Raw genomic sequence first — 57,671 nt, 5'->3', positions numbered from 1 at the left:
AACACGTCCTGCCCAGGTAGGTGATCCATATGAAACAACTAACAAAAGCCGAAGAAGAGATTATGCAGGTCCTTTGGCACTTGGAAAAAGCCAGCGTCAAACAACTGATCGACGAGTTGCCTGAACCAAAACCTGCCTATAATACCGTATCCACCATAGTGCGGATTTTAGAAAGTAAAGGTTTTGTGGATTATGAAAAGCAGGGCAAGGGCCATGTGTATTTTTCGCTGTTGGCCAAAACCGACTACAGCAACCAGAGCATCAACATGCTGGTAGATAATTATTTTCAGGGTTCCTTTAAAAGTATGGTTTCCTTTTTCGTTAAGAAAAATGACCTGAACTTAAAAGATCTCGAAGCGGTTTTAAAGGAAATTAATAAAAAAGAAGACTAGCATGTTACATTATATTCTACAGACCGTGGCCTTTCAGGTGTTCTTTTTGATCATTTACGACCTGTTTTTAGAAAAAGGAAACCTTTTTTAATTGGAATCGCACCTATTTAATCGGTACCGCGTTCTTGTCATTAACGTTGCCGTTTTTAAAATTTGAGAGCATCAAGGCCATTGTTCCAGAACCTATGGTTATTAGGTTGCCGGAAGTTATTATTGGGGAGGTTTCGCCAACAATTATCGACGAGGCTTCAATGATCCAATCACAACAGATTTCAGAACAGGCCATGAGTTTTTCTTGGGACCATATTTGGATGGTGGGAATGGTTTTGGCAGCGTTTATTCTGGCCTACAAACTCATCAAGATCCGAACATTATTGCGCAAAAATCCGAAACGTTGGAAAGGCAATATCCTCATGGTTTACTTAATGAATAGCCATTCGGCATTTTCATTTTTCAACACTATCTTTTTGGGTGATGCTATTGAGGCGGATAAAAAAGAGCACATTGTACAGCATGAAATGGTGCACATCAAAGAAAAACACAGTCTCGATTTATTGGGTTTTGAAATTCTAAGGATTGTGTTTTGGTTCAATCCGTTAATCTATATGTACCAAAATAGGCTCGCCATCTTGCATGAGTTTATTGCAGATGCCCACGCTGTTAAATACAAAGGCAAATCAGAATATTATCAAAGTCTGCTGTCTCAGGTTTTTGAGACGCGGCACATTTCTTTCATCAATCCATTTTTCAATCAATCATCAATCAAAAAACGAATCGTTATGTTAAGCAAATCAAAATCAAAACAGATCCATCTCATTAAGTACGCCCTACTAATTCCGATGGTTATAGGAATGTTGATGTACACCTCGTCTTATGCGAGAGAAATTAAAGATCCATTTCCATTTCTCCAACAAGAAACCGTTACTCAGCAATTGACCTTTCAGGAATTAGTGGATAAATATTATAAGGAATTGATCACCATAATTGATTCTCTAGGGGACTCTACAGAAACACAGGATATTGTAAGACCTGAGGACATATATATAGAACCCATGGATCAAGTCGCGAGAAGACAAGCTTTTAGCAAATATTTGATAAATAAGTGGGGCTCAGCGAAAGAAATTAACGGGATAATAACGGATCCATACAAAACCTATGATGAATATCTTGCCTATAAAAAAACAGATGAAGCCAAAATGAGCTGGGAAAATAACGCAAGAGATGGTGAACTACGTTTAGTGGTTGATGATATGGATAAATTAACCGATACTGAGCAGCAGCGGAAAGAAGAATTATTAGCTTTGATTGATACAGATGAATTTTACTCTAAACTAAATATGACTGATGGTAAAACCACTATTATCACGGATTTTGGTAAAAAGGATGCCCAAGGAACTAAAGAAAATCTAGAACTTTATGACATTGAAGTCCCCTACGCGGTAATTGAAGAAGTTCCAATCTTCCAAGGTTGCGAAGATCTTGAGTCTAATACTGAAACCAAACAATGTACTTCTGATAAAATAGCAATGTTCGTTAATAAAAATTTCAATGTAAATTTAGCGACGCAGCTAGGATTAACTGGAAAACAACGCATCAGTGTCATTTTTAAAATAGGTAAGGATGGGAAAATAAGAGATGTGATGGCAAGAGCATCACACCCTGGCCTCGAGGCAGAAGCCGTAAGGGTTATTAAATTATTGCCCGATTTTACACCGGGGAAACAAAAAGGAAAAGCGGTTACGGTGCCTTATAGTCTGCCGATTTTGTTTCAGGTTCAGGATGATGCTCCAGAAACAGAGACGAAAAGAACAGTAAGTTCTGAGCAGGAGTATCTTAAGGCTATAGAATCTAAAGAGCAAGACAAAATAATGTGGGCAGGGGAAGTTCCCTTTGCCGTTGTTGATGAGGCACCTTTTTTTCCGTCTTGTCAAACCTTGACTTCAAATAAAAAGCGTAAACAATGTACTGCAGATGAAATCACCTCTTTTGTCAATAAAAACTTCAACACGAAATTAGCTAAAGAACTAGGCTTAAAAGGGAAACAACGCATCATGGTTATTTTTAAAATTCAGAAAGATGGCAGCATTTCTGAAATAAAATCAAGAGCACCACATCCAGAATTGGAGAAAGAAGCGATTCGTGTGATTAAGGCCTTACCAAAAATGCAACCTGGGATGCAAAGAGGGAAACCAGTGGTAGTACCCTATAGCCTTCCAATACTATTTCAAGTTCAATAATAAACTTCAGCAATGATAAAAGTTTTTCTGTTTGTACTGTTTCCTTTTTTTGCATTTGCCCAACACATAGATTATGAAAGTCTGTCTGATGAGAAGCTTCAATCAGTACTTCAAAAAGAGCTCCAAGACATGGAAGCTCGAGGTGCCACACCAGATTTGATAATGGATAAATTTGTGGTGGAGCTTGAGGTTTATATCCAATCTCGGGAAGCGTATTACCGCTTTGTGGTGCATATGGCATACATGGCCGATAAACTCTTGGAAGTAAAAATGCAAAATCGGACTGAAACGCCCAGTGATTTTGAATTGGCTAAAAAGTTTAAAAGCCAACGGACTTATCAAGACTATGTCAATCATAAAAAAACCGATGCAGCCAGAGAGTCCTGGGAAAACAGTACCCATGATGGCATTTTAAAATTGGTAGTCGATCATCATGAACAATACACTGAAGAGGAACAAAAACGCTATGATGGTTTGATCATCTTGCTCAATAAAGACCCCTATTTTTCACATTTAAATATTACTGATGGCCAAACCAGTAAAATTATTATGCCCAATAACAACTAACCTAATCCATGATTAAATTCTATAATTTTTTTCTTCTTGCATTGCTTGCATCTTCCATCCAGGCTCAGGATTCCTCTTTAAAAACAGGGGATAGCCTCTATGCTTATGGCAATTACTCGCAAGCTATTGAAGCATTTAAAACCTATCCACAGCAAGATGCGGTCTATGAAAAAATGGCGAAAGCCTACCTAGCACTCGGGAATTACGATGCCGCATTAAAAAACTATGACAGTGCACTCAACGCTTTTCCTGAGGATGCGCTCATTAAGTATGATTTCGCCAAGCTCCTTGCGCGAAACAAAAAGCTTAATGACGCTGAGGTATTGTTGAATGAATTGGTGTATCTGGATTATAAAAATCCAAATTACCATTATGAACTGGGTCTGGTCATGGAGCAGCAAGGAGATTCTACCGCCATGAACAGATTTCATACGGCCTTTCAACTCGACAAAACCCACCAAAAAGCCATTCATAAAATAGCCAAACAGTTGTTGGTAAAGCGCAAACATGACCAATCTCTTAGCTATATCAACACGGGTTTGGACAGTTATGCCAACAATGTTGAGCTCATCAGTTTAAAAGCACTCAATTATTACTGGATGGAAGATTATAAGGAAGCGGCCACATGGTTTGAAACATTATTGGCTTTGGGTGAAAGCTCTCAGTTTATCCATGAGAAATTAAGCTTTTGTTACGCAGAACAGGTACAGTATGAAAAGGCGATTGTTCAGGCCAATCGCGCTGTGAATTTTGATCCGAAAGATGCAACTAACCTATATATTTTAGGCCAGTTGTATGAGAAGGTTAAGGCTTACGCTTCCGCGGAAGAATGGATCACCAAATCTCTGGAGATTATGGATCGCCCCCTAAACGCGGAATATACCAAATTGGCAACCGTTTTAAATCAGCAAAAAAAATACAAAGAAGCCATTGCAGCCCTTCAAAATGCGGTCAAGGAAAATCCGCAGGATGAAACGGCTCAATTCTTTTTGGTCCGCACCAAAGATGAGTTTTATGCCGATCGGGATTCCAAAATAAAGGTATACGAGGGGTTCATTGAAAAGTTTCCTAAAAGTGTCTATTTTCCTTATGCCAATAGGCGTTTGCAGGAACTGAAGGAGGAAAAGTTCATGAAAGCTGAATAAGCTTTTGAGACTCCCAAAATAAATTAGTTAACAGAATTACTTCAAGTGAATGTATTCACTAAAAATATTGTACTTTTCAGCTTCAGTTATATTTTAAAATGAAGCGATTTTTATTTGTTCTCTTAATCTTACTGACGTCCTGCGACTATTTTCAATCTAAAAAAGTTTCTACCGAACAACTTCTGGAAGAAGAAATGCAGGCCATCAATTGGAATCATGTGGATGACTATCCAACATTTTCTGATTGCGATGGGGCAACTACCAATGCCGAAAAGAAGGCATGTTTTGAAAATTACCTGTACACCTTGCTCACGTCACACTTAGAAGAACAACATATCGTAGTGACTGATGATGTTTCAGACACCGTTGTCTTAAAAATCCATATCGACAAAACCGGTCAGTTTTCTATTAAAACTATTGACATGGACGATGTGACAAGAGATCAGATTCCGCAATTGGACAGTATTTTGAGGCACAGTTTTGATTCGCTTCCAAAAATTTATCCCGCCATTAAACGCAGTCAGCAGGTAGCTACCGAATTCAGTTTGCCCGTCATTGTTAATATCAATTAGTTACGCTTAGATTGCGTGAGGGGTCAGCGTTTGTCTGCACTAAATTTGACAGACAAAAATACTGATGAAACTCCTATTGTCTGTAGCTGCGACCTTTCCACTGATATCCTTTAAATACGGCAATAAACGCTACGTAGACACTAAAAAAGGGATAGCATAACGATGCGAGCAAATAATGTTTTAAATGGCTTTTCTGATCAAAGAACAGAGCCGATTTATAGATCAACAGAAAATCAATGCTAAACTTTATGATAAAAATATAAAGAAGTTCTTTAGGTTTTAAGACCCCGATGCCAACCAGAAACAGACTGGCAATCAAAAGTCCATTTTGCGTTAAAATGATAAGTCCCGCAAACTTCCCGAATAAATTTTTATAAGCGCTTGACTTGGCGGCCCAACGCACCCGCTGTTCCAAAAGGTCAGCCGTTGAGGTCAACGCTTTTGTAGCAACAACCGCGTGTTTACATTTTAAATAGTGCACATTGCTGGCGTTGTTGCGTGTTGCCTTTTCCAGCAGAAAAACATCGTCACCACTGGCTACTTCCGCGTTGCCTTGAAATCCGTTGACCGCATTAAACAGTTGTTTTGTATAGGCTAAATTGGCACCATTGCATAAAAATGGGGTCTTTGTGCCGAAGCCTCCAATAGTGGCGCCTTGCAAACTCAGAACATCCAGAAGTTGAAAATTTTGTAAAAATCCTGTCACGTAATGGTAAGTGATAGGTGCCACAACCAAATCAGGGTGTTGCTTTTGGATCAGCTCATCAAAACTATCGAGCCAATATTTTGGAAGCACGCAATCGGCATCGGTCGTCACAATCCAATCATAGTTGGCCTTTGAAATAGCTAGGGTAATCGCATCTTTTTTGGGCGAATTGGTGCTTCTTACATTGTGGATCACGGTAATGTTGGCGCCACCAACTCCTTTAGATGCCAGGAATGTCTCGACAATATTACGCGAGTCGTCATCAGAGTCATCATCCACAAAAATGAGTTCAAAACGTTCTTTGGGGTAATTCAAACGTGAAATGGATTCCAAAAGTGCGGGAAGCTCCTTCGCTTCATTCCGAAAAGGGATAATAACGCTGAAACGTGTTTTCGGCTTCATGTCGCTCAATTCAAAAGTTTTCACGCGATCAAATCCTAAACAGAAACTTCCAATCAGTAAAAGATACACTAAGGTGACGGCGATGATAATGCTAATCATGAAACGGTTTTTGGAAGTTTAAATTGAAGCACATGGTAACTGCCAATCACACTCGGGAGCACAAAATTTAAGATCCACATAAACGTGACGACAGATAAAATAAGAGGTTCTGGAACGCCGAGTAACCCAAATATATAGACCGCGACGCCACCTTTAATGATCACATCAAAAATAAAAATAGAAGGGATAATGGAAGATAAAAGGTACATGGTTGAGATGGCGACCATAGCATTATAAGAAAGATTGACATCAAAAAGAGACAGTAAATAGTAGAACTGAAACGAAAAAATGAGATAGCGTAAAAGAAGAAAACAGCACTGTTTTTATGATGGTTTTTTTAGAGATGGTATTTATAAAGTGGATCAGCTTTTTAAATGATTTTCTTTTTTTACCGAACCAATTTGCTCTAAAAGCCCAAATGAGGCCTGAAATCGTTATAATCGCCGCGGTAGCCCAAATGAAGATACCAGTGTAGTTTAACGTCGGCTGAAAATGCAGTGTAAAACACACAAATCCAATAACTCCTAAAATTGTTGTGATGCCCATTTGTGCGCTATTCCCTATCAAATTCAGAAACATTATTTTTTTACGAAGATGGGGTTGGTAATACATGGCTTTGGCGCCGTAATCTCCAATGCGGTTTGGTGTCATTAAAGAGGCGGTAAGCGCTCCCAAAGTTTGTGCTGTGGCTTGGCTAAAAGTTACTTTTGAAATGCATTCCACCAACGTTTGCCATTTCATAATTTCAAAATACCAATTCAAAAAACTTAAAAGCAGTAAAAAAATGACCGCAAATGATGATATTGAGCTAAAATTTGTCACAATATGAAGAAAGTTTTCAAATTGGAAGTTGCCCTTCTCAAACAATTTGTGGTAGATAAAATAAAAAGCGGCAACAACGAGGCCTAATTTTAAAAGTACAAGCAAGAATTGTTTAGTTTTGTAGGAGATAGCCTTTAACATAGTCACAAATTAAACCATAATTAGCGTATGAGACCATATTTTAAATTACAAAAGGTAAGTTGGCTCCTGTTTTTAACACTTATGACCACGTCTTTAAGTGTTGCGCAAAGGGATGTCGAAAAATGGAAATTACAGGTTGCTTTGGGTATTAATAACCCTATTGATAATGGCGAAAATGTTGGTTATTATTCCAAATACATCAATTTTCCATCTATAAATTTAGGTGTGCAGCATATGTTTTCTGAGAGCTGGGGCGCAAAATTGGATTTTGGATATAACAGAGCTTCTAACGCTGAAGGTTCTCTGCCTTATAAATTGAACTATACACGTATTAATGCGCAAGTGGTGTATGATTTTAATAAGTTATTGCCCTTTTTGCCAGCACCAATTGGCGTTGTGGGTCACGCAGGTCCAGGAGTAACTATGACCAAGCCCTTGGCTAATTTTGTTAATAACACTTATACATATCTGAATGTTTTAGGCGGATTGGAAGTGCATTATAGATTGTCTGAATCGGTATCCGTTTATGTTGATGGATCTTATGCCTTATCACTTTCAGGGAAAGATAAATATGTGTTGGCTACCGATGGATATTCATTTAATGGCGATTTAGCATACGTTGCGCTTGGGGTATCCATATCTTTGAGCGGATGCCATTATTGTTGATACATGATAAAAGAAAAAATTATTTTAGGAATTGATCCAGGAACCACCATCATGGGTTTTGGACTCATCAAAGTGGTTGGTAAAACGATGTCATTCTTGCAATTGAATGAACTTGATCTCAAAAAATATGACGACCATTACCTAAAACTCAAACTCATTTTTGAGCGTACTATTGAGTTGATTGATACCCATCATCCAGACGAGATTGCTATTGAAGCTCCTTTTTTTGGAAAAAACGTGCAAAGTATGTTGAAACTTGGTCGTGCACAAGGTGTCGCCATGGCCGCAGGACTTAGTAGAGAAGTGCCCATTACCGAATATGCTCCAAAAAAAATCAAAATGGCGATTACTGGCAACGGAAACGCCAGCAAAGAACAAGTGGCTAAAATGCTTCAAAGTTTATTGGGATTGAAAACTTTGCCTAAAAACTTGGACTCTATGGATGGACTTGCAGCAGCAGTATGTCATTATTACAATGACGGTAAGATTGAAATCGGCAAAAGTTATTCGGGGTGGAGTGCGTTTGTAAAGGAAAATAGTACGAGCCCTGCAGCCCCCAAAGGGGGAGTTAAAAGGCCCCTAACCCCCAACGGGGGAATAAAGAACAATCCAATTGTGGACTTGCGTAAAAAGAAATGAGTTTTTCAAGCAATTATAATTATAGCGGTTCTGACAATTGTCCGAGTAAAAACTCCTCCCCTTCGGGAAGGTCGGGTGGGGCCTTCGGTATCTACATCCACATCCCATTCTGCAAACAAGCTTGTCATTACTGCGACTTCCATTTTTCAACCTCATTAAAGAAGAAAGATGAGTTGATCAATGCTTTGGCGAAAGAGTTAGTGCTGCGCAAAGATGAATTCAAAAACAGTAATGTTGAAACCATCTATTTTGGAGGTGGTACCCCGTCATTATTGTCGATTGACGAATTACGATTTTTGATTGCTGAAGTTTATAAGCATTACGAAGTTGCAGAACATCCTGAAATTACTATTGAAGCCAATCCAGACGATTTAATCACGGTTACCAATATGGATGTCACGCTGAGCGCAGTCGAAGCGACGACTCAATCAATCTTCAAAGCCTATAAATCCATCGGCATCAACCGTCTTTCCATAGGCATCCAATCTTTTTTTGAAGAAGATTTAAAATTGATGAACCGCGCACATAATGCCAAAGAAGCTCAAAATTGTTTAGAAGAGGCCACCAAATACTTCGATAATATTTCCATCGACTTGATTTATGGTATCCCTGGAATGAGCAACGAGCGCTGGATTCAAAATATAGAAACCGCATTAAGTTTCAATATCCCGCATATTTCGAGTTATGCTTTGACGGTCGAGCCAAAAACTGCTCTGGATACGTTTATCAAAAAAGGGATTATCGAGAATGTCGATGATGATCTGGCGCAAGAACAATTCCATATCCTAATTGAAAAATTGGAAGATAATGGTTTCATTCATTATGAACTCTCCAATTTTGGAAAGCCAGAGTATTTCAGTAGAAACAATTCGGCGTATTGGCAAGGGAAACCGTATTTGGGCATCGGCCCTTCGGCACATTCTTTTGATGGGAAACACAGGGGCTGGAATGTGCGCAACAATACAAAATACATCAAATCTTTGGAAGAAAACACCATTCCTATAGAAACCGAAACCCTTTCCACTACTGATCAATACAATGAATATATAATGACAGGATTGCGCACCATTTGGGGGGTGTCTTTAAAAAAGGTTGAAGACGATTTTGGTCCTAATTATAAAGCCTATCTGTTGCAACACTCACAAAAACATATTATTGAACATTTATTGTATCTTGATGATGGCAAATTGCTGGTCACTAAAAAAGGTAAATTTTTGAGTGATGGCATTGCTTCTGATCTCTTTAAAATTAATCTATCTTGAAAGCAATAATTGAACACAATCATAAATTTATAAAAATAGACTTATTAAAACCTCTTGATATTTCTATCCCGTTGCGCGCTTCTAAAAGTAACGTGAATGCTTGGTATATTGGTGCACCGGTAATTGAGCCTGTCAAAACTAAAGACTGGACCGGAAGCGTTAAAGCTGGTGCCGATGTCAATTTTAATAACATTCAATTCAATCCGCATGCTCACGGCACACATACCGAATGTATTGGGCATATTACAGAAGAATTCCATTCTATCAACAAAAATTTGACCCAGTTTTTCTTTACTGCGGAATTGATATCCGTAGCCCCAGAAAAATTCATGAAAGACACGGTCATTTCTAAACATCAAATAGAGTTGCTGTTAAAAGACAAAACTCCTGAGGCCTTAGTAATCCGAACCATGCCAAATACAAAGGACAAAAAAAGTCGACAGTATTCTGAAACCAATTGGACCTATGTAACGGAAGAAGCGATGGTGTTCCTCAGAGAAAAAGGGATTCAGCATTTCTTAATTGATTTACCAAGTGTAGACAGAGAACATGATGGCGGAAAATTGTTGTCTCACAAAGCCTTTTGGGATTTTGATGGTGACCGACGCATGCACTGCACAATTACTGAATTTATTTACGTCAACAACAAGATCATAGATGGCAGCTATATGCTCAATCTCCAAATTGCCCCTTTTGAAAATGATGCTTCACCCAGCAAGCCCGTTTTATATAAGATCTTCGAATAGATTTCTATAATCCTCTAAAAATAAACGGTATAGGTGCTTTATTGTAGGAAATTGTTTAAATTTAAAAAGATTTAAATGATGCTATGACAGATCAGGTGTTCATAGTTGTGGCTGTTTTTGAGGTAAATTTTGAATATGGCCAAAGCATAGAATATAAAGCTGCCTTGAACATTTTTAGAGGTTCGCTGATCAACATAATGAGTATAAACAGGCCTATGCTGTCTGGAAGCGCTTAATCAAGGAACGGTCAAGAAGTTCTTCTATGATAAGCAGTCGATAAGCAGAAAAAATACTGAAAAGGATAACGCTATAAAAAACGGAATTAGTACTTATGAAGATAGCCTTTTTTATCAGTTGCGCTTTATTTGTAATCAAAACTTACGGGCAATCGCAAGTATCCTTTAGGCAGTTATCTGTAAACGACGGACTTTCTCAAAACAGCGTAGTTTCGGTTACACAAGATAGTATCGGCTATTTATGGCTTGCAACACAAGATGGGCTCAATAAGTTTGACGGCAACAAATTTCAAATCTACAACGCGTTTTTTGTTGATGTGACCAAGCCCACTTACAGCCATTTGGGAAAGATTTACACAGATCGTGACGGCCATATCATTAGCATTCCTATTTCTAAAAAACCTCAAATTTATAATAAAAAGGACGATAACTTCAGCCCCTTTTCAACCTTAAAAGATGTCAGCGCGGTATATCAAGACCGTAAAAAAAATTATTGGTTTGGCACCTATACTGCTGGATTGTTTAGTATGGATGCTGTTACCCAAAAAGAAACATTAGTTATTCCGCCGGAAAAAATAGGATCCATTTACTCAATTTCAGAAGATGACAATGGTACTCTTTGGCTCGCAAGCCAAGGTAAAATAGTGAGCTTGAATGGTGAAGACAATGCGATAACACCCCATTTTCCTGATGGCAATAAGAATTCCGTTACAAATTACGGTTCTATTTTGTTTGAGGCTTCTGGGACTATTTGGGTAGGTTCATATGGAAAAGGGTTGTGGTTTAAAGATTCCAAATCATCACTTTTTAAAAGGGTTAATACTTTATTGCAAGAGGAAAATGAGCTTCCAGATAACTTGAATATTTTATCAATGCATATTGATAAAAAAAACAGATTATGGATTGGCACCTTTGGGGACGGACTCTATAAATTGGACCTCAATACTTTTAAAAGATCTCATTTTGAAGTTAAAAAACACAACCCACGAGCCATACATTACAACGATATTCTTTGCATTTATGAAGATTATACAGGCACCTTATGGTTTGGAACGGATGGCGCTGGCGTTAGTTTTTATGATGAGTATCTTGAAAAATTCAACGTCATCAACAACAGCCAAATCCCTGAAGAAGTCAATATTGACTTAGTGAGGGCCATACAAGTTGATAAAAATGATGATGTTTGGATTGGCACCAGTGGCAAAGGACTTTCAAGATATACACCAAAAACAAACTTATGGAAAACTTATACCGAAAAAGCAGGAACCCTAAGCTCTGATAGAGTTGTCAGTCTGCTTATTGATCACGATCAAGACTTGTGGATTGGCACGCAAGGGGGTGGGTTAAATATCCTGCAATCCAATGGAGAAACAGCGTATTATAATAAAAGCACCACGATTGTATTGCCAACTGAGACCATTTGGGATATTTTTGAAGACAGCTCCAATACTGTTTGGCTAGCCACCAGAGATCAAGGCATCATTCAATTTGATAAAAATAAGGGGGTATTAAACACGTTTGACAAATCAAATGGATTGCCAAGTAATAATATCCGTGTTATTATTCAGGGGGAAGACCAGAAACTTTGGATTGGAACAGAAGAAAATGGCGTCCTTTTATTAGACCCTGCAGCAGAAACCTTTATAGATTTTCAATCCGATTTCAATATAAAAGATGAAAATTACGTGAAAAAAGTAAAATCGCTTTATTATGATATAAAGGGATTGTTATGGGTTGGTACCAATGGCCATGGCTTAAGTGTATTCAATTTGAAAAACAAAACTTTTCACAATTACACCATAGATGATGGGTTGCCAAACAATGTTATTTATGCAATTCTGCCCGATGCAAATAACAACTTATGGTTAAGTTCAAATAGAGGCATCACAATGATTACCCCACCTAAGGATTTGGAAGACAAGCCCCTAATTGTCAACTATGATAATTATGACGGTTTGGCTACCGAGTTTAATACGGGGGCTTATTTCAAAACAAAAAATGACACGTTTTATTTTGGAGGTTTGGAAGGCTACTATTGGTTTAATCCCACGGACATACAAAAAAATCAAGTGCTTCCAAAAACAGTTATAACAGATTTTGAAGTGTTCAATACTAGTTTTCCATTGGTTGACAATACGGAATTGAAATACAAACAAAACACCGTAGCGTTTACCTTTTCAAGTTTGCAATTTTCACTTCCAAAGAAGAATATATACAGGTACAAATTGGAAAATCACGATGAAAATTGGATAGAATTAAAAAATTTAAACTCCGTAAGATTTACCAATCTGCCTTATGGGTCATACACGTTTTTGGTGAAATCCAGTAATTATGATGGGGTGTGGAATGATAATCCTGTTAGTTTTTCATTTGCCATATTAAAACCTTGGTATTTGAGCAATTGGATGTTTTTTGTTTATGTCCTACTTACTGTGATGCTTGCTGCTTTAACCTATTACTATTTTAAATGGAAATGGAGAATGACCTTCAGCTTAAAGCAAGAAAAGCAGGAGTCAGAACGATTAAAGCGTTTAGATGAATACAAAACAAAATTGTATACCAATTTATCACATGAATTTAGAACGCCTTTAACGCTCATTTCTGGCCCCATAAAAAAGCAATTGTTAACGAGCGATTTGAAACCAGATTCAAAAAATGATTTGCAATTGGTAGAGCGCAACATAGACCAAATGCTGAGTTTGGTGGACCAGTTATTGGAGTTGTCAAAATTGGAATCGGGCAAAATGACATTGAAAGTCAAACAAAACGATTTAGGCTTGTATTTAAAAGTACTTACAGAATCCTTCCAGTTTTTAGCGGAGCAGAATGGGCTAAAACTAACCGCAACAATTCCAGATATTGGAGAGGCTTGGTTTGATGCCGACAGTATTGAACGGATTGTGAATAATCTGTTTTCCAATGCCATAAAATACACTTCCAAGGGTGGTACAATTGCTTTTGACGTAAAAAAAACCGATGACAATGACATAAGGATGACTTTTCTAAACGACATAGATGGTATTATAGAAAAGGACATATATAAAATCTTCAATCGCTACTATCAAATCAACGAGGATTCAGAAGGCTCGGGCATCGGACTTTCCTTGGTTAAGGAGCTCACTTCCTTGTGTCATGGCACTATTGAAGCGTCTTATGTAGAGACTTCAAAAATGAAGTTTGTGGTCAATTTGCCCATTACAAAAAGTGCTTTTTTAGCAAATGAAATTGATACAACTACAACCTTACAAAAGACGACATCACAAACTGAAATGGCAACCAGCGCTGCGGGTGATAACACTAAAAAACCAATTGCTTTGGTTGTGGATGACAATGAAGATATTAGAGAATTTATTAAATCTTTATTGATAGCTGATTTTAGAGTTATAGAAGCAAAAAACGGCTTTGAAGGTGTTGAAAAAGCATTCAAAACCATTCCTGATATTATCATTTCTGATCTGGTGATGCCTTTAAAAACAGGGATTGAACTGTGTCAAATTTTAAAGCATGACCAGAAAACATCGCACATCCCTATCATCATACTCACAGGAAAGTCCGATGAAAACGATGAGATTGCAGGATTAAACACAGGCGCTGATGATTATATTACCAAGCCATTTAACCCTAAAACACTTCAAATTAAAATCAGCAATATCATTCAAAGCAGAAACACACTACACCAACGTTACAAGCAAGACAATCTTTTCAGTCCAAAGGAAATTGCTGTTACCTCTGCAGATAAAATCTTTTTAGAAAAAGTTCAAAACATATTAGACCAACAGTTATCAAATCCAGAATTTACTTCCGAAGTTTTTAGCAAACATGTTGCCATGAGCAGAATGCAATTGCATAGAAAAATGTTGGCATACACGGGGCTTTCTACTTCAAATTTTATAAGGTCACAACGCTTAAAGCAAGCGACGTCCATTTTAAAATCTTCACAATATACTATTAACGAAGTCGCTTATATGGTAGGGTTCAGTACGCCATCTTACTTTATAAAATGTTTTAAGGAAATGTACGGGCAAACACCTTTTGAGTACACAAATAAGTAGCTTATCATCTTCATTTTAAGGCTAATGTTACAATTGTTCTATATGTTGTTACATATCTAATATCCCTTTTCAAGTTTCATATATAATTTTGTTTCAGTAATGCGTTGATTTTCAAAGAAGCATTGACTCTAAAACAAAATATGATATGAAAACTAAATTAATTTTAAGCCTATTTGTAATGGGTTTTGTATTTCAGCAGTCTTTTTCGCAAAGACGAATTTCTGAATCAACAAAAGTAGTTTTTGTTGTCAACGAAGAATCGAATACGATAGATGCTTTAGAGCTATTTGAGCAAGAGAAATCTAAGTTACTCACTGAAAAATATCCGAGGAGCAAATTCTTTTTAGGTTTATTGAATGGCGATTATAAAGTGGAGAATAATCGTATAAGTCCGAGCAAAGGTACTGTTCTAACAATGTATACAAATAAAAAGGAGTTACCAGGAGATACTTTTCTCCCGGGAGACACTTTTCTTCCAGGAGATACTTTCTTGCCAGGAGACACTTTCTTGCCAGGAGACACTTTCACTCTTGATAAATCAACATTCAAAGTGGAGGAATTCAATTCATCCAAATTAATTTTTAAAACACAATAAATAATGAAAAATCTAAAAACACAATCACCTTCTTTTCGGTTTCTAACTGCATTATTGTTTGCCGTCTTTTTGATGCCAAATGCAAATGCCCAATTTCTAAAAAAACTCAAAAAACGAGTCGAACAAAAAGTCGAAAATGCAGTCATTGAAAAAACGGCCAATAAAGCGGCAGAAAAGGCTACCAATTCGATGGACAAAATGTTTGATGTGAGTCCTTTCGGTGGTGGAAAGGAAAAGGCCGATCCGTCTTTGGTGGGAGACACCTATGACTTCACTTGGAAATATTCTCTAAAGATGAGCACAAAAGATGGCGAGATTGTATTCGATTATTACTTAAAACCAGAGGCGTCCTACTTCGGATTTACGTCCGCAGCTATGGAAAATATGTTTACAGTAATGGATAACGATTCTCAAATAATGGCCATGTTTATGAAGTCAGAAAAGAATAATGTAGGTATGGTCACCAAAATGCCAGATATTTCTGATCTTGAGGAAGCTAAGGATGAGTCGGCAAAATTTACGTTCGAAGCCTTACCTGAAAAAACAATAAATGGATACCGCTGCAAAGGCGTCAAAGCGACAAGTGAAGACTATGAAATGGTCATGTATTTTACCAATGAAGCCGAAGTAAGTTTTGACGACATCTATAAGAATAGCAAAACCAAAATCCCTGTGCAGCTTAAAGATTACTTCAATCCTGATGATAAGGTGCTCATGATTTCCATGGACATGACCGATTTGAAAAAACCAAAACAAAGCGCCAAAATGGAATGTGTAGGCCTTGAAAAAGTGAGTAAAACCATCCAAAAATCTGATTACAAATTCATGTGATAAAAGCAGTGAGCACTTTAGGGACCAGTCAATCTAAAAGACGAATGCGCGTACTAGAGCATTAACATTTTCAGTGCCATCCAAAAGCTCTCTTCTTCAACACTACTAGTTCTGAAGAAGAACTTCTCAACCATCAAATTCATTAAAAGCTAAAAGAAACTCGTATGAAAATTTATTTGAAAATATTTTTGTTTTTGATAATGGTCTCGTGTCAAGAGAATAAAAAGGTGCAAGCTGGATTTACTTCTCCTTTGGAAAGCGAAACTAAGTCTAGTGATATGGGCACTAATTTTTCTAGTGATACACAATCTAAAACAACGCTATCTAAGGAAGAGTTCATCGATTTTTTTCCGAAGGAAATCGACAATTACAAGCTTAAAGGTGTTTCAGTATTCATGTCAAGTACGCTTGCCAGTGGGCTTTATATACAGGATAATGATTACAGCACAAGCATGACCTATAGTTTAGAAGATGGCAACAGAAAAAATTCAGCAGTAATTAGAAATTTTGAAGACGCCTTTGCTCTGGAAGGAAAAGGTCCGGTGGGAACAGAATACATTTATAAGGTAAGAGAGGGCTATAAAACCATCGCTTTTTTACAACCCGACATCAAACGAAACGAGATCAGGTTTGTTTATAACAATCGATTTCGAATTAGTTTAGAAGGAACGGCAGATGTTCAAACCTTATGGTCCTATATCCAAAAAGAAGATTTACAAAAATTAGACAACTATTAAAACAAAAACTATGGAATCTATTGAAAACAACACCACCCAGGTAAGCGAAGGAAAAACAATCGCTGCCGTTGCCTACCTCACACTTATAGGGTTGATCATTGCTTTTGTGATGAACAATGATAAGAAAAACGCTTTTGCAGCATACCATATTAAGCAATCCTTAGGATTGGCGCTCACGGGCCTCGCTTTGGGACTTATTGGAATGATCCCCATTTTAGGATGGATCATTAACATCATCGGCATTTTTATACTGCTTTTTATGTGGATTATGGGTTTGGTAAATGCATTAAATGGTCAAGAAAAACCGGTGCCCATTTTAGGAGACAAGTACATGGAATGGTTTAAGAATTTATAAAAAATAAACTTATGAAAACCTTAAAAAATAGTATTCAAATTGCCATTCTATTTCTTTTGATCAATCCAGCTTTCTATGCGCAAAATTCCCTTGAAGGAACTATAGCCGATTGGTCCAATGGCGAAGTGCCTTTAGTCTTCAATGATTATATAGCTAAAGAACAGTTCACGATGGGCACTATCTCATCTCAAGGTGCACTCACAGTTCAGCTTGACGCTAATTTTATTGAGACCATGAAAGAAGCATCAAAAAAAGCAAAAGAGAAAGCCCCATCAGGTTGGGAAATGAAGTTCAATACCGTTGCATCCACCTTTGGTTGCAGTGATGAAGATAATTTGTCTTATGAAAATGCCGGTGTTATTTTTCCGGGTCTTCCTGATTTAGAGGCTGTAGGCGCAGATGGAGCAACTACGTACGGGTATCTCTATTGTAGCAATAGCCGCGAACTTTCCACTTGGTTTAACAATTATGGAGAAGGAAATATAGCAAAAGGCTATTACTTGAGATGGTTTTTTGCAGAAAACAATGCCTCAGTAAAAGGCTCCTGCAATATGCCGACATATACCGGAAATGATGATGAAAATTATATGGATGCCACTGTTTATGATTTAGACCTACAAAAGGGATGGAATATCATCAAATATGCAATTACAGAGACTTTTACATCCCAAGCCGGAAAAATAACACCGTCAAAAACTGAGGTGACGAGAATAGACAGCATTCCCGATGATGCAGAGTGGCTCTTGGTGACCAATTGAAATTTTAAGTATAACGCTGCTATCAATGGTGTAGGCATGTAGTTATTGATATGTAGGATGGGCTTAGCAAATGCTGTGAATTGAAAAAAATGAAATTTTCAACAAAAAAATAAATAGATAATGATTTAAAACTTAATAAAGCGAAAGATCATGAGAAAACTAATTTATATAGTGATTTTGGGGTGTTTACTGTCCTGCAACCAAGAAGCCCAAAAAATACTTACGGAATTGCCCAACGAAATTGAAAATGTTCAAGAAAGCAATGAACCTACTGAAGGTGAAAAAGTGGCAATACGGCTTTCTGAAATAGCGCCATTATCAGAAGAAGCGTTGCGAAAGGCCTTTCCAAAACAACTGAAAGCGTTGCCGGTGGATGAAGACATCATGGTTATTGGTCAACAAGTCATAGGAGGTTTTGGAGATAGAACAATTACACTTTCCATAGTTGATGCAGCGGGCCCTAACAATCAAATAGCAGCGCAACTTATAGATAGTTACGCATTTGATAAACCTCAAGAAACCGAAAATTTTAAAATCGTTAATCAAGAGCGTGACGGTATTGAAACCCATGCCGAATATTACAAATACAGCGGAAAAAGTGAGATGTCGTTCTTGTTCAATAAGCGATTTTACATCTCGTTGAGCAATAACGATAATCGTGTCAAGTTAAATCCGGATGAACTTTGGGAGGCTTTTGATATAAGTGTGTTAGAACCATACAAAGAATACTGAAGATGCTTACGAGCTTAACTCAAATTCAAATTTCCGGATTGGTGGCCTTAGTGGTTTCGACGCCTTTTTTAATAAAGTCAGTGCGCAATTTGTATTTAACTAGCGCCTCAAAACATTGGACAAAAGTAAGTGGTACCATAAAGGAGACTTCTGGATTTGGTTTAAAAAACAGACTGTTGTATGAGTACACAGTCAACAGAAACACATACAAAAGCCATAAAATATGTTTTACAAACTCCAATTCTGCCAAAAACCAAAGCGCTAGCGTGTTCGAAAAAAAATATGCGCAAAACCAAATTGTCGATGTGTATTACAAACCCCGAAACCCAAAAATAGCTGTTTTGGAACCCGGCAGAAAAGATGGACTTCTATTAGCCATTATCATATTAAGTATTTTGTTTGTATTTGGTTGTCTTGCGGTGTTTGACCCAGGGTTTTTCTTACAACTTTTTGGATCATATTTTCAAATTATTTAATTAACATTTAAATATCTTACTCATGAAAACACAATTACCACTTAAGCTTTTAATATATACAATGTTTCTATTTGTTGCTGAAAGTTCATTTTCCCAATGTTGGCAATCTGTTTATACAGGTGGCAATTATACCTTAGCCTTTAAAAGCGATGGCACTTTGTGGGGATGGGGCGAAAATGGCGCTGGCATGTTGGGCGATGGTACCAATATAGATAGAACAGAGCCTATTCGAGTAAGTGCAGATACTGATTGGGCATACATTTCTGTAGGGAACGAATATAATTTGGCAGTAAAAACCAATGGCACCTTGTGGGCATGGGGCAGAAGTTTTTACGGACAAGTTGGAGATGGCACTACCAACAGTCTTTTTGTGCCCACTCAAATTGGTACAGACACCAATTGGTTAAAGACATCTGCTGGTGTGAGTCATTCTTTGGCAATAAAAACGGACGGCACCTTGTGGGCTTGGGGCAAAAATAATTATTCGCAGTTGGGCACTGGAACAACAACGCAAACCAAAGTCCCCATTCAAGTAGGTACTGATACAGATTGGAAAGAAGTGAACGCGGGTGCTTATGATCATTCTGTAGCCATTAAATCAAATGGCACCTTATGGACTTGGGGCAGAAATATTTTTGGAACATTGGGTGATGGTACTGACATTTCAAAAAATGTACCTGCTCAAGTAGGGACAGATACAGATTGGAAATCCATTACAGCTACCCACTATTCCAGTTTAGCAATAAAAACCAACGGCACTTTGTGGTCCTGGGGTGATAACGGTGATGGTGAAATGGGAAATGGGTCTAGAATAGATCATTTAGTACCAACCCAAGTGGGCACGCAAACCAATTGGAGCGAAGTGGTAATTCGATTTTCCCATGTACAAGCTCTAAAAACGGATGGTACATTATATGCTTGGGGCTATAATTCGTTAGGGCAATTAGGTACAGGAAACAATACTCCTACACTTTCTCCATTAGCTATTGGTACGGACACTGATTGGGTTGGAATTGCGGCTGGGTCTAATTTTTCAGCAGCTCTAAAAGCTGATGGAACATTATGGACCACAGGGGACAATCAATCTGGGAACCTGGGCGATGGTACCAAAACCAATAGAAACACCTATGGGCAAGTAAGTTGTAATTCACTAACTGTCGATTCTGTCACGGCATTTCTTTTTAAGATCCATCCAAATCCTGTTTCTAATAGCCTCACTATTGAAAACCCTTTTGCAAGTAATCTTCAATTAAAGGTCGTAAATCAATTAGGGCAACTAGTTTTAAAACGGACCCAAAATGCATCTTTAAAATCATTAGATGTATCAAATCTATCCAAAGGGATGTATTTTTTAAATCTTAGTTCTGAAGATGGGAATTCTCAAACCATCAAATTCATTAAAAACTAATACTCATGAAAAATTATTTCTATGTGTCGGTGTTTGTTTGTCTTCTTTTTTCCTGTAAGGGTAATGGGCAAAACACTAACGCTTCGTCAAAAAATGACCGGCCCAATCCAGAAAGCAATTTTGTGTTCAGTGGTGATTACAACGATTTATTAACCTTGGAAATGGCATCGCAAATAACTGGTTTTGAAGCTTCAAAAGCAACTAAGCTGCATACAATGAAAGGAATGATTGCCGAAACGCTTCGTTATTTTTGGGAAAATGGAAGGGAAGAAGTCATAAAGAAATCTGCTTCTAAACGCGAAAGAGTGGCTTATCCACGAACAGATCTTGTCCAGATCAAATGGGTAGATGGTGAAGCCGATATGGAATCCTTTTCAGATTTTATAGACCTTGAGAAATATCCAGAACTGACAGAAGTAAACGGCGTTGGCGAAAGTGCGTATTGGAATCCGAAAAAGAACCATTTAGAGGTCTATTATAATGGCATTTCCTTTTCGCTTCAAGTCGATATTTCTAATGATGAAAGCCTCGATAAAGAAAAAACCATCGCTTTGGCAAAACAAATTATAGAAGAAAAAATGAAATAAAACTAAACCAGATTGAAATGAAAATCATACTAAAAATAACATTTGTCTTACTGCTTTTGGTTTCTTGCAAAGATGCGAATGATTCCAAGGCCTTGGAGGGCGTTATGAACGAAGTAACTGGAAAAAATGAAGATGTCAACCAAAAATATGATCTTCTACTAAAAGATTTAGGCACAAAAACGGTACTGTCCAGTGAGCAATTATTGGAAGCTTTCCCTGAAAAATTAGGCAAGTTGAGTTTAGATTCAAAGGAAAATGGGAACAATGAACCTAGAATTACTTCAAGTAAAACTGTAGTAGGAAGTTTTGGAGATAACAAGGTGAGAATGGAGATTTTAGATGCTGCCGGTGAAAATGCTTATTCAGCTATCATCCCGTTAAAAATGCTGCATTTAAACAAAGTCACCTCAGAGTATAACAATACCATTCGCTATTCAAAAAAAGAGCGTAACGAACTATTAACATTTGGAACTGATCGTGATGAAGCTGTTGGTGCAGATTATGAAGCCGATATCAGGTTTCTCTACGACAATCGATTTTATGTCACACTAGAAGGAAAAGGGATGAATGTAGATGAGCTTTGGGAGGCCATAAGTATTGATGACTTGAGCCGTTTTAAGGCTTTTAATAAATGATTTATGTCTTAAAATTGTATAGCATTAATGGTGGGATTTTCTTTCTGTAATATGAAAAATCAAAAAATATTTTCAAAGTATGCATGAACTCGTAAAACCTAATTATCATGAAAAAATCACTTTTTATTTTAATGTTGCTGTCAATTGAATTTCTTACGGCACAATCGGTGGCAAAAGTAGAAAATCACCGTTCACAAGCTATGGATGTGGTGTTGTTTACTTTTGGCATGGACCAACCAATTTCTATTGGAACGCTCTCAAAGTCTGGAGAACTGAATATAAAATTACCTGAAGACATAAATCAAATTTCTGATGAAGCAAAAGAGAATAGTATGAATGACGCCGATTACACTTTATTTTCAAACTGTGGCGGTGGTGAAGAGATGCTTTCCGAAGACGAAAATATGAAAGCGGCTAAAGCAGGTTATGTGTCATTAAGCACAAAAGAAAATGGCTATAGTGGTTTATTATTTATGGTTACGGACGAAAATTTAGTGCCGTGGTTGGAAGCTTATGGTAATATAGATGCTGTTCTGGGATCGTATTTTGAAGTCGTGTATATGGCATCAGATTTCAATTTTAAAGGTGAATGTACGTCCACCCTCACGGTATCAGAAACGGATAGCATTGTCACCCAATATACCTACGATTTGAAGTTAAAAGCTGGATTTAATTTTATTGAATACAAAATCGAAACTTTAGAGAAGCACGAGATGCCAACTCCTTATGGAGAAAATGAATCTGAAATGATTGACAAACCCATAAAAGTATCTGTTTCTTCGTCGCAAACAGCACTCCCAAATACGAAATGGTTTGTCAAATATTTTTAAAACAGGAAATTATGAAACTATTGAAAACAACGTTACCAATGCTGCTGATACTTATAGGGTTTTCCACGTTTGGCCAAACCCCAGAGCAACAGAAATTGATAGCTAAAGCAGAGCATATGCGCGACAGCATTATGAATACTCCAGAAATGAAAGCTATAATGAAGCAAGCTGATGAGATGAAGAAAAAACAGAAAACAAGTGAGAAAGTTAGCCCAATCCCTAAAGCCATAAAGCGCGAAGATAAATATTGGGATAACACACTATCCAGCAATAACACTAACAAATTGACAAATTGGAATAACAAAGCGGCCGATCTGGTTTTCAACTACGCTTACGACTCCAGAAATGATAAACTGAATAATGTGAAAGTGGGCATTATTAAAGCAGATGGAACTATTGAGTTGCATCCAACAACTAAAGTTCCTGATTTAAAACCCTTAAATAATTTTAAAAATAGCAATCTCTTTTTTGATATTCACAATCCAGATGCTTATCAATACACAAATGAAACCACAGGATTTAAGCTCAATTCCTATTTAATGGTGTATCAAAATGAGCAGAAAATCGGCATCCTAACCATCGGGAATTCTGTCAAAGTAACCCGAAATCTATTGACGCCAGGCGATTTATATTTTGGTGATGAAGGCTACATCTTATCTTGGGTGTATGTAGAAAATGATTGTGCAATAAAAGCCACTGAAAATTGGAAAGGAGATTTGAGCAATACTGGGACGCCATTACTAGTTGAGACCAATGTGGTGTATGACTTAAATTTCAAAGCCGGATGGAATCTTGTGAAAACTGAAGTTATTGGGACGTACCATTTTCCAAACGCTCCTGAAGAAGATAGGTCGCGTTATAAAAAACATAAACACACCATGGTCAATGCAATGCCAAGTGATGCTACGTATTACTTTAGAGCAGCGGCAAACTATTGAAATTTTAAATTGTTAGTCCTATATTTTTAAAAGGAATCAAAAAAACCTTAATTTTAAACACCTCCAAGATTTAAATAGGGCGTGTTTCTGTGATGAATATAGAACAACTTCAAAACTATTGCATTTCAAAAAAGGGGACTACAGAAGAATTTCCCTTCGACTCTGACACTTTAGTCTTTAAAGTTTTAGGAAAAATATTTGCATTGGTAAGTCTTGAAAATTGGGAAGCAGGTCAAAAAGCCATCAACCTAAAGTGCGATCCTGATTACGCTGAAGAGCTGCGGGCTGAATATGCTGCTATCTATCCTGGGTTCCATATGAGCAAAAAACATTGGAACACCATTGATTTAACATTGGATGAAATTTCTCCAAAATTCCTCTCTCAACTGATTGATCATTCTTATGATATGGTGGTTAAAGGAATGACCAAAAAGATGCGAGACGCTCTTCAATAAAGTGCTATGTTTGCAACGCGAATTAAGACTTCAGCAATCAAAAATCGTTAATCATCAATCGTTAATTATTATGAGCGTTCTTCAAATGCTTCAAGACAGAAGCAACAACACCTGCGAACTATGTGGTTCCAAAGAAAATTTATCGCAATACACCATTCCACCATCACTAAATGAAAATGTGGCTAATGATGTGTTGGTCTGCAAAACCTGTCTGGAACAAATTGAAGAAAACGTTGCTATGGATGCCAACCATTGGCGATGTTTGAATGACAGCATGTGGAGTGAGCATGTAGCCGTTCAAATTATGTCATGGCGCATGTTGCAAAGGTTGCGCGCTGAAGGTTGGCCCAAAGATTTATTGGACATGATGTATCTTGATGATGAGGCTTTGGCATTGGCAAGAGCCACCGGCGAGCATGAAGATGAAGCCAATAAAATTATCCATCGTGATGTGAACGGTGTGATCTTGGAACATGGCGATTCTGTTGTTTTGATTAAAGACTTAAAAGTTAAAGGATCCAGTATGGTTGCCAAACAAGGTACGCCGGTTAGAAATATTCGTCTTGATCATGAGAATGCTGAATATATTGAAGGTAGAGTGGATGGCCAAAATATCGTGATCATCACTAAATACGTGAAGAAGTCCTAATTGTCATCATCCTTGTTTTTCCTTTTAAAGAATCCAAATCCGAGTGGTAACATGAAAAAAAGGAAAAAGAACTTCCCTGAAATAACGCCATAAATTGTGAGTGCCGCTGCAATGGTCAATAAAATCCAAACATATTTTGTTTTCATTTTAACTGTTTTTTTTTCTGTAGATGAGCGGCGTCATTCCTAAAGTAGCCTTAAACTGTCGGTTGAAATTTGAACTATTAGAAAATCCTAAGGCTTCTGCAATTTCAGAAATGGAGTGTTCATTTTTATGTTGCAGCAATTTGCCAGCGTGCTCAATACGCAATTCGTTCAAAAATTGGATATAGGTTTTGTTGGTTCGCTTTTTAAATATTTGCAAAACCTATTCTTGGTCATTTCGGCCACTTCTGAAATGGCTTGTACAGAGACCTCTTCATTAAAGTGATTCCTAATATATTCAAAAACATTTCGCATTCGTTTGCTTTCATTTTTCGAATATTTTTTGTAAAAAGTAAAGTCAGCCTCCGCAACTTAGAAACTTTGTAATCACTTTTAAGCACATGCAGAATATGGCTACCAATAACTAAAATATAGCCTTGCCGATAAAAGGTTATCGTATCGCCAACAATCAGCGTACCTTCCCTATAAAAATAATGAAGATTTTTTTTGGTTGGATAATATACTACCAAATAAGGAGCAATTTTATTAAGATTGCTCTGTAAGAAATTCTATGAAAAAACCATGATTTAGATATTTGATTCTCAGTGATGTTGAACAAGATATGTGATGAGTTTTCAGGTGATTTGATTAAATTTGTCTGTTAGGGCGTGGTCGGAACCCTTAACACAGAACTAACATAATAAGTATCGGGGTTAGGCCTGTTGATGCCAGCCAATGTTGGTTGAGACCATTCAAATTATAGGATTATCGTTAAGGATATTAACTAACTAACCAAAAATAAGATATGAATTTATTGAAAACGATATCATTCATTTTCGTCCTTTTTCTATTTGGAATTCTTAATGCTAATTCTCAAACTGCAGAAATGGCCTTGGATAGTCTGATTAAAAAATATGAACAACATGACGGCTATGACAGGAACGCCTATCCATTAGGTTTATTTACCAAAGATTACGTTAAGGTTGAGGCCGAATTTGCCCAAAAAGTATTGAATGACTTATCTGAAATCAATACCACAGCACTGCCCGAAACCGAAAAAATTTCTGCTAAGCTATTGGCATTCGTATTACAGGACAAAATCGACTATTACAAATTCGAGCAGTATTTAAATCCACTATTATCAGATACAGGTTTTCATACCAATTTGACCTATCAGGTAAGACCTTTAACCAATTATGGTCAAGTAAAAGATTATCTAGCAATTTTAAATGCCATTCCGCAATTTGTAAGTCAAAACCTCATAAACCTAAGAGAAGGATTGGAAAAAGGTGTGTCCCAACCTTTGGTGATTTTTAAAGGGTATGAATCTACATATAATGACCATATCGAGGCTAATTTTGAAGACAGTTACTATTATTCGCCGTTTAAAAATTTGCCGACCACCTTAACCAAAGCCCAAAAAGATTCGGTGCTGACCGCTGCTAAACTAACTATTGAAACTAAAGTCACCCCAGAATTCAAACGGATCAAAAACTTTTTTGAAACGGAATATTTTCCGAAAACAAGAACCACTTTAGGAGTTTCAGAAACCCCCAACGGAAAGGAATTCTATCAAAACAGAATCAATTTTTATACGACAAGTACGCAATATACTGCAGACGATATCCATCAAATAGGCTTGAAGGAAGTGGCTCGGATCAAGTCTGAAATGGAACACATCATCAAAGATTTACAGTTTAAAGGAAGCTTTGCCGATTTCTTTCAATTTTTGAGAACAGACAAGCAATTTTATGCTGAAACTCCTGAACAGCTGTTGATGATTGCGCGTGACATGGCAAAACGTGCAGATGCGCAATTGCCAAGATACTTTAAAACACTACCACGTAAACCTTATGGAGTGGCCGCGGTACCCGATGCTATTGCGCCAAAATATACTACGGGACGCTATATTGGGACGTCTAAAGAAAGTACTGAGCCAGGATACTATTGGGTAAACACGTATAATTTGCCAAGTAGGACTTTGTACACCTTGCCAGCGCTAACAGTCCACGAGGCCGTCCCTGGACATCATTTACAAAACAGTTTAAACAATGAGTTAGGCGACAGTATTCCGGGTTTTAGAAAAAATTTATACCTCTCGGCTTATGGAGAGGGCTGGGGTTTGTATTGTGAGTTTTTAGCAGACGACATGGGAATGTACACGACGCCTTATGAGCAATTTGGAAAGTTAACTTATGAAATGTGGCGTGCATGCCGCCTGGTGGTTGACACAGGGATTCATGCTAAGGGTTGGACACGTGAGCAAGTGGTTGACTATATGTCGTCAAATACGGCTTTGTCTCTTCATGAAATCAATACCGAAACAGATCGATATATTTCATGGCCTGGTCAAGCCTTATCCTATAAAATAGGCGAATTGAAAATTAGGGAGCTGCGCCAAAAGGCTGAAAAGGAACTAGGTTCAGAATTTGATATTCGAGAGTTTCATGAAATCATTTTAGAACAAGGCACTGTTACCTTGGCCATTATGGAAGAACGGGTCAATAACTACATTCAGCAAAAAAAATGAGTAAACATAGGTTCGTTTGCATCGATGCGCACACTTGTGGAAATCCAGTAAGAGTCATCAAAGAAGGTGGTCCAGATCTTATTGGAAACACAATAAGCGAAAAACGTCAGCATTTTTTGGAGGAATATGATTGGATCCGCAAAGGATTGATGTTCGAACCTCGTGGACATGACATGATGAGTGGTTCTATTTTGTATCCACCTCACCATCCAGAAAACGATTTTGCCATTTTGTTTATTGAAACCTCTGGCTGTTTGCCAATGTGTGGCCACGGAACCATCGGAACCGTAACCATTGCCATTGAAGAGGGCTTGATAAGTCCTAAAGTCCCCGGAAAAATAAGGATGGAAGCACCTGCTGGTTTTATAGAAATTGAATATCAGCAAACTGGGCAAAAAGTGGACGGGGTGAAGTTGATCAATGTTAAAAGTTTTTTGGCTGCTGAAGGTATGACGGTGGATTGTCCGGAGTTAGGTGAGATTTATTTTGATGTCGCGTATGGGGGTAATTATTACGGCATTATCGATATGCAAGATAATTTTTCTGGTGTACAGGATTTTTCGGCTTCGAAGATCATACAATATTCGCAAGTCATTCGACAAAGAATCAATGAAAAATATCCAAATCGCTTTGTGCATCCAGAAAATGAAACCATCAGAGAGGTGACGCATTTATTGTGGACAGGAACACCCATCGATCCAACCTCATCGGGCAGAAACGCCGTATTTTATGGAGATAAAGCGATTGATAGAAGTCCATGCGGCACCGGAACATCGGCAAGAATGGCACAATTGTATGCCAAAGGAAAACTCAAAGTAGGTGAAGATTTCATTCATGAAAGTTTTATAGGAAGCAAATTTATAGGTCGTGTTGAAAAAGAAACAACTTTAGATGGTACATTAGCAATCATTCCAAGCATTAAAGGATGGGCAAAAATTTATGGATATAATACGATTACCATAGATCCTGAAGATGATCCTTATGCATTTGGATTTCAGGTGATTTGAATGATTTTACAAAGACCTTTCAGTCGCGAAAGGTCCAAGATGCAAACCTGTGAGATCTTAAAATGATAAAAATGAGCAAAAAAGTAATCATCATTGGCGGCGGCATTATTGGTTTGTGTTCTGCTTATTACCTTCAAAAGGACGGGCACCAGGTGACTGTTATTGATCAATCCAATATGGACGCTGGTGCTTCTTATGTGAACGCTGGATATTTATCCCCAAGTCACATCATCCCCCTATCGGCACCTGGTGTCATGATCAAAGGTTTGAAATGGATGTTTAATTCTGCAAGTCCGCTCTATATCAAACCAAGAATGGAGGCCGATTTCCTAAAATGGACCTATGCCTTCAATAAATCCTGCAGTTCCAATCATGTGAAAAAGGCAATTCCTGCCATTAAAGATTTGGCGGTCTTGAGCCAAGAATTATATAAGGATATCAGAGAACAGGAGCATTTTACATCGCAATATAGAAAGGATGGTATATTGATGTTATGTCAAACTGAAAAGGCACTTAAAGAAGCACTGAAAACTGCGGGACTAGCTTCTGAGGAAGGGTTGGAGGTGAATGAAGTTACTCTTGCCGACTTGAAGCGATTGGAGCCAAATGTGAATTTGAATGTTATAGGAGGCACCCATTATAAATGTGATGCGCATACCACGCCAAACGAATTCATGTCTGAAATGAAAGCGTATCTAAAACTAAAAGGGGTCGTTTTTTATGCCAATGAGAAGGTTGAAGATATAGAGGTCAAGAACCATAAAATTTCGGCGCTTATTACCAAGACGCATACATTTACTGCAGATGAATTTGTCCTAGCAGCTGGCTCTTGGAGCGCATTATTGAGTAAAAAGCTAGGGATCCATTTATTGCTACAGGCAGGAAAAGGCTACCGAATAAATACCACGAGTTCTACAGGAATCAAGTTGCCGGCAATTTTAACAGAGTCTAAGGTGGCAGTGACACCCATGAACGGATTTACACGTTTTGGTGGTACTATGGAAATTGCTGGTATTAATAGTAAGATCAATAAAAATAGGATAGATGCTATAGCTAATGCCGTGACAAAATACTATCCCGAGATCACTTTAACTGAAACTGAAAAAGAAGATGCCGCCTCTGGTTTAAGGCCAGTGACTCCAGACGGACTCGCGTATATTGGTAAGTCTTCAAAATGTTCAAATTTAATTATTGCCACAGGCCATGCCATGATGGGTTGGAGTATGGGTACAGGAACAGGAAAATTAGTATCAGAACTGATTTCGGACAAGAAACTGAGTCTCGATATCCATGTGTTCAGCCCAGACCGAAGGTTTTAAAAATAGCTATTCGTGTAGTTTCATCGCATAAAATGGGACGAATAATTCACTAATCCAATCAATTGGTAGTTGGTCGAAAATATTGCCATGTTCTTATTACTTTTCGGATATTTAACACACCCCAATTGATTAATAGCGCAACATTTATTTTTTTTTAACTCATTTAAAATAAGCTATTATGGATTTAGAAATTACCAAAACCAATAATTTTTTTCAATTAAAAGGCATTCTTCAAAGAGGTAATATTCACCAATTTAAAAGAGAACTTTCGAATATTTTTGAGACCCAAAATGCGGTCATTCTAAATATAGAGAATCTGACAAGTATTGATCATTATGGTGTGAACGCTTTGGCGCAATTACATAATGAATCAATTACAAAAGGGAAAAAGCTTTCTATTATAGGGATGGGATGTGACGATCTTTATGAGCATTTCAAATCTGAGGAAACTGCTGCCTGATTCAACAGGACATGTCTGCGATAATTTTCCATTGTCCATCACGGTATTTAAAGATCAGTGTAAATATGCCATTGGTATTGCCTGCGTTTCTTTCTAGGTAGTATTCTCCAAAGACCATATAAGCACTGTTTTCAATCTTTGAAATGTCATGGATGACAAATTTTAATGTCCCACTGTCAGCTTTTGTGGGATAAGCTTTCTTGTAGTTTGATAGTGTTTTATCCCAGCCGTATGTGAGGCCTTTGCTACTATAAAATTTTAGGGAATCATTTTTCCAGTAACCGTCCATGTAACCTTCTAGGTTCTGATGGTTCCAAGCAGTTTCTTGATCAGCCATAACGTTCTTGATAGCACTTTTAACATCGCTTTCAGAAAATGTGTGATCAATTTCTTTGCTCGAATTTGAGTTGCACGACAGCAGCGCCAACGCTACAAATAGAAAAATAAGTCTCATGGTCAACTTTTTAATAGTCCTTAAATGTAGGGCCTAATTTTCAAAGCGCATTTTTCTGATGTTCAAAAAATGCATCGGCTTGCAGCTGCATGAGCTCTCGTGCTTTTTTACGTTTGTATTGGTAGAGTTCATCTTCTTCGGCAATGTCACTGTAAATTCTATTGTTCAAGGCCATGTCCGTTTGGAGAAGGATCTTGCGCTCATTCACTTTTTGGTCCACCCAGGTTTTAACCGCTGTTTCTGCATCTTCCAATTTGTAATCATAAGAGCCCTTTGGCGACACTAGTTTGGCAAAAATAGGTGAGGTTTCTATGGCTAAAAATAATAGAAAAATAAAGAAGGAGGGTAACCAAGGCAGGGTGTTCAGTGCAGTAATACGCGCCATCAAGCCATCAAAACCGTCAATAACAGGTTGTGAGCTTTCTACTTTTTTACTATAATCGGTTTGTAACTGAGCAATCTGACTTTCAATACCTGCAATTTTTTCCTTATTGCTATTTTTTAATTGTTGTAATTCAGCTAAAGCGGCATCATGTTTGTCGCGTTTTTCTTTGTAAACAGGGCCTTTGCCCAGACGTTGGGTTCCTGAGGTTCCTTCCGCTTCTGTAATATAAGTGTTGTACAGCGCATTGACTTCCGCTTCTTTTGCGATAGTTTGTGTTTCTAAAGTCGTGATATCGTTTTCTAAAGCAGCTACAGCTGGGGTGAACTGTTGTGCAATTTGATCTTGATTGGCCAATGTCAAATCATTCTTCTGTTCCAAGAGCACTTGATTGATTTCCTTTTCGAATATTTTTAGTTCCAATGGTTTTGAAATAACTACAGCGATGATGATTGCCAAAACAATCCGTGGTGTGGCCTGGATCACTTCATCCATAAAACGATCCCGTTTTTTGATGGTAGAAACGATAAACCGATCCAAATTGAAAATAAGTAATCCCCAAACCACTCCAAAGCTTACGGCTATAAATGGATTATCAAAAACTGTAAAGAGTGCATAACTCGCAGCAATAGTAGCCATGACAGCCGTAAAGAAAACGGTAGCGCCAATGCCTGCATATTTGTTTTGTTCGCCGTTGCTACAGTGCTCTAAAATGTCAGTATCTGAGCCTGAGCAAAGGATGAAGAATTTTTTTAACATGATGTGATTGATTTTTGATTGATTGACTATTAGAACGTTAGGCGTGGTGATTTGTTACATTCTTTTATAAAAAAAGACCTGTAAAGTTGTAAACTCGACAGGTCTTATAGTTTTAAAGTTATTTAAGTCTAATTATCGGTATTAATGGGTTCCTTTGTTATATAGACTTGAGGTTGTTTTGAATGCAATTGTTTAGTATTAATATTGAGTTCTCCGTTTACCTTCAAAACTCTCACGGCCTCGTCAGAAGAAATCGATTTTCCTTCATAGAAAAACACTGCATTTTTCTTGGCCATTTCAATCACGTGATCCAATGGTGAAACTGGCGGCGGAGGTGGCGCTGGGATTTCTAGCGTACCATCTCTTTTGTTTTGGTTATTTTTGAATTCTACGACTATTTCATCATCACTGTAGATTTTTGTAATGAATTGTCCGGGAATCACATCTGAAGCATTCACCTGTACATTTCCATTGAGTTTTTTACCGTTTTTGTCTACTTTATTTCCCCCTCTGTTGTAATAGGTTTTGCCATTAGAATTTTCAACATAATATAGTTTTTCTCCATTTGTATCCACAAATCCGGTTTTGATTTGAGTTTGGGTTTTGTCTTTTGGAGCTGGCGGCGAAATTGGTGGCGGTGGCGGCGGTATCGTGCCGTCATTTTCAGGAATAACGATGATGTCTAAAACTTCTCCTTTGGCGTTGGTATGTTTGTAAGTGTAGGATTCTCTCTGAATTTTATACGCTTCAATAGCTTTTTCATAGGCCTTGGTTTGTTTTTCAGAAGCGTTTGCTGGCGGTGGTGGTGGAGGTGGTGATATAGTTTGGTTAACCAAGGTTGCATTTTTCAGACCATCTATTGTCGTAGGCGGGGGCGGTGGCGGAAAATTGGGCATTGGTTCAGCATTTGTTTTTTGCTCGCTGGTCATTTTATCATGAAGTTCTCTTAGTCGTCTCATGTCTTTCTGTTTAATAATGGTTTTGCCAGGAGTTTGGGAGTTATAGTGTTTGGACAGTTTGTTGTATTCTTCTACTTCTGCAGGAGTGGCTTTTTGTTGCTTTTGAGATTTTATTAGCGATTCCATCATTTCCTTTCTGACCTCATCTAAACTCGGTTGCGCAGTATCTCCCGAAGTGCAATAAGTCATTTTTTTGACACCTATTTCTCTTATATTCTTTACGGCCTTCTTTACAATTTCAGCATCGATATTTGCGAATGCTGTAATGGAGACATATAAGTCATTGTTTCGCTTAAACATTTCTTCAATTTGTTCAAGATTAATGACGTCTTCACCGAGCAATAATTCTCCTTTTTCATTTAGAAATAAATCAATGGATTCCGAAAAGATCGCTTTAGTATCTATTTCTTGTTCGACAATTTCTGTTTCACTAAACCCATAAAGCGTCAGTGCAAGTAATGGCAAAAGCAAGATGCTTTTGAGCCACATGTTTCGTTTTGATGTTTGTGTTTTCATAACTGTAAATCGTTTTTTGACCTGTCCGAATGCATTAAAAAGCGTGATCTGCTTTCCAAACACCTTAAGGCGGATTGATGAATAATTGATGGCGTTTGCCAATTGAGGTTCTGTAGCATTTGATGAGAATGCCAATAAAATATGTTGGTAATTTGATGCCATGATGCCTTTGTTTAGAACGGCTTGATCTGCTAAAAATTCATGGTTCATTTTTATCGATCGTTTGGCAAAATAAATCAGCGGATTAAACCAAAAGATGACCTGAAGCAATTCGACAAACAACACATCAATACTGTGTTTTTGCATGGCGTGGGTTTCTTCATGCCAAAATACGGCTTGCGGAATTTCGTGATTATCAAATTTCTGTTTGTTTAAAAAGATGTATTTGAAAAAGGTATGCGGCGTTATCAAATCTGATAAAAGCACATGAATAATATGTTTCGATTTTTGCTTCGGATTGCGGTTAATCTTGAAAATAATCTGTAGAAGATTAATTAAGAATTTTGCTCCAAACACTAAAACGCCCAAACCATAGATACTCCATAAAAGCATTGGTAAATAATTCGTTTCTTGAGGTTGCGGAAGATCCTCAGTGTAATAAACCAGTGCTTCTGTAGGCTCATTTACTGTTGGCAATGTCGTAACCTCAATATAGTGTGTAAACGTAACCAACGGAATAACGAACGCAATGATGAGTGCGCCCAACAAATAGTAACGTTTAAATACATGCATGTTTTCTCTTTCTAAAAAGAATTTGTAGAATGCCATAAAAATGGCCAAACACGCGCCGGATTTTAGGAGATAGATGAGCATATGACTTGTTTCGTGGTTATTATTTGTTTTTCAAAGGTCTCGGTGAGCCACAACGACTATTTTAGTTCTATTGCAAATTATGGGCTATTGCGGTTTCTTTTTAATTTCGCTGTCGATGAGTAGTTTTAAATCTTCCAATTCTTCTTTTGTAAGATTGGTTTCTTTCGTGAAAAAAGAGGCAAACTGAGAGGCGCTGTCATTGAAAAAACTTTTGATCAAGCCATTGACGTGCTTGCTGAAATAGTCTTTTTTCTTTACCAACGGGAAATACTGTCTCGATTTTCCGTAGAGTGTATAACCCACAAATTGTTTATCATGCATCCGCTTTAACAAAGTAGCCACAGTGGTTGGTGCGGGTTTTGGATCAGGATAGGCTTCAAGAATGTCTTTCATAAAGGCTTTTTCCATCTTCCAGAGGTGGTTCATTAAATCTTCTTCGGTTTTTGTCAGTTCCATTGCTCTACATGTTTAGAATGTGTTCTACAAATGTAGAACAAAAAATAACATGGCCAAAAAAAAGTGTATTTTTATTTGTCAATGTCTGATTTTTTGGATTAGCTAATCGATTGTGGGACAAAAAAAAGCCACGAATTTAAGAATATAGTTCTACATATATTCTTGAATTCGTGGTTTCTTAACTTTGCGCCTCCGCGTCTTTGCGAGACTAAAAGTGTACTTCTTACTTAGAAAGCTCCGTAAAATACTTATAAAACAACGGAATTGTTGAAATTCCTTTCAGATAATTCCAAACTCCAAAATGTTCGTTAGGTGAGTGGATGGCATCACTGTCTAACCCGAAGCCCATTAAAATGGTTTTACTTTTCAGTTCCTGCTCAAAAAGAGCTACTATAGGAATGCTACCACCACTACGTTGTGGAATTGGTGTTTTCCCAAAAGTATCTTCATAAGCTTTTGATGCTGCTTGATACCCAATACTATCAATTGGTGTGACATAACCTTGTCCGCCATGATGTGGTTTTACCAATACCTTTACACCCTTTGGAGCGATGCTTTCAAAGTGGTTTTTGAACAATTTGGTGATGTCTTCCCAATCTTGATGTGGTACCAATCGCATAGAGATTTTAGCATACGCTTTACTCGCAATGACTGTTTTGGCTCCTTCACCAGTATAGCCTCCCCAAATACCGTTCACATCTAAGGTTGGTCTGATGGAATTACGCTCGTTGGTGGTATAGCCTTTTTCGCCATAAACATCGTCAATGTCAATTGCTTTTTTATAATTGTCCAATGAAAACGGTGCTTTTGCCATTTGTGCACGCTCTTCATCAGATAGATTTTCTACCTTATCATAAAATCCAGGAATGGTAATATGGTTATTTTCATCATGCAACGACGCAATCATTTTTGTCAAGACATTGATTGGGTTGGCCACAGCGCCGCCATACAATCCAGAATGTAAATCTCTATTTGGACCCGTCACTTCAACTTCCACATAGCTCAATCCGCGCAGGCCGGTTGTGATAGATGGCGTGTCTTTTGAGATCATGCCTGTATCAGAAATTAAAATCACATCATTTTTTAGTTTTTCCTGATTGTTTTTTACAAATTTTGAAAGGTTGACACTGCCCACTTCTTCTTCGCCCTCAATCATAAATTTCACATTGCAGGGCAGTTGGTTGGTTTCAGTCATAAATTCCATGGCTTTGACATGCATGTACATTTGTCCTTTATCATCACAAGCACCTCTAGCATAAATGGCGCCTTCTGGATGCAGTTCTGTTTTTTTGATAACCGGTTCAAATGGTGGCGAAGTCCAGAGACCAATAGGGTCAGCAGGTTGTACATCATAATGGCCATACACCAAAACCGTAGGCAGGTTTTTGTCAATTATCTTTTCGCCATATACAATTGGGTAACCGTCAGTCTCGCAAATTTCAACATGGTCACAGCCCGCTTTTTCTAAGCTTTTTTTGATGATATCAGCGGTTTTAAGGACATCTTTCTTGTAAGCGGAATCTGCACTTACGGATGGGATTTTGAGAAGTTCAATAAGTTCATTGATAAATCGGTCTTTATTTTTTTCTACGTAGCTGTCTATGTTTTGCATGTTCTGATTTTTAGTGAATTCCAATGTATTGGAAATTGATTTTCAAGTTATTCAAAAGTACAAAAATTGAAGCGAATTTTCTTGGTCAAAGTTATTTGTATATTCAAAGGAATGTTTATATTTGCATCCCGATAATAATCGGAGCCTATGCAGGTGTGGTGGAATTGGTAGACACGCTAGACTTAGGAGTTATCCTAATAAAAGTCTAATTATTTTTAAAATGCGGGCGTGGTGGAATTGGTAGACACGCCAGACTTAGGATCTGGTGCCGCGAGGTGTGGGAGTTCGAGTCTCCCCGCCCGTACAAAAGCTGAAGAGAAATCTTCGGCTTTTTCCATTTAAAATCTTTTTAAAAAAAGTCAGGTACAACATAGGTACAACATTTTGACATTTTGAAGACAATTTTTTTATTGATATCAATTGGTTTCATTTGCCATTTGACTTTATGAATTACCTGTTAGGATAATATATTCTGCCAAATCACAACTCTTTTTTCTCAGGAAGTGAAGTTGATTATCATACAATATAATCGCAATTTTAACTCGTAAAATACTTCCATTAAAAGACTACGGCATAGAGCCATCGCTTCGTCCTAGGCTTATTTATGGATCAAGGAATATTCGGATCAAGGAATATTCTTGGGGAGGAGCATAGATTACGCATATAATTTAGTCAGTCTGTAGAGGAAGAATTTGACATCTCTTACGCCTCTAAACATCGCCCTGAACTCTTTGATTTTGGCGTTGAAAGATTCCGCGGAAGCGTTCGTGCTCCTGTTGTCAAAATAGTTCAAGATAGAGTTGTAATGCATTTGTATGGACCTTGCGATGGTATTGAAGGACTTAAATTCAGATTTTTCTATCTTATCATACCAATGTGCCAACTTTAGACCTGCTACATCCTTGTTCGTGTTATTTTCAAAGACATAGCTTAACCCATAGGATAGCTTGAGCCGCGAAAAATAGAATTTATGTTATTTCGTGTTTTTTTTTTAAATTAAAAACGATTGTTGCAGTGGTGAATTAAATAAGTCCAAAAGTATAATTAGGCTATGTAAGGTTTTAATTGTTAATTTGTGTTAAGAAAACCCCATTTTCTACTACTTAATAAAATGTTATGAATAAAAAAAACTACGGTTTTTTGTGTGTTGTCTGTATATACACTTTTGCTAACAGCATCGTCCACTATAAACTATAAGGATGCACTTGAAAAAGGATCGTCTTTCTCCAGTATTGTAAAAACGAATTCACCCAAGTTTTTTTATCACACTTCAAATAAAAAGGCTTTAACATATGAAGAGGGCACAAACGAACTCAACAAAGGATACAAAGCACATAATCCCAGTTTAAACAGTTCATACATTTCTGCGGTTCCCTATTTGCAAAATAACTCGTCAGGGTTTTCATGGGAAATTTTAGAGACAACATATCCCGTTTCTGATTCTGTTGTAAAAAATCGCGACTTAGCAGCTAGTTCTTTTAAAGCTATAGAGGCGAGTGATTCGTGGATTGACAAATTTACCAATGAGGACATTCAAGAACTTCCTATTGGCATAAAACATACAAACAAAGGCGGTAATAATGACAATGTAGAGTATGCCATAGGGATAACAAATGCAACCTTCAATAAGGATTATACAGAGCTTACTGTTTTTGCCAGAGTACGTTTGCCTCAAACCGATAACAACGGCACTCTTATAGAGTTATTTTTCGGTGCTAACAACGTTAAACTGTCCCATCAAGGCGGTATTGTTGGTGACGCTAATTTAGTGCTGCTAGGAGACGTGCATATTCCTTTCAACGCAGGAAAATGGATGTTATCTCTAAAAGGTGGTTTTGATTATAAAACAGGAAATGTTCAAAACAGGACTTATGTAACTATTAATTGTGATGGAGTTAAGGAGTTGGGCGTCAACGGGATTGTTGAGTTTTCACGAGAACTTATTATACCCATAGAATCCAACGGTGAGGTTAATGAATCTAAAACATTGGTCAATGAAATCATTGAAACAGAGAGTGGCTCGCAAACGATACAAGTCCCTTATAGGGTCAAAGGTGAATTTTATGTAGTCGCTTCTAGTTGGAATGATCTGTTGGTTGATATTGACTTGCAACCTTTTGTTTTGGCCAAAAAGAGAAATAATAAGGACTATTATGGTAATTTTCAGTTTTTTGTCAACCATGCGGTTTTGGATTTTAGTGACATACGCAATGATCCGGCTGCAGTGTTTCCTGTTTATTACCATGAAAATGGGTTGCTGCTACCGAATGAGCGTTCGTGGCGCGGTGTGTATGTAAACACTGTAGAGGTGAAAATGCCAACAGAGTTCAAGACTTCTGAAACTATAAGTAAAGGCTCTAATGAACGGGTTGCCTTTGGTGCTCACCATTTAATTATTGATAATTATGGGGTTTCAGGTACTTTTTATGGGGACAATGTTTTTACTCTTGAACAAGGTAGAACAAATGACAATAAAGCCTGGATGTATTCCCTTGATCATATTGAAGTGACTTTAGCTGCTAATAATTTGATTGGTGCGAGGATTGATGGGCGCATATTACTTCCTGTTTCAGAAAATAAAAAAACTACAAATAGCAGTCCAGAGAGAATTGGCTTACGGTATTCAGGACTTATCTTACCTGATGAGTATTTGCTGCATGTGAGCACTGATTCCATCATTGATTTTAATCTCTGGAAAGGAAAAGGCCAGTTGTTTCCCAATAGTTCGATTGAGTTGGCTGTTAGAGAAGGGGAATTTAAGCCGAAGGCCACGCTCCACGGACGCTTGGCAATTACTGCTAACCAGATAAAAAGCCTCGAAGATGAAGACGAGGAAATTGAAATAACAGAAATTGATGAAAACGGCAATCCTAAAAAACAGTTTATAGACTTTAAAGGGATTGAGTTTCAAAACTTAGTATTACAAACGGAATCCCCTATTTTCAAAGTCGGTTATATGGGTTATGAAGATGAAGCAACTCTAGGTGGATTCCCTGTATCTATTTCCAGAATAGGAATTACTTCAAACGAAACCAATGCCAACTTGTATTTTGATCTTGCTATTAATTTAATGGGAGAGAACAATGGGTTTGCCGCTAAAACTAGTTTAGCGATTATAGGTAAGTTTGAAGAAGAAAACTATAGACAAAAATTCAAGCTCGACGGGATTGAACTTGACGCAATAGCTATTAATGCTGATTTAGGAGGATTTCAAATATGGGGAAGTCTTCTCCTAATGAATAATGATCCCGTTTATGGGAATGGTTTTCAAGCAACACTTGGTGCAGAATTTAAAAAGATAGGAAAGCTTGAAGTGAATGCTATTTTTGGAAAATCGGATTTCAGATATTGGATGGTAGATGGACTTGTAGATTTTCCTCCCGGTACAGGAAGTGGCATTAACCTATCAGGTTTTGCGGGGGGCGCATCCTATAAAATGAGAAGACAGGATTTTGGATCTGCTATAAATGGGGGGGCGTTCACATATGCGCCTGATAAAAATTCTGGATTGGGAGTCAAAGCAATGGTTTTACTCAACGCAGTTGATGACGCTGTTTTAAAAGGTGGTGCTGGTTTTGAAATACTCTTTAACACGAAAGGAGGTCTTAATCAATTGTCATTGTACGGACAAGGAGCGATAATGAATGTTAAAGTTCCTGGCATGGGTAAAATCTCTGACTTGTATGAAAAAATAAAAAATGAAACCGACAAAGCACAAAATTTTTTAGGCAAAACAAAATCTGAAGAAGAACAGTCTTGGGCGGGCAGGAATTTATTAGATAAATCTAAAAACGAGTTTCCAAAGGTAGATCCCGAACTTATGACTATTAGTGGGATGCTGGGAATTACAATGGACTTCCAAAATGATGAACTGCATGGAGAATTGGATGTTTCCGTTTCTGTTCCAGGCGGTTTTGTGCACGGCGGTGGGAAAGCAGTTATCCACATCGCTCCAGAAAAATGGTATTTTTATATAGGCACTCCTGAGCATAGAATGAATTTAAAAATTGGGGTCGGCCCATTAAAAGTTGAAACAGGTGGCTACTTTATGATAGGTTCAGTATTGCCTGATTCTCCACCTCCGCCCATAGAAGTTGCTGATATTTTAGGAGTTGATGCCAATGAATTGAACTATATGCGTGATCAAAACGCTTTAAAAAGTGGTAGAGGTTTTGCTTTTGGAACCGACTTCAAAGTTGATACGGGAGATCTGCGTTTCCTTATTTTTTACGCAAACTTTAAAGCAGGTGCAGGTTTTGACATTATGCTAAGGGATTATGGTGATGTTCAATGTTCTAATACTGGAGACCAAGTTGGTATTAATGGTTGGTATGCCAATGGGCAAGCATATGCTTATTTGCAAGGGGAGTTAGGGATTCAGGTCAAGCTATTTTTTATTAAAAAGAAAATCCCGATTATTAAGGGAGGTGCAGCCGTCTTGTTACAGGCAAAAGCACCCAATCCTATTTGGATGCGAGGTTATGTTGGTGGTAATTTTAATGTCTTAGGAGGTTTAGTTAAAGGTAAGTTTAGATTTAAAATTACCATTGGAGAAGAGTGTGAATTTGAAAACGCATCGCCTTTAGGTGGTTTAAAAATGATTGCTGATTTAACCCCTAGCAATGGTAGCGATACTATTGATGTGTTTACCATCCCACAAGCCACTTTTAACATGAAAGTTGGTCAAGCACTTATTATTCCTGAAGATGATGGTGACAAAACTTACCGTATCGATTTGGATAAATTTGTGCTTTTACATAACGGAAAGGAAATACCGGGCAAACTAGAATGGTCAGCCAGCAATGATCGCGTTAATTTAGTGTCCTCAGACATTTTGTCCCCTAATGAAAAATTAACAGTTAGGGTGGAAGTGAGTTTCAAGGAAAAAGTGAATGGTGTTTTTCAACCAATTATGGTTGATGGCAAACCTGCAAAAGAAACAGAAGAACGCACCTTTACCACAGGCGGTGCACCAGACTACATTCCGTTGCATAATATAACGTATGCTTACCCAGTGGTTGATCAAAAGTATTTTATGGAAGATGAATCTAATACAGGTTATATCCAATTAAAGCGTGGACAGGATTATTTGTTTGATGATAAAGCATGGGAGAGTTTTATTAGATATTCTAAAATGAATGATACATCTTCTGAACCTATTGATTTCAAATACAACACTACAGAAAATAGGTTAACCTATGCCATTCCTAATGTATCCCAACAATCAAGTTACACCATGTTAATAGCAAGTAAACCGAAAGGGGCTTCTACATCAACACATGCTAATTCATCTAAAAATAAAAAAGAAAAAAATAATGACGGTGGAGGTTCTTATGCACGAGGAATAGAAAAAGAAGAAGTCAATATCAAACAAAACAAAGCTGACCACATCAGTAAAAATGGAGAAATTGAGCGTTTAGCCTACAAATTCGGGTCTTCAAAATATAAAACCTTAAAACAGAAAATAAACTCTATCAGCACCCAAAATTATAATTGGGGAGTTATTTATTCTGATGTGATTTATTTAACCAATACAATTACGGATCATGAACCTTTTGATTCAGCGGAGCTTTTAGGTTCTGGCTACACAAATAATGTGCCTCTAATAAGTGTTGAGGCTACTTTAGATGATGCCTATTTTATATCAGACATGAATCCACCTTTATATTCAAAATATCCATTAGGCGGTAAATATCAGTTTGATAATAGAGATGGCCAAACGCTTGGGACCCCTCCTAAATATGCATTGCCCATAGTATCTGAATATTTAACCAATCTGGAGTACGGGGTTAATGAGCAGATGCTTAGAACTACATTTCCTTTCCATTATAACTTAGGATTAGTCTATAAGGAAGATTGGGTAGATATGCATTCGCAAATCGTAAACGACCAAATAGATGGTCTCCTACCTCGCGGAAGTGCGATACTTAATTTCTTAGATGCCGATTATGTATTTATGCGTTATGGCTTTTATAAAACCACGTTGAGCTATAATCTTCCGGGCGATATTAATGGGACGAGTACAACCTATAAATTTAAAAACCCAAATAAATTTAGATAATTTACCTTAAAAGTAAACGTGAGAGCTTTTAGGGTATGAAAAACAAATCTCACAATAAAAACAAATTTAAATTTTAAGAAATGAACAAAATCAAAACAACAAAAACAATCATTCTAGCCGCATTTGTAGTGGTCGGAGGCTTACTTACATCTTGCAGTAACGATGACGACAATCAAGAAGCATCTATAGTTGGGGCATGGAAAAGTATTTCAGCAATAGAAGAAACTTTTGTGGGCAATGTGCGCGAAAGTATGAAAGAGATTACTGTTGATGACAAAAATTTTGAAATACTGACCTTTACGTCTAATGGAAATTTAACCATTTTTGAAGAGAGTAAAAATGAATCCTTATCAGAATTGGCAACTTACACAGTAAAAGGCAAAACTATTTTTATTTCTCATGAAGGAGAAACTGAAGTTGAAGAGGTTGGGTCTACGTTAAATGAAAATGAACTAATCCTTGAATATACCGAGGAGGATGAAACAAATAGATATCTACTAACTGTTATGTACAAAAGGCAATAATAAAAACACAGGCGTGTTGAAACGCGCCTGTATTCAAAAATTTTAATTCATTTGAAAACAAACAGACGCTATGTCACCCTTTTGTCTTTTTTGCTTGTGTACTCCGTATGCTGGTCTCAAAACAACATTCAGGACAGCTTGGCAAGTATAAAGATTCTTTCTCGGGTACAGGAAAATAAGATCCTTTTACGTTGGGCTGTAACTGATGCTGTTGCTTGGCAAAAAACTAATGTGAGTGGCTTCATATTAGAAAAATATTTATTTTCAACAGATGGAAATCGTCTGCCAGAACCTCAAATAGTGTGGTCTAAACCCATTAAAGCAGATGCCTTGGAGACTTGGCAAGACATTGTGGAAAAAGACAATTATGCGGCCATTATTGCTCAAGCTATCTATGGTGAAAGCTTTTTAATAGAAGGTAGTGAAGGACAATTGGCGGATATTGTGAACTTAGTTCAAGAAAACGAACAACGCTTTTCGTTTGCCCTATTAGCTGCTGATATGAATTTTGAAGCCGCCACAAAGGCAGGATGGGGTTATACCGATAATGATATTAAACCGAATGAGAAATATGCGTATAAAATAAAATCGGCACTACCACAAGAACAATTGGCTTTAAAAAGTTCTACAACTCTAGTGGGCTTAAGTGATTATGAAATCTTACCAGCACCTATTGATTTACAAGGTATTTTTAGCGATAAAAGCGTCATGATCACATGGGAGTACCAACTCTTTAAAAGTATTTATACTTCCTATAATCTTGAACGCTCAGAAGACAATAAAACCTTTACCTCATTAAGCAATGAAGCTCTTATTAATTTGAACGACAGGCCCGAAGCCCCTGCAAAGCGTATGTATTATATAGATTCGTTAGCTCAAAATAATAAAACCTACTACTACAGGGTCAATGGAATCTCTCCTTTTGGAGAAAAAGGAGCCTATTCCGTTGTCGTTTCAGGACAAGGACAACCTATATTGCCTTTTACCCCGCATATTATCGATTTTAAGTTCACCAAAAATGAATATGAAGCAGAAATTATTTGGGAATTTCCTAAAGAAGCTGAAGTCCTTACTGAGAAGTTCCAACTCAATCATGCCGAAAAAGATTCAGGACCTTATAAAGTGGTTGTCGTCGATATTCCTGCAAATCAACGTCACGTTACGTTTTCGGAATTAGCACCGTCAAATTATTTTACTATCACTGCAGTAGGAAAAACTCCTGGACAGAAGAAAACATCTTTTAGCAAACTCATTCAACCTATAGATTCTCTACCTCCTGCAGTTCCTCTAGAGTTAAAGGGCAGCATTGACAGCTTGGGTATTGTTAATATTAAATGGAAAGCCAATGTTGAAAAGGACATGCTTGGCTATCGTATTTTTAGAGGATTTACAAAAAATGAAGAACCCTCACAATTAACCGTTTCACCTCTTGAAACTAATAAATTTACGGATACCGTTGAAGTTAAAAATTTAAATTCAAAAGTGTATTACCAAGTAGTTGCTGTCGATAGACGTTTTAACCATTCTGAAAAGTCAGAAGTACTTATCCTTGAAAAACCTGATGTTATTCCACCAACAGCGCCTGTATTCTCAAAGTATAAAGTTGAAAAGGGGGAGGTGAGGTTATTTTGGATAAATTCTTCTGAAGAAAATGCGACACATATTCTGAGTAGAAAAAATATGACTGATCATAAGGAATGGCAAGAAATCTATAAAGTTACCGATACCATACAACACTTTGTCGACAAAAAGATTGAAGCGGATAAAACCTATAAATATGCTATAAAAGCAATTGATAAAAGTGGTTTAGAATCTTTACCATCTATGCCATTGACAGTGAATGTCATTGACTTAACACCGCCTAAGCTTATCAAAGAATTAAATTTCAATGTTTACAGACAGGATAATTATATAGAACTCTTTTGGCGAGCAGATGATCGTAACATAATGGAGTATACCATTTATAAACAAATTAACGATGCTGATCCCACCACTTGGCGAATTGTTCCCGCTACTGTTAAGCGGTTTATTGATAAGGATATCCACCCTAATCAGACCTACACGTATTACCTGCGTTCGACATTAACCAATGGAAAGTTTTCAATGGTTAAAGAAGTAGAAATTAAATTTTAAGTTAAGTTATGAAAAATAAGACCCTGCTCATAGTAATGTTATTTTTTGCACAAATTTTATACAGTCAAACTTATGAGATAAAATTAAATTTTTGGTATAAAGTTGATAGAAATGTAAAAAACAAATCAAGCTCTAACATGACCATTCGTTTGTATTATTCAGATAACACTTCGGAGGAAATTTATTCCAAGTCAATAGGAGATGACACATACCAAGGTCCTGTAAATTTAAACTTGTCAAGAAATAAAAGACCAATTAATTTTAAAGTAACGGGATTTGTTAATTTTTCAGATGTTGGTGATGCTGATTGGAATCACACTCTACCTTTGAATAGTGGATGTATTACTGAGCAACGCTATACTTATCGCCATAGCGGTTTTCAAAATGATCGTATAAATTTTGATTATTCTTCACGCCCCATTATCAAAATACCTGAGCCAGGTGCGGACAATAATTTTCCTGAAGATGAGGTTCTAACGCTAACTGCATCCAGCGGATTTCTTTCTTCGGTTTATAATTGGGAATATTCCATTAATAATGGTGCAAACTATCGTCCAATTCCAAGTGTAAATCAAAACCGTCGCAACGTCGAAATTCTTGGTGGTCAATTCTTAGATAAGTCTTATCATGGTAAAATAATTTATTTTAGAGTTAATACAGGATGTAATTATTCCAATTCCGTGCCTTACAGGTTTTTAATCTCTGCACCTCATTTTTTATCGCCAAATCCGAACCCTACATCATGTTACGATAAGGGAGATGGCTCAGTGAGACTTTCTTTTAGTCGGGTTTTAAAACAGGGAGAAGTACTGAGTATAACAAGTTCAAATAATAATTTTCCATCTGGTAAATTCGTAAATCTAGTTGCTTCTGATTTTGACTCAAACCAATCTATATTAATTGAAAATCTTAAGCCAGGGATTTATCCAGTTGCAGTTGCTGGTTTTTTTAATGGCTTTAACACATATATTGAATCATCATCGCACAAAACGTCTTTCACAATAGAAGACCAACCACCCGTAGAATTCACAGTTGAAACCACAAATGTTAATTGTAATGGAGGGAGCGACGGTACAATTACAATTAGCGCAACTGGAGGCAATGGGAGTTACACCTATCAAATTAACGATAGCACTCCTCAAGCCTTTACAAATGGTAAAACTCATATAGAAACAGGTTTACCGCAGGGATGGTACACCATAAATATAAAAGATACCAACGGCTGTCTTGCCCAGAAAATTCTCAGAGACGGTAATGGGAAGATTATAGGTCCAGAGGGGACATTAGAAGAATCTAGAGAAATTACACAACCCGATGCCGCCTTGAGTGTAGAATTTTCCACATTGGAAGATGGAGGTATTAAAGAACCTACAGCCTACGGTTTCTCAAATGGAACGATTACGGCCAAAATTAACGGAGGGACAAAGTTACCAAATGACACTTATAACTTTACATGGGAATATTTTGATGACTTAACAGCTTCTTGGGTAAATTGGACAGACTTTAATTATGCTTATGATGCTCCAGATGATTGGTATATCATTTTACAAAATGCCAAAGGCGGGAATTATAAATTAACAGTTACAGACAAGTATGGTTGTACCGTTACAAATCAGCCTTTTACTTTAGGTCAACCACCTCAACTTAGCGTTTCAATTAGCGAAACCAATGCTATTTCGTGTAATAACACCAATATTTTTGGTGACGATTCAAGCGATGGTGAATTAACAGCAATAGGCACCGGAGGAGTTCCTTTAAAACCTACAGATAATAAAGGTTTGCCTTATTATTACAAATGGAAAAAGAAGGATGCCAATGGTGTTTATCAAGAAATAATTGGCGCAGACAGCAATGTGCTGTCTAACCGAGATGCGGGAGATTATGCTGTAAATATTATAGATGCCAATGGGATTACCGTAGGAACCGCAATCAATAATGTGGTAACACCAGTTGATGTCTTAATGACACTCACACAACCAGATTTATTACAAATTACCTTTAACAAAGTGGATGTTTTCTGTCACGGAGGAAAGGATGGTAGTATCCACGCCACCATAATTGGGGGTACCCCGTTTGATTCTGGAGGATATACGATAAAATGGAATACAGGAGCACAGACAGAAGCTATTGATACGTTGGTTGCAGGAACTTATACCATTATCGTGACTGATAAAAACGACTGTAGAGCTCAGGCAAGCATTACTATCGATCAACCAGCCTTTCCTTTAGTGATTAATTATACCGCATTTTTTGCACCTACTTATACAGGAGCAACTAATGGTTGGATAGAAGCGACAGTTACGGGTGGTACGCCATTAAACAGTGGGACTTACACTTATATTTGGAAAGATGCCAATGGTAATAATTTAAATGCACAAGTGACCCAAACGATTTACTCAAACAGTTATGTCATAAAATTGAATGGTTTAGCAGCGGGTGTATATGATCTCACTATTGAAGACGGCAATTATCCACTGGCTATTGATTCTCCGAAGTGTACAATTTCTAATAGTCCTTACACATTACATGATCCTAAGCCATTGACCGTCGAGATACAAGAACATAAACCTATTTCATGTCATAGCACGAATGCTTACGGTACTCAGTCCAGTGATGGTGCTTTGAGGATCATTGCAGATGGCGGTGTGAAGTTACAACCTACTGACAATAAAGGAATGCCATACTATTATACTTGGAAAAAAGAAATGACTCCAGGTGTTTGGACCGAATTAACCGGTCAAATAACTGATATAGCCACTAATTTAGATGCAGGAAATTATGCGGTAAACATAAAAGATGCCAATGGTATTGTTTTAGGGATTTATCATAACAATGTGTTGATCACACCAACCGATACGACCTACGTTTTTGAAGAGCCACCGTTATTAGAACTTACCATCGAAAAGCAAGATGTATATTGTTACAATGGAAGTGATGGATGGGCAAAAACGATCATTACAGGCGGTACACCTCCTTATAATATTGTATGGAGTAGTGAAGAAACTTCTGAAAGAATCTCATACTTAAACCAAGGTGTTTATAATGTAACCATTATGGATAGTCGGGGGGTGTCAAGTTGAAGGCAGCGTAAGTATTGATCAACCTACTGCCCCCGTAAGTATTGCCTACACCGCCTTTTCTACACCAAGTATAAAAGGAGCATCTGACGGATGGATAGAAGCTCAAATCAATGGAGGCACCGCTTTATCTGATGGGAGTTATACTTACTATTGGCAAGATGCAAATGGAACTATTTCAAATGTACAAACAACAACCAGTTTTAAAAATGGTGTTTTTCAAATACGTTTAAATAATCTATCAAAAGGTAGTTATTATCTCACTATTGAAGATGCGAATTTTCCGCTGGCCACTACAGGTGATAATTGTACATCTTTAGACGATGAATTTATTATGTATGATCCTATTGAAGCGATTATTAGTGTGCTTACGCCGATCTCTTGCCATGGAAATAATACATTTAATAACGCTTTTTCTGATGGTGCATTGCATGTTGTGGTTACTGGCGGTTTGCCATTTAGCACAGGGCAACCTTATATTTATTATTGGAAAAAAGAAAACAGCAGCGGAATATTTGATGATCTAAACCAAAACTCAGATAATGCCCAAAACTTATCTGATGGAACTTATGCTTTGAATGTTGAAGACAGTCGTGGGGTAGTCATTGGTGTATATGAAAGTTTAAACCTTTTGCAGCCTACTGATGAAGTTTTCTATTTCCAAGAACCAGAACTCTTAGAAGTCGCTTTAACAACCACTGAAATTTCTTGTGGCGCAGGTAACGACGCAACGGCCACCGTATCAATATCAGGAGGAGTTCCACCTTTTGATATTGCCTGGTCCAATGGTAATATTACAGCAACTGCAACTAACTTAATCGCAGGAAACCATGTGGTATATGTGACGGACGCTCGTGGGTGCATGTTCTCAGGAAATATCACTATAAATCAACCAGGAGGAATAGTTATTGATGTTATTGAAAAAATACTTCCAACATGTTTTCAAGGCGATGATGGCAAAATTAAACTGGCATTATCAGGAGGCGTAGCGCCATATACCTATTCATGGGATACAGGAGCAAACACGACCACTATTCAAAATCTGACTGAGGGACGTTATGTTTTTTCATTAACAGACAGCAACGGTTGTCGAGCTTTTAAAGAGATTTTGCTACAGGATCCCGAAAAAATGAGCATCAATTTAGGTGAAGACTGGACACTTTGCAAAAACCAAAGCCATGAGTTAGATGGACGTGTTTCAGACCCTGATGCCTTGTATCTATGGACGTCAGATAATGGATTTAGTGCAACAACACCAAACGTTACGGTGACGCAGCCAGGCAGCTATCAAGTAACGGCAACGTCGTCCTTAGGTTGTACAGCGACTGATACTATTGTTATTGCTTATAGTGATACAGAAATTGATTCGGAGTTTTTGTTGTCTTCACAAGCTTATGTACAGCAAGAAGTCATAATGTTAAATGTTAGCAGCCCTTTAGGCAATACTTCAGAATGGATTATTCCAGAGGGGGTGACCATAATAGATACGGCGCATACATCCATCATCTTAAGTTTTCCCGAAGCTAAAACCTATAAAATTGGGTTGATTTCTACTCAAGGGGACTGTATTCAAGAACTCTATAAAAATATTGTAGTTGAAGAGAATCGTGGTTTACCGAACCCCGGTGATTCAAAAAATCCTTTTATAGAAGCGTTTACAATAACACCTAATCCCAATGCAGGCCAATTTGAAATGCATATTATCCTTGCTGATTCAAGCCCAATAGGGGTACGCGTCTTTGATGTTCAAGGTGGTTTTGTTTTCGAACAACCGAGTCTTCAAACAGCAAAAGAATATAACATACCAGTAAAGTTAAATTTGTCCTCGGGAATGTATTTTGTGGTTTTAGAAACCGCAAAAGAGACCCAAATAAAACGTTTAATTGTTCAATAGGATAACGTGTATCGATGACTAAATCATTATATAAAATAAGTAGTGTGATCTTACTTTTAGTGATCTTGCTTACGGGATGCTATAAAGAAACAGCGCTACCTGTTACGGCCAATTTCAGCACTGCTTTTGTGAATTCAGATGAATCTGTTCCCGTTCAAATTGCTATTACCAATCAAAGTATAGGTGCAGATAGCTATGCATGGACATTTGAAGGTGCACAGCCTTCTAGCGCTACTAGTGAGAACCCAGGTTCAGTGGTGTACAATGTTGCGGGCACGTATACCCTCCAATTAACAGCATCAAACAGGGATGGCAGCACCGACACTTTTGAAAAAACAATCACCATAGTTGATGGCATTTCCATTAATTTTTCTACGCAAATTATAGCGAGTAGTTATCCGCCTGTTGAAGTTGTATTAACAAATAATACAGAGGGTGAAGATTTATCTTATCTCTGGACATTTGAAGGCGGTATTCCTGCCACTTCAACAGATCAGCATCCTGGAAATATAATCTTTGTAACACCAGGAGATCATATAATTACGTTGAAAGTATCTAATGGTTTTGAGTCGTTTTCAGATCATAAAACAATTACCGTTACACCAGATATTGAAGCCATCTTCGATTGGGAAGTTGATCCTTTTGACGATGACTATCAAGCACCTGTAACTATTACGTTGATAAATAGTTCGATAAACGCGACCTCTTATCAGTGGACGTTTGAGGGAGGAACATCGGCAAGCGCTACTAATGAAACCCCCAAGACTACTTTCAATGATCCAGGAACCTATATGGTTACTTTAAAGGCGGATAATGGGAAGCGCACGCATACCGCGACTAAGAAAATTACCATTCATCCTAATACAAATATCAGAATGTTTAAAGATATTGAACTGGCCATTAATAATTCGCATAACACAAATGCGAGAGGGGCTTTTTTTTCTACCAAATTAAGAAAGGTACTTACTGCCGATGAGGTTACTGATGCGAATGGTGAAGAGATCGATATTTGCTTTTTTGGATTGAACAGCAGTTTTGATTTTAACAAATTTATAGCACCCGATGCCGTAGATTCCAATGGGTTTATCGCGATTCCAAATGCTACGCATACCAAGTTTATCAACTCACAGGAAATATGTGGTTGTTCAGCTAGTTTAAGCGCTGCTCAGTTTGATGGTATGACTTCTGATGGGCTTTTAAAGGCTTTAACTATTACAGAAACCTCTAATGGGTTACTTCCATTTGATAATAGCGTTGTGCCTAGAATCGTTCTTTTTGAAACGCATGATGGGCGTAAAGGGGCTATTAAAATAAAAACTTATGTCAATGAAGGTGCAAGTTCCTATATTATTTGCGATATAAAAGTACAGAAAGAGTAACGATATGTCGGCAAACTTTAAAATGAGTTGGCGATTACATTTAGAAAATACACAAGATGAAACAATTTTTTCAACATATAATGTTTAAGTTACAGCGTACTGTTGCTAATCAACTGATTACATTTGGTAGCAAAAGGGGTCAAGCTAACACCTCGAGACTTATAATTTTGTTCATGTTGCTCACAGCTAGTGTACCAGTCGCGCATGCCCAACTATACCCAGTTCAGGTCAACCAATCCATCATTCCACCTTATAACACGCAACTCAACAGTTACGCAACAGCATCAAGTGTAAAGCTGCGTCTTTATCTAACCATGACGGACGTAAATATCAACAACCGTCAGGTGCGTTTAAAACTAAAAATCAAAGGGCATGGTCTTAACATCCAATCTACCGATTTTGTACAAGGTGCTCCACAGATTTTTCTAAATGGAGGGATGCAGCAACAGCTTACCAATATTGATCTGGCGCCCTATTTTGAGCTGAACAATTTCTTAGGGATCAGTCCGCAACAATACAACCGGCCGCTGCCCGATGGTACCTATAAGTTTTGTTGGGAAGTCTATGATTTTTTAACAGGACAACTGATTTCTAGCCCAAATATGGGTTGTGATACCATTTTTTTATTGCTCAATGACCCACCATTTCTTAATCTGCCCAATCGGGGCGATCAGCTTACCGATATACAACCAACAAACATTATCTTTCAGTGGACACCGCGACATGCCAACGCGACTAATGTCAGCTATGAATTTGAGCTGAGAGAGCTTTGGGACCGTCAAATAAATCCACAGGCAGGTTTTATGGCCTCACCCAATTATTATACGGAAACCACTTATGCCACTACTTTATTATATACAATAAGCAAGCCTACACTTTTGCCAGGCCATACCTATGCTTGGCGTGTACGAGCAAAATCCACTACAGGAATTAGTGAGAATTCTGTATTTAAAAACAATGGCTATAGCGAAATATTTCATTTTACCTATACCAATACCTGCTATCCACCAAGCTTTGTTTTAGCCGAGCCATTGAATAAAGGCATTGTAAAAATAAACTGGCAAACAAATCCCGACCACAAAAAATACCACATCCAGTATAAACGTGCTGATGTATCCAATGCTGAGTGGTTTGAAGTCTACTCCTACGGAAACCAAGCACAAATATCAAACTTACAAGCAGGGGTCACCTATAATTTCAGGGTGGGTGGTACGTGCAATGCGCTCATTGATTTTGACCAAGTCTATAGTTATAGCAGCATCAATCAGTTTACAACACCTACGGCCGATGAGTCTGTAAGCTATAGTTGTGGCATTGTACCAGAGATGAAAATAACGAATTCCAAGCCTTTAGTAAACATTGGCGTTAACGAAACCTTTACAGCGGGGGACTTTCCTGTAACCGTAAAAGAAATTGAAGGTGGCAACGGTATTTTTAGTGGTAAAGGCTATATCGTAGTACCTTATTTAGCAGACACTAAAATAGCAGTAACCTTTAGTGGGATAAGAATAAATACAGATTACCAGCTTTTTGATGGGATTATTAAAACGACTTATGATCGTGCCTGGGGTGGTGTAGCCGATGTTGACGATCTATTTAATGGTAATCCCGGGCAACAAAACACAAGAGCGGTTAATTTTCCAATAGGAGAAATTATTATCGATCCCAATGGGGATATTTTAGTGGTAGGCGTAGGCGGATCACCTATTGTTGAATATGCAGGGGGTGAAGATTATATAATAACTGATAGCGGGCATCCCGGAGATCCTAACGGTACACCACCAATAGCTGCCAGCCCTCCTAAAAAGTATCATGTTGATGAAAAAGGAACTATAACTCCAATCGGGGAACAAGCAGCAGGTGGCTCTTCAACAGTCCAAAACACCAATGGTGTAAATAAAAAAGGGGAAGCCACAACCATAAGTGCTCAAGGCCTAGAGGTAACCTTTACTCAAGCACCGAACTCTGTGTACGGTTTTGACGCCTATAACCCGAGCTATCCTGAAACTAAAAGTTTGTACAAAAAACTGGGAAGCAATTATTACATCCCATACAAATCTGTAGCACAAGGGCAGACCGATTATATTGTTGCCAACTTAAATATTAGTAATGATAGCATACGGCCTCAGGATATTGTTTTTAAAACTAAAGATGGTGTTGCGATTGCAAAAGTGGATAGCACGGGAACCAACAAAATTACCAGCTACACCCTAAAACTTACAGGCTTGGCCACGGATGCCAATGTGGAAACGCAAGCTGTAATAAAGCAGGGCAATACCTATAAAATAGCGGGCGCCTTTATACAGTACCAAGCCACATCTAAAGATGTAAATGTTGTATTGGTAAACACGGCTAAGAATGTAAATATCCAAGAGGTAAAAAATAAGCTTATAACCATTTATAAGCGGGCCATGGTAAACCTGAGCATTACCGAAATTAACGATTTCGAGAAAGACTTAAATGAGCTGGCATCTACTGGTACTATTGACAGCGGCGAAAGTGGTTTTTTAGCAAATTATACGCCACAACAGCAAGCCATAAACAGTAAAATTAAATCCAGATCAGATTATAATACAACGGCGTATTATTTAATACTCACCGATAAAAAACCGTCCACTACAGGTCAGAAAGGTTTGATGCCACTAGGCAAGCAGTTTGGATATATTTATACTGGCAATGCTACCCCTTCGGGGGCTGGGGGGATTTCTGCCCACGAACTTGGGCATGGTGCGTTCCAACTAAAACACCCATTTTCTACACATAGTTATGGTTTTAAAGAAGTGAGTACCGATTGGCTTATGGATTATGCTAATGGGGAACACATACCGTATGAGCATTGGAAAGAAATACATAATCCTAAACTACGGATTGGGCTGTTTGATGGGGATCATGAGGCCGAACATAATAAAAACGCACATTTGGCACTAACAAAGAGTGGTAAAATTATAGATGAGTTTTATTTAGACGGAAAACAAATAAAGGTATCTGTTTTAATCGCCACCAATAACTATACTATAGAAGAAATAAAGTATGAAGGTTTAATATATTCATGGGTCACTTCAAAGGAAGCGTTTATAAATGGTGAAAAAGAAATTACTGTTAAAAAAGCTTCAAAAACGATAGATAAAGTTAATCTTTTTAGATCTCGTGGTGACGGTTGTACCTATGATTATGTCTTGATAAATTGGGGTAGCGATGACGAAAAAACAACCCATGTAAACGAAAGGATTGAAGAGAAAATCAAAAACTTTAAAGAAAACGATTGGAAACTAACGCCACTTAATGTTAGAGACGCTTCTTGTAACAATGCCTTTATAAAAGAGTTATTGGCAAGAGACCAAAGAGATTGCAGTGATGCAGAATTAAAAAATGGTGCAGAAGAACTCAGAATGAACTTACAAGTTTCTGATGGCCAAAAAGTAACCGCAGCTGTAAACAATACCTGCTTATCTGCCATAAGGAATTTAGTTTATACGGAGATAGAAATATTATTAAATACTATAGCGCAACAATCTGAAATAAAGGAATATTCTGAAGTAGCCATTCTTCGTTTGATGAACGCCATTAAAAGTGATGATTATATCTACTTTTATGAATATCTGGAGAAAGAGGATAATAAAATCCTTAAAAAGTTGGTTTCAGAAATAGATGATGCTTCCATCTATTTTTTTACTGATAAGAAAAACTATTCAAATTTTATAGGAGCAGTTACAGAAATGGTAAAACCTCTTTCTGATGAATTTAAGTGGAAATACATGAATCTACTAATTAATCAGCGATACTCAAAAATAGATGTAAGAGAACAAGAATCAATTTCGATATTATTAAAAAATCTAAAACAAGATAAATTAGAGAATCCAAATGAGGTAAGTTTTTTTATAGAGATGCTTAAATTTAGTCCGAACCTGATTAACATATTGGATTATAAGAGTATATATCTATTAGCTAAAACTAGAAGTAAAAATGAAACTATATTTAACCAGTTCACTCAAACTATAAAACGCGTTGAGAAAACTTCTAAAACGACACCTATTACCTTTACTGCTGTAGAAGTAAATGGTGATCCAGATTGGTTTTCTCCAAAATCAATGACTAATAGTCTACAGTCAAATGGATCATTTATTGGAAGTAAAATTTTCAATCAAAAAGAACTTGTTGGTTTTTTTGAATGGGTAACGTTTTTATATTCAAGTCAAGGTCAAAGTGTTTTAAAATTACTTAACAGCAAAAATCCCGAAGATTTAAAAACTGTCTTAATTAAATTCGAAGAACAGCTTCTGCTCTATACTGACAAAAAAATTGCTGACGATAAAGATTATTGGAATGGGGTTACAACAGTTACCTGTGATAACATTACCGATATCTTAGATCGTATTCGTTTAAATGAAAGTAAAACATCTCTGCAAAAAGTAAATTTCGCAACCCGTGTAAGTATTATTGAAAACATCATAACATGTCAAGCCCGTGAAGCTGTTAACGTTGAAAACACTGAAGAGGCTTTATTCAAAGTTCTGAGAAGTTTTGATGAAGATGATAGTAATATTCTTAAAGAGTTGGAGAAAATAGGGTTCAATAATATTTATAAAAATTTCTCAGGATTGAGATTAAAAAAATTCTGCTTCTGGACAGCTTCTCAAATTACAAGCAGTGCCCATTTCAGTACAGCTCAATCCGAAAAGCTATTTTTAAAAAATAATGATTTAATTACAAATACTAATGAATTGATCCAATTGGAACAAGATGTGCTCCAATTTAAAAACACTAGTTTTAAAACAAATTCAAAAACAACTTTTATAGTAACTGGTTTTGGCGAACTAGGATATAATGAAATGGTTCCTGTTTACATTGCAGGAAGTTTTAAATATCTTGATGAGGATGAATTCAAAAAAGGCACGGTAGCCTATATGCCATTAATTCAGTTTATAGCAATGTCAAATGACAATACTAATGTAGTATTTGAAAAATCTGCATGGGCTGCTCTAGATGGTGTGCTTTTGGTTATTGGGATTGGAGAATTTAAATACATATATAAAGTAGGAAACGGTGTTCATAAGACGATTGCCTTATTAGAAATAGCCGGGAATGCTACAAGTGCTACAGCCCAGTTATTAAATAACGATTATATCTCAGATGATTTCCGTTTTAGTTTACAAATGGCAAGTTTAGCGATGAACATTCCTAGATTATTAACAAAAATGCCAAATGCTGAAATTCAAGCTGAAAGGCTACTTGCTAAATTAGAAAAAGAAGCTAGTTTAAATGATAAATTTAGTTATTCAGATTATATAAAAAATATTTTTAAATATAAACCTTCAGCAAGTTCATTATTGGAAAAATTAAAAAGCCTGCCAGTTTTGAATGGTAAAGTAAAAAAACTAGGCACACTAGAATCTAAATTTATGGAAGATTTTGCCAATGCAGGTGATGATATATTAAAAGAAATGAATAAAGCCGATTCAGAATTATTTTCTGGATGGAAAAATTTCAGGAAGAAATATTTTGATGAAATATTGTGTGATTAAGTAAACAAAAAAATATTATGTTACGATTTTTAATAGGACTCATTACATTTTCTATAATACAGTCGACTAGCGCACAATGCGAAATGTTAGTTGAGCTTACAAAAGATCTTGCTAATCCAAAAACAAAGCAAGCTTTTAAAAACTATATAAAAGGAAATGATGACGGTATGTATTCATATCTGCAACTTGCCAAAGCAGGAAGAACTGAGTTAAGAACAAGTGTAGAAGCTTTACAAGCCTTCACGAAATTACAAAAAAATGAAAAATTGATTAAACTTGGAGTTAGCAAAGGGGACTTAGCAGGTATGTTGAAAAAAGGCTGGGGTGGGCCACCTGAAATACCAGCATTTAATATATTTTGCGACGAACTGAATGATTTGATAAATATATTACCCGTTAACACTAAAAATTTAAAAAGCTATTTAGGAAGTGAGGGTTTTACTAATGCAGCAAGTTATACACAACGCCATTCCTATCTTCAATTACAGCGATTGCTTGAAAATAAAGAAATTTTAAGTAAAGCTGATGAAGTTATCTTTGAAAGTGAAATTTCAGTTTCAGCATTTGGTATAGGAAATAGTGTATCAGATATTCACATTGTCTGGCAGGGTAGAAAGCTAGAGGTAGAAACTAAGGCAGGGGTAAATTTTTTTAAAGGTATTGATGAATCCAATTTCATGACTCAAAGTGGTAATTCTCTTATGACCGTTTCTAATATTGAAGATTATAAAGTATTTCTAAACCCTGGTTTGGTGGATGGTGTAAATAAAGAAGCTTCAATAAAAAAAGTTATAGATGCATGGAGTAAACAAAGCTGGTTTAAGGAAACTAAGATTGTGGATAAGTTTAAAAAGTATGGAGAATCAAAAGGTTTTGATTTTACTGACTATACAGTCGAGGAATATCTGAAAATGAAAACAGAATGGTTTGATGAAATTATTTATTAAAACATATCTAAATGAGAATAGTTAATTCAATTTCAAATGTAATCGCATATAAAA

At 37.2% G+C, this 57,671-nt stretch carries 46 protein-coding genes, 1 tRNA gene and 1 pseudogene; 37 read left to right on the top strand and 11 right to left on the bottom strand.

Going from position 1 to position 57,671, the window contains the following annotated elements:
* Positions 1-29 precede the first annotated feature (29 nt).
* The 5 genes from A9996_RS12490 to A9996_RS12470 all read left to right on the top strand — a co-directional run bounded on the left by A9996_RS12490 (position 30) and on the right by A9996_RS12470 (position 4,913).
* A complete protein-coding gene (locus tag A9996_RS12490) occupies positions 30-392 on the top strand; it encodes a BlaI/MecI/CopY family transcriptional regulator (RefSeq protein ID WP_066435419.1) in 363 nt (120 codons plus the stop codon).
* Positions 393-517: 125 nt separating this feature from the next.
* Positions 518-2,629, top strand: a complete 2,112-nt coding sequence (locus A9996_RS12485; protein ID WP_066435418.1) for a M56 family metallopeptidase — start codon at positions 518-520, stop codon at positions 2,627-2,629.
* A gap of 12 nt (positions 2,630-2,641) precedes the next feature.
* Complete coding sequence (locus A9996_RS12480; protein ID WP_066435416.1) at positions 2,642-3,196, top strand: hypothetical protein; 555 nt, start codon at positions 2,642-2,644, stop codon at positions 3,194-3,196.
* An 8-nt stretch (positions 3,197-3,204) separates the two neighbouring features.
* Positions 3,205-4,341: a tetratricopeptide repeat protein gene (locus A9996_RS12475; protein ID WP_066435413.1), complete on the top strand. Its 1,137-nt coding sequence runs from the start codon at positions 3,205-3,207 to the stop codon at positions 4,339-4,341.
* Positions 4,342-4,439: 98 nt separating this feature from the next.
* Positions 4,440-4,913, top strand: coding sequence for a hypothetical protein (locus A9996_RS12470; protein WP_066435411.1), 474 nt, complete (start codon positions 4,440-4,442; stop codon positions 4,911-4,913).
* Between the two features lie 73 nt (positions 4,914-4,986).
* Here the strand turns inward: A9996_RS12470 and A9996_RS12465 are convergent, their stop codons facing one another.
* From A9996_RS12465 to A9996_RS20590, 3 genes are read right to left on the bottom strand one after another with little or no spacing between them, the layout of a single operon-like run.
* Complete coding sequence (locus A9996_RS12465; RefSeq protein ID WP_066435408.1) at positions 4,987-6,120, bottom strand: glycosyltransferase; 1,134 nt, start codon at positions 6,118-6,120, stop codon at positions 4,987-4,989.
* Positions 6,117-6,329 carry a hypothetical protein gene (locus A9996_RS20595; protein ID WP_248912347.1) on the bottom strand — a complete coding sequence of 71 codons (213 nt, stop codon included), beginning with the start codon at positions 6,327-6,329 and terminating at the stop codon, positions 6,117-6,119. Before A9996_RS20595 ends, A9996_RS12465 begins: the two co-directional genes overlap by 4 nt.
* 40 nt (positions 6,330-6,369) lie before the next feature.
* Positions 6,370-6,861, bottom strand: a complete 492-nt coding sequence (locus tag A9996_RS20590; protein WP_248912346.1) for a hypothetical protein — start codon at positions 6,859-6,861, stop codon at positions 6,370-6,372.
* Positions 6,862-7,110: 249 nt separating this feature from the next.
* On the opposite strand from A9996_RS20590, the gene A9996_RS12455 reads away from it, so the two are divergent.
* The 19 genes from A9996_RS12455 to A9996_RS12365 all read left to right on the top strand — a co-directional run bounded on the left by A9996_RS12455 (position 7,111) and on the right by A9996_RS12365 (position 24,670).
* A complete protein-coding gene (locus A9996_RS12455) occupies positions 7,111-7,749 on the top strand; it encodes an outer membrane beta-barrel protein (RefSeq protein ID WP_066435404.1) in 639 nt (212 codons plus the stop codon).
* A 3-nt stretch (positions 7,750-7,752) separates the two neighbouring features.
* Positions 7,753-8,388: a crossover junction endodeoxyribonuclease RuvC gene (gene ruvC / locus A9996_RS12450; protein ID WP_066435402.1), complete on the top strand. Its 636-nt coding sequence runs from the start codon at positions 7,753-7,755 to the stop codon at positions 8,386-8,388.
* Positions 8,385-9,650: a radical SAM family heme chaperone HemW gene (hemW, locus tag A9996_RS12445; protein WP_083993947.1), complete on the top strand. Its 1,266-nt coding sequence runs from the start codon at positions 8,385-8,387 to the stop codon at positions 9,648-9,650. Before ruvC ends, hemW begins: the two co-directional genes overlap by 4 nt.
* Complete coding sequence (locus A9996_RS12440) at positions 9,647-10,396, top strand: cyclase family protein (protein ID WP_066435400.1); 750 nt, start codon at positions 9,647-9,649, stop codon at positions 10,394-10,396. The genes hemW and A9996_RS12440 overlap by 4 nt, the downstream gene beginning before the upstream one ends.
* A gap of 331 nt (positions 10,397-10,727) precedes the next feature.
* Positions 10,728-14,684 carry a hybrid sensor histidine kinase/response regulator transcription factor gene (locus tag A9996_RS12435; protein WP_066435398.1) on the top strand — a complete coding sequence of 1,319 codons (3,957 nt, stop codon included), beginning with the start codon at positions 10,728-10,730 and terminating at the stop codon, positions 14,682-14,684.
* A gap of 145 nt (positions 14,685-14,829) precedes the next feature.
* Entirely contained in the window at positions 14,830-15,279 is a 450-nt protein-coding gene (locus A9996_RS12430; RefSeq protein ID WP_066435395.1) for a hypothetical protein, read from the top strand.
* Between the two features lie 3 nt (positions 15,280-15,282).
* Positions 15,283-16,110, top strand: coding sequence for a DUF4412 domain-containing protein (locus tag A9996_RS12425; RefSeq protein ID WP_066435390.1), 828 nt, complete (start codon positions 15,283-15,285; stop codon positions 16,108-16,110).
* 164 nt (positions 16,111-16,274) lie between these two features.
* Positions 16,275-16,847, top strand: a complete 573-nt coding sequence (locus A9996_RS12420; RefSeq protein WP_066435387.1) for a hypothetical protein — start codon at positions 16,275-16,277, stop codon at positions 16,845-16,847.
* 10 nt (positions 16,848-16,857) lie between these two features.
* Positions 16,858-17,202 carry a DUF4870 domain-containing protein gene (locus tag A9996_RS12415; RefSeq protein WP_066435383.1) on the top strand — a complete coding sequence of 115 codons (345 nt, stop codon included), beginning with the start codon at positions 16,858-16,860 and terminating at the stop codon, positions 17,200-17,202.
* 11 nt (positions 17,203-17,213) lie between these two features.
* Entirely contained in the window at positions 17,214-17,960 is a 747-nt protein-coding gene (locus A9996_RS12410; RefSeq protein ID WP_066435381.1) for a hypothetical protein, read from the top strand.
* A 150-nt stretch (positions 17,961-18,110) separates the two neighbouring features.
* On the top strand, positions 18,111-18,692 hold the full coding sequence (locus A9996_RS12405; protein ID WP_066435379.1) for a hypothetical protein: 582 nt from the start codon (positions 18,111-18,113) through the stop codon (positions 18,690-18,692).
* A 2-nt stretch (positions 18,693-18,694) separates the two neighbouring features.
* Entirely contained in the window at positions 18,695-19,168 is a 474-nt protein-coding gene (locus A9996_RS12400; RefSeq protein WP_066435378.1) for a DUF3592 domain-containing protein, read from the top strand.
* A 22-nt stretch (positions 19,169-19,190) separates the two neighbouring features.
* A complete protein-coding gene (locus A9996_RS12395) occupies positions 19,191-20,576 on the top strand; it encodes a T9SS type A sorting domain-containing protein (protein ID WP_066435377.1) in 1,386 nt (461 codons plus the stop codon).
* 5 nt (positions 20,577-20,581) lie between these two features.
* Positions 20,582-21,163, top strand: coding sequence for a hypothetical protein (locus A9996_RS12390; RefSeq protein WP_066435375.1), 582 nt, complete (start codon positions 20,582-20,584; stop codon positions 21,161-21,163).
* Positions 21,164-21,180: 17 nt separating this feature from the next.
* Positions 21,181-21,798 carry a hypothetical protein gene (locus A9996_RS12385; RefSeq protein ID WP_066435372.1) on the top strand — a complete coding sequence of 206 codons (618 nt, stop codon included), beginning with the start codon at positions 21,181-21,183 and terminating at the stop codon, positions 21,796-21,798.
* Positions 21,799-21,905: 107 nt separating this feature from the next.
* Positions 21,906-22,628 carry a hypothetical protein gene (locus A9996_RS12380; protein ID WP_066435370.1) on the top strand — a complete coding sequence of 241 codons (723 nt, stop codon included), beginning with the start codon at positions 21,906-21,908 and terminating at the stop codon, positions 22,626-22,628.
* 11 nt (positions 22,629-22,639) lie between these two features.
* The gene (locus tag A9996_RS12375; RefSeq protein ID WP_146608971.1) at positions 22,640-23,566 is read left to right on the top strand and encodes a hypothetical protein; all 927 of its coding nucleotides are present in this window, start codon (positions 22,640-22,642) and stop codon (positions 23,564-23,566) included.
* Between the two features lie 92 nt (positions 23,567-23,658).
* The gene (locus A9996_RS12370) at positions 23,659-24,021 is read left to right on the top strand and encodes an MmcQ/YjbR family DNA-binding protein (protein ID WP_066435363.1); all 363 of its coding nucleotides are present in this window, start codon (positions 23,659-23,661) and stop codon (positions 24,019-24,021) included.
* A 70-nt stretch (positions 24,022-24,091) separates the two neighbouring features.
* The gene (locus A9996_RS12365; RefSeq protein ID WP_066435433.1) at positions 24,092-24,670 is read left to right on the top strand and encodes a PhnA domain-containing protein; all 579 of its coding nucleotides are present in this window, start codon (positions 24,092-24,094) and stop codon (positions 24,668-24,670) included.
* Here A9996_RS12365 and A9996_RS20125 read toward each other — a convergent pair.
* Together A9996_RS20125 and A9996_RS20585 are read right to left on the bottom strand one after the other, a co-directional pair.
* A complete protein-coding gene (locus A9996_RS20125) occupies positions 24,667-24,816 on the bottom strand; it encodes a hypothetical protein (RefSeq protein ID WP_169817257.1) in 150 nt (49 codons plus the stop codon). The two genes, A9996_RS12365 and A9996_RS20125, sit on opposite strands and share 4 nt — an antisense overlap.
* Before the next feature lies 1 nt (position 24,817).
* A complete protein-coding gene (locus A9996_RS20585) occupies positions 24,818-25,033 on the bottom strand; it encodes a helix-turn-helix domain-containing protein (RefSeq protein ID WP_066435361.1) in 216 nt (71 codons plus the stop codon).
* A 585-nt stretch (positions 25,034-25,618) separates the two neighbouring features.
* On the opposite strand from A9996_RS20585, the gene A9996_RS12350 reads away from it, so the two are divergent.
* The 4 genes from A9996_RS12350 to A9996_RS12335 all read left to right on the top strand — a co-directional run bounded on the left by A9996_RS12350 (position 25,619) and on the right by A9996_RS12335 (position 30,129).
* Positions 25,619-27,343 carry a DUF885 domain-containing protein gene (locus A9996_RS12350; protein ID WP_066435354.1) on the top strand — a complete coding sequence of 575 codons (1,725 nt, stop codon included), beginning with the start codon at positions 25,619-25,621 and terminating at the stop codon, positions 27,341-27,343.
* A complete protein-coding gene (locus A9996_RS12345; RefSeq protein WP_066435351.1) occupies positions 27,340-28,350 on the top strand; it encodes a 4-hydroxyproline epimerase in 1,011 nt (336 codons plus the stop codon). Before A9996_RS12350 ends, A9996_RS12345 begins: the two co-directional genes overlap by 4 nt.
* A 71-nt stretch (positions 28,351-28,421) precedes the next feature.
* The gene (locus A9996_RS12340) at positions 28,422-29,669 is read left to right on the top strand and encodes an NAD(P)/FAD-dependent oxidoreductase (protein ID WP_066435348.1); all 1,248 of its coding nucleotides are present in this window, start codon (positions 28,422-28,424) and stop codon (positions 29,667-29,669) included.
* Between the two features lie 178 nt (positions 29,670-29,847).
* Positions 29,848-30,129 carry an STAS domain-containing protein gene (locus A9996_RS12335; RefSeq protein ID WP_066435340.1) on the top strand — a complete coding sequence of 94 codons (282 nt, stop codon included), beginning with the start codon at positions 29,848-29,850 and terminating at the stop codon, positions 30,127-30,129.
* 1 nt (position 30,130) lies between these two features.
* Here A9996_RS12335 and A9996_RS12330 read toward each other — a convergent pair whose 3' ends face one another.
* The 5 genes from A9996_RS12330 to A9996_RS12310 all read right to left on the bottom strand — a co-directional run bounded on the left by A9996_RS12330 (position 30,131) and on the right by A9996_RS12310 (position 36,080).
* Positions 30,131-30,583, bottom strand: a complete 453-nt coding sequence (locus tag A9996_RS12330) for a YybH family protein (protein ID WP_066435337.1) — start codon at positions 30,581-30,583, stop codon at positions 30,131-30,133.
* A gap of 40 nt (positions 30,584-30,623) precedes the next feature.
* The gene (locus A9996_RS12325; protein WP_066435334.1) at positions 30,624-31,724 is read right to left on the bottom strand and encodes a DUF4407 domain-containing protein; all 1,101 of its coding nucleotides are present in this window, start codon (positions 31,722-31,724) and stop codon (positions 30,624-30,626) included.
* Positions 31,725-31,852: 128 nt separating this feature from the next.
* Complete coding sequence (locus A9996_RS12320) at positions 31,853-34,012, bottom strand: M56 family metallopeptidase (protein ID WP_066435331.1); 2,160 nt, start codon at positions 34,010-34,012, stop codon at positions 31,853-31,855.
* Between the two features lie 84 nt (positions 34,013-34,096).
* Complete coding sequence (locus A9996_RS12315; protein WP_066435328.1) at positions 34,097-34,468, bottom strand: BlaI/MecI/CopY family transcriptional regulator; 372 nt, start codon at positions 34,466-34,468, stop codon at positions 34,097-34,099.
* A 223-nt stretch (positions 34,469-34,691) separates the two neighbouring features.
* Positions 34,692-36,080 carry a dipeptidase gene (locus A9996_RS12310; protein WP_066435431.1) on the bottom strand — a complete coding sequence of 463 codons (1,389 nt, stop codon included), beginning with the start codon at positions 36,078-36,080 and terminating at the stop codon, positions 34,692-34,694.
* Between the two features lie 222 nt (positions 36,081-36,302).
* Between A9996_RS12310 and A9996_RS12300 the strand changes: the two genes are divergently transcribed.
* Positions 36,303-36,384, top strand: a tRNA-Leu gene (locus A9996_RS12300).
* Between the two features lie 351 nt (positions 36,385-36,735).
* Here the strand turns inward: A9996_RS12300 and A9996_RS19655 are convergent.
* Positions 36,736-37,011 (bottom strand): annotated as a pseudogene (locus tag A9996_RS19655) (transposase); the annotation flags it as partial.
* 213 nt (positions 37,012-37,224) lie between these two features.
* Between A9996_RS19655 and A9996_RS12295 the strand changes: the two are divergent.
* The 8 genes from A9996_RS12295 to A9996_RS12260 all read left to right on the top strand — a co-directional run bounded on the left by A9996_RS12295 (position 37,225) and on the right by A9996_RS12260 (position 57,617).
* Positions 37,225-42,141: a hypothetical protein gene (locus A9996_RS12295; RefSeq protein WP_157487217.1), complete on the top strand. Its 4,917-nt coding sequence runs from the start codon at positions 37,225-37,227 to the stop codon at positions 42,139-42,141.
* 80 nt (positions 42,142-42,221) lie between these two features.
* Positions 42,222-42,665 carry a lipocalin family protein gene (locus tag A9996_RS12290; RefSeq protein ID WP_066435322.1) on the top strand — a complete coding sequence of 148 codons (444 nt, stop codon included), beginning with the start codon at positions 42,222-42,224 and terminating at the stop codon, positions 42,663-42,665.
* 51 nt (positions 42,666-42,716) lie between these two features.
* A complete protein-coding gene (locus A9996_RS12285; protein WP_083993945.1) occupies positions 42,717-44,798 on the top strand; it encodes a fibronectin type III domain-containing protein in 2,082 nt (693 codons plus the stop codon).
* Positions 44,799-44,806: 8 nt separating this feature from the next.
* Complete coding sequence (locus A9996_RS12280; protein ID WP_066435321.1) at positions 44,807-47,878, top strand: SprB repeat-containing protein; 3,072 nt, start codon at positions 44,807-44,809, stop codon at positions 47,876-47,878.
* 331 nt (positions 47,879-48,209) lie between these two features.
* A complete protein-coding gene (locus A9996_RS12275; RefSeq protein ID WP_066435318.1) occupies positions 48,210-49,769 on the top strand; it encodes a T9SS type A sorting domain-containing protein in 1,560 nt (519 codons plus the stop codon).
* A gap of 14 nt (positions 49,770-49,783) precedes the next feature.
* Positions 49,784-51,148, top strand: coding sequence for a PKD domain-containing protein (locus A9996_RS12270; protein WP_066435316.1), 1,365 nt, complete (start codon positions 49,784-49,786; stop codon positions 51,146-51,148).
* A gap of 173 nt (positions 51,149-51,321) precedes the next feature.
* Positions 51,322-56,670: a phage tail protein gene (locus tag A9996_RS12265; protein WP_146608970.1), complete on the top strand. Its 5,349-nt coding sequence runs from the start codon at positions 51,322-51,324 to the stop codon at positions 56,668-56,670.
* Positions 56,671-56,687: 17 nt separating this feature from the next.
* Complete coding sequence (locus tag A9996_RS12260) at positions 56,688-57,617, top strand: hypothetical protein (RefSeq protein WP_157487216.1); 930 nt, start codon at positions 56,688-56,690, stop codon at positions 57,615-57,617.
* Positions 57,618-57,671 lie beyond the last annotated feature (54 nt).

The sequence above is a fragment of the Gelidibacter algens genome, assembly GCF_001678675.1.
Lineage (GTDB): Bacteria > Bacteroidota > Bacteroidia > Flavobacteriales > Flavobacteriaceae > Gelidibacter > Gelidibacter algens.
This window is presented reverse-complemented; position numbering and strand designations above follow the sequence as displayed.

What these genes read in the sequence shown, in the direction of transcription:
- A9996_RS12490 (WP_066435419.1), top strand. Translation starts at nt 30, where the DNA reads ATGAAACAACTAACAAAAGCCGAAGAAGAGATTATGCAGGTCCTTTGG.
- A9996_RS12480 (WP_066435416.1), top strand. Translation starts at nt 2,642, where the DNA reads ATGATAAAAGTTTTTCTGTTTGTACTGTTTCCTTTTTTTGCATTTGCC.
- A9996_RS12475 (WP_066435413.1), top strand. Translation starts at nt 3,205, where the DNA reads ATGATTAAATTCTATAATTTTTTTCTTCTTGCATTGCTTGCATCTTCC.
- A9996_RS12470 (WP_066435411.1), top strand. Translation starts at nt 4,440, where the DNA reads ATGAAGCGATTTTTATTTGTTCTCTTAATCTTACTGACGTCCTGCGAC.
- A9996_RS12465 (WP_066435408.1), bottom strand. Translation starts at nt 6,120, where the DNA reads ATGATTAGCATTATCATCGCCGTCACCTTAGTGTATCTTTTACTGATT.
- A9996_RS20595 (WP_248912347.1), bottom strand. Translation starts at nt 6,329, where the DNA reads ATGTACCTTTTATCTTCCATTATCCCTTCTATTTTTATTTTTGATGTG.
- A9996_RS20590 (WP_248912346.1), bottom strand. Translation starts at nt 6,861, where the DNA reads ATGAAATGGCAAACGTTGGTGGAATGCATTTCAAAAGTAACTTTTAGC.
- A9996_RS12455 (WP_066435404.1), top strand. Translation starts at nt 7,111, where the DNA reads ATGAGACCATATTTTAAATTACAAAAGGTAAGTTGGCTCCTGTTTTTA.
- ruvC (WP_066435402.1), top strand. Translation starts at nt 7,753, where the DNA reads ATGATAAAAGAAAAAATTATTTTAGGAATTGATCCAGGAACCACCATC.
- hemW (WP_083993947.1), top strand. Translation starts at nt 8,385, where the DNA reads ATGAGTTTTTCAAGCAATTATAATTATAGCGGTTCTGACAATTGTCCG.
- A9996_RS12435 (WP_066435398.1), top strand. Translation starts at nt 10,728, where the DNA reads ATGAAGATAGCCTTTTTTATCAGTTGCGCTTTATTTGTAATCAAAACT.
- A9996_RS12430 (WP_066435395.1), top strand. Translation starts at nt 14,830, where the DNA reads ATGAAAACTAAATTAATTTTAAGCCTATTTGTAATGGGTTTTGTATTT.
- A9996_RS12425 (WP_066435390.1), top strand. Translation starts at nt 15,283, where the DNA reads ATGAAAAATCTAAAAACACAATCACCTTCTTTTCGGTTTCTAACTGCA.
- A9996_RS12420 (WP_066435387.1), top strand. Translation starts at nt 16,275, where the DNA reads ATGAAAATTTATTTGAAAATATTTTTGTTTTTGATAATGGTCTCGTGT.
- A9996_RS12415 (WP_066435383.1), top strand. Translation starts at nt 16,858, where the DNA reads ATGGAATCTATTGAAAACAACACCACCCAGGTAAGCGAAGGAAAAACA.
- A9996_RS12410 (WP_066435381.1), top strand. Translation starts at nt 17,214, where the DNA reads ATGAAAACCTTAAAAAATAGTATTCAAATTGCCATTCTATTTCTTTTG.
- A9996_RS12405 (WP_066435379.1), top strand. Translation starts at nt 18,111, where the DNA reads ATGAGAAAACTAATTTATATAGTGATTTTGGGGTGTTTACTGTCCTGC.
- A9996_RS12400 (WP_066435378.1), top strand. Translation starts at nt 18,695, where the DNA reads ATGCTTACGAGCTTAACTCAAATTCAAATTTCCGGATTGGTGGCCTTA.
- A9996_RS12395 (WP_066435377.1), top strand. Translation starts at nt 19,191, where the DNA reads ATGAAAACACAATTACCACTTAAGCTTTTAATATATACAATGTTTCTA.
- A9996_RS12390 (WP_066435375.1), top strand. Translation starts at nt 20,582, where the DNA reads ATGAAAAATTATTTCTATGTGTCGGTGTTTGTTTGTCTTCTTTTTTCC.
- A9996_RS12385 (WP_066435372.1), top strand. Translation starts at nt 21,181, where the DNA reads ATGAAAATCATACTAAAAATAACATTTGTCTTACTGCTTTTGGTTTCT.
- A9996_RS12380 (WP_066435370.1), top strand. Translation starts at nt 21,906, where the DNA reads ATGAAAAAATCACTTTTTATTTTAATGTTGCTGTCAATTGAATTTCTT.
- A9996_RS12375 (WP_146608971.1), top strand. Translation starts at nt 22,640, where the DNA reads ATGAAACTATTGAAAACAACGTTACCAATGCTGCTGATACTTATAGGG.
- A9996_RS12370 (WP_066435363.1), top strand. Translation starts at nt 23,659, where the DNA reads ATGAATATAGAACAACTTCAAAACTATTGCATTTCAAAAAAGGGGACT.
- A9996_RS12365 (WP_066435433.1), top strand. Translation starts at nt 24,092, where the DNA reads ATGAGCGTTCTTCAAATGCTTCAAGACAGAAGCAACAACACCTGCGAA.
- A9996_RS20125 (WP_169817257.1), bottom strand. Translation starts at nt 24,816, where the DNA reads ATGAAAACAAAATATGTTTGGATTTTATTGACCATTGCAGCGGCACTC.
- A9996_RS12350 (WP_066435354.1), top strand. Translation starts at nt 25,619, where the DNA reads ATGAATTTATTGAAAACGATATCATTCATTTTCGTCCTTTTTCTATTT.
- A9996_RS12345 (WP_066435351.1), top strand. Translation starts at nt 27,340, where the DNA reads ATGAGTAAACATAGGTTCGTTTGCATCGATGCGCACACTTGTGGAAAT.
- A9996_RS12340 (WP_066435348.1), top strand. Translation starts at nt 28,422, where the DNA reads ATGAGCAAAAAAGTAATCATCATTGGCGGCGGCATTATTGGTTTGTGT.
- A9996_RS12335 (WP_066435340.1), top strand. Translation starts at nt 29,848, where the DNA reads ATGGATTTAGAAATTACCAAAACCAATAATTTTTTTCAATTAAAAGGC.
- A9996_RS12330 (WP_066435337.1), bottom strand. Translation starts at nt 30,583, where the DNA reads ATGAGACTTATTTTTCTATTTGTAGCGTTGGCGCTGCTGTCGTGCAAC.
- A9996_RS12325 (WP_066435334.1), bottom strand. Translation starts at nt 31,724, where the DNA reads ATGTTAAAAAAATTCTTCATCCTTTGCTCAGGCTCAGATACTGACATT.
- A9996_RS12320 (WP_066435331.1), bottom strand. Translation starts at nt 34,012, where the DNA reads ATGCTCATCTATCTCCTAAAATCCGGCGCGTGTTTGGCCATTTTTATG.
- A9996_RS12315 (WP_066435328.1), bottom strand. Translation starts at nt 34,468, where the DNA reads ATGGAACTGACAAAAACCGAAGAAGATTTAATGAACCACCTCTGGAAG.
- A9996_RS12310 (WP_066435431.1), bottom strand. Translation starts at nt 36,080, where the DNA reads ATGCAAAACATAGACAGCTACGTAGAAAAAAATAAAGACCGATTTATC.
- A9996_RS12290 (WP_066435322.1), top strand. Translation starts at nt 42,222, where the DNA reads ATGAACAAAATCAAAACAACAAAAACAATCATTCTAGCCGCATTTGTA.
- A9996_RS12280 (WP_066435321.1), top strand. Translation starts at nt 44,807, where the DNA reads ATGAAAAATAAGACCCTGCTCATAGTAATGTTATTTTTTGCACAAATT.
- A9996_RS12275 (WP_066435318.1), top strand. Translation starts at nt 48,210, where the DNA reads ATGTATGATCCTATTGAAGCGATTATTAGTGTGCTTACGCCGATCTCT.
- A9996_RS12270 (WP_066435316.1), top strand. Translation starts at nt 49,784, where the DNA reads ATGACTAAATCATTATATAAAATAAGTAGTGTGATCTTACTTTTAGTG.
- A9996_RS12265 (WP_146608970.1), top strand. Translation starts at nt 51,322, where the DNA reads ATGTTGCTCACAGCTAGTGTACCAGTCGCGCATGCCCAACTATACCCA.
- A9996_RS12260 (WP_157487216.1), top strand. Translation starts at nt 56,688, where the DNA reads ATGTTACGATTTTTAATAGGACTCATTACATTTTCTATAATACAGTCG.